Raw genomic sequence first — 56612 nt, 5'->3', positions numbered from 1 at the left:
ATAGCTTGTGAACTGACAGGGGTCACCGAGCAGGATCGACAGGGGATCGGTACCGACTGCGGTCACTTCCTCCGTTCTCGAGAACAGTACTGAACTCTGAGCTAAACTTCTGAGTGTTTATTAAATTGAAAGTCGCCAAGGAATCGGATTGTCTGTTCTATAGGAATTATATCACAATAGTAGTGAAGTTTTATGTATTTCGGAGCCGGGAACCAGGAACGATCGGCTCCGAGCCAACCGTGGTCGCACACCGAACGCTGTGGACCCGCCAGCGGGCTCGAGGCGGACCCAGCCACCCAGTACGCATATAGTCGCCGTCGTCGAACGCTGTCCATGGATACGGACCGGTTACTCGAACTCGTTCCCCACTACGTTGCGATGCTACTGCTGGTGTTTCTCGTACTCGGTATCGTGCGAACGCTCGTCGGCGACGTTGGCTTCTGGGTCGATCTCGCGATCATCTTCGTCCTCGTCTTTCTGTATCGGCCCGCCGTTCAAGCCCTCGGTATTGCTCCCAGCGCGTGGGAGGAGTGAACCAGCTCGAGGGGACGGAAATTCGTCTGCGCCCGTCCTCCGGTTTCCGGGCGACACGGTCAAAACGGTAAAGCCTCGGGGTCGTTCGAGAGAGCTTCGCCCTCCCGTGACTGAGCGGAGCGAAGCTAAGCGGGAACGAAGTTCCCGCGAGGTCAGCGGAACGTACGTCCCGCCAGACTCCGCGAGGTCCGCGAGACTTCCGGTCTCGCTTGATGACGAGAATCTACGATTCCCGAACCACTTGGCCCCCGGGGTACTCCACCTGCCGAGACGGTACCGGATACGAAACGGACGTCGGAAGCGACTGTCCCCTAACGTGCCGCTCGGATCGCGCCGGTCGCAGCATCGTTATCGACCGACATCCGTCGCGTGTACTCGTTCTCGGATTCGATAGACGGTAATCGTATCGAGCACCGGATGAAGTACCACGCTAAGAAACGAGCCGACGGCAGCGGCCAGTCAGGGAGCGTAGAAGCGGACGGACGAGAGTCCGGCACCGTGGAAGAACCGCCGACAGAGATCTCCGTCTCGAGACGGTTCGATACGGCCGCCGCGATCAGCGCACCCGAAACCGCCACTGCGAAGCCGCAATCACCTCGAGCCGGGGTACCTCGGGATCGATCCACGAGGGTCGGCGTTTCGCCGCCGTTTTTGTATCGCGATATGCCGTTTACCACTCGATTCCTCGGAAGCTTAGTCCATCGATCCAGTGTCGATGATCCGATCGAGGAGTTCGTCCTCCGAGAGCTCCTCCGCTTCGTAGGCTTCGAGCCACTCGGATTCGATGTAGAAGTCGGCGAGGCTCGTGCCACCGTGCTCGACGTCCCACTCGACGGTCGAGACGGTGCCGGTAAACTCGTCGACGTCGTCGATAGCCCCAACGAACGCCCGACCGGCGTCCTCGAGGGCCTCCTCGAGGGCCTCCTGGTCGAGGGAGTGTGCCTCCATCCGAACGGTAACCGTCTCGTCGTCACGGGTCACCTCCTCGAGCGAGATCTCGTCACTGTCGACGGTAAACGAGTCGTCCTCGAAACCGGGAATCTGGTCCTCGACTGGGTCGTCGTTTTCGGCTTCGTCCTCGTCGTCTTCATCGTCTTCGCCGTCCTCCCCGGGAAGCTCGTCGGTCGGTGTGTCGTCGGCCTCGTCGGTATCGTCCTCGAGTGCGTCGTCCATTTCGTCGGCGTCGTCCGGTTCGTCCGACTCCTCTCCGTCCGCGCTTCCGCACCCTGCTATCGTCGTTGCGAGTGCGGCGCCAGCTCCGAGAAGGATCTTCCGTCGGTTCATGGTGTCTCCTTCGTTCGGATACCTGGTTAGTAATAGTCACATAACCGAGAAACGGGACGTTGTGGACGCCGAAACTGTCTGTGACCCACCGGCTCAGGTCGCGTTCGTTGTGGCGAACTTCGAGGAGAGAGCGATAGCCGTCGGTTAGGTACCGATCCCACTGTCGACGATCAGAACCGAAAAACTGGATCGCGTGCGGTCCGGTCGGCCGGTGACGATCAACCACCCTCCTCGTTAAAACGGTCATAATTCGTCTGATAAGTAGCAACGAACTACTATTGGTCGAATATCCTGAAATAGCCGTAAACTAACTTTACGCCGTCTCACAAGCTTTAATACGGCGTCTGAGGGAGAGAATATGTTGAATGTTACTACGCTGGGGATATCGCGGCGCCGCAGCCACAGGGACGCTGCTGCTCGCACTTGCGGCGGGGTTCGTCGCGGGTATCCTTACCGGTGTGCCGACTACGCTCGGGGAGAGCCTTCTCGCCGCGGTACTCGTCGGTGGGGTCGTCAGCGTCGCGTTGACCCCGCTGTACGTCTCTCGGCCGCGCTCGGTAGCGACGGTGCTTTCGGAGAGCTGGCGACAGATCGGTATCGCCTGCCTCGTTCTTATTGCCCTCGCGGTCACTGGCGTCCCTCCCGCTCCCGCGGTTTCGACGTCGCTCGTCTCGGGAGCCCTCCTCGCACTCGCGCTTCCCGCCTGGTACGGACTCTGTCGCCGTCGTAACCGTACCGAACGCGTCTTGGTCGTCGGCGATGAACCCACGTTGATCAAATCCTCGGTCCTCTCGCTTCCCGTTTCGCCCCTCGGCTTCCTATCACCGGTACTGACCGAGCAGTCGATCGAGATGTCCTATCCCGGCGACTCGGTGCCGGATCGACGTCCCGACGACGAACAGATTCTTAGAACCGACGGCGGCCTCCGGACGGATGCCCAGCTCAACCGACTCGAGCTGATCGCCGGAACCAAGCGCCTCGGTGGGCTCTCGCGACTCGAGCGAGTCATCCAGGAGCGCGATATCGACACCGTCGTGCTCGCGTTCGCTCACGGCGACCGCGAGGAGTGTTTCGGCGTCCTGCGGACGTGTCGGGAACAGGGCGTCGACGCGCTTGTCCACGACTCGCTCGCCGACAGCGTTCTCGAGGACGAACCCGTCGGCGACGCGTTGGTGCGCGTCGACCTCCAGCCGTGGCCGTGGTACGGACGGCTAACGAAGCGAGCGTTCGATTTGACCTTCGCAACGGTGGGACTGTTCGTACTGGCGCCGATAATTCTGCTCGTCGCGGTGGCGGTCAAACTCGATTCTCCTGGTCCCGTCCTCTACAACCAGGTCCGAACGTCGACCCTGGGGCAGACGTTTACCCTCTCGAAGTTCCGGAGTATGGTCACCGACGCCGAAAGCGACGGGGCCGAGTTGAGCGACGAGGACGCCGGCAGCGTCGATCCCCGCGTCACCGGGGTCGGTCGAGTCCTCCGGAAGACTCACCTCGACGAGATCCCACAGCTGTTTTCGATTCTCAACGGCGAGATGAGCGTCGTCGGTCCGCGACCCGAGCGCCCCGAGATCGACCGGGAGATCGAAACCGACGGCATCGACTGGTCGAAGCGCTGGTTCGTCAAACCGGGGCTCACCGGTATCGCACAGATCAACGACGTGACGGGGTTCGAACCCGCGAAGAAACTCGAGTACGACCTCGAGTACGTGCGACGACGGTCGCTGTGGCTGGACGTCAGGCTCGTCGCCGCCCAGATCTGGTCAGTCACAGTGGACGTCGTCGACCTGTTGTCTGAACGCTTAACTAAGGACGGCGACGAAGAGTCGAGTAGCAGCTGATGTCAGGTCAACGACCGGAGCCGCCGACGGGAGAGACGATTCTGGTGACAGGAGGGGCGGGGTTTATCGGGAGCCATCTCGTCGACACGCTCGCCGACGAGAACGACGTTCGCGTGCTCGATAGCCTCTCGAGTGGCCGCCGTGACCGCGTTCCGGATGACGTGACTCTCGTCGAGGGCGACCTCCGAGACGACGAGGCCGTCGCGCGAGCGACGGACGGGGTCGATCTCGTCTTCCACGAGGCGGCCCTCGTCAGCGTCGAGCGGTCGGTCGACGACCCCGTGGAGAGCCACGCGGTCAACGTCGACGGGACGCTGACGCTGCTCGAGCGAGCCCGCGCCGAGGACGCCCGGGTCGTACTGGCCTCGAGTGCGGCGATCTACGGCCACCCCGAGTACACGCCGATCGACGAGGACCACCCGGCAGAACCGAGTTCGCCGTACGGGTTGGAGAAGGCGACCGTCGACGAGTACGCCCGGCTCTACCACGAGCTGTACGGTCTGCCGACGGTGTCGCTGCGGTACTTCAACGTTTACGGTCCGAGACAGGTCGGCGGCGACTACAGCGCCGTTATCAGCATCTTTCTCGAGCAGGCCCGGGCCAACGAGCCCATCACGATCGACGGCGACGGCACTCAGACGCGGGACTTCATCCACATCTCGGACGTCGTGCAGGCGAACCTGCTTGCGGCGACGACCGACGCCGTCGGCGAGTCGTTCAACGTCGGCACCGGATCGTCGGTGACGATTCGGGAACTCGCCGAGACGATCCGCGAGGTCGTCGGCTCGGACTCGGAAATCGTTCACGGGGAGCCCCGACCCGGCGACATCGAACACAGTCAGGCAGCGATTTCGAAGATCCGAACCGAACTCGGCTACGAACCGACGGTAGGCCTCGAGGAAGGGCTCTCGCGGCTCGTGGAGAACGACTGAGTGGATTCAGGAATGTCGCTCGAACTACCCGACGCGGATCGGCCGATGCGGATCCTTCGAGTGGCACAGAAGAGCTATCCCGACGTCAACGGCGGCGGCGCCTACCACGTCCACGCGATGAGCCGAGACCAGGCCGCGATGGGCCACGACGTTACGGTCCTGACGGTGCGACGCGACCCCGAACTCCCCCACCTCGAGGAGCGAGACGGCTACACCGTCGTTCGATACGATCCGACGGTCAGCCCGCTGGGCAACGACCTCTCGATCGGCGTCGCACGGTACCTGCGCGACGCCTGCGGGTTCGACGTCGTGCACGCCCACTCGCATCTGTACTTCTCGACGAACCTGGCGGCGCTGAAGCGTCGGCTCGGGGGGACGCCCCTGGCGATCACAAACCACGGGCTGTACTCCCAGACCGCACCCGAACGGGTGTTCGAGTGGTACCTTCGGACCGTCGGTCGGTGGACGTTCGAGCAAGCCGACGTCGCGTTCTGTTACACCGACGTCGGCGAGCGCCAACTCCGCGAGTTCGGCGTTCGAACGCCGATCGAGGTCGTCCCGAACGGGATCGACACCGAACGATTTCGGCCGGACGGCTCCGGGAGCGACCTGCTCGAGTCGTCGGGACCGATCGTGTTGTTCGTCGGCCGACTGGTCGAGGGGAAGCGACCCCAGGACGCCCTGGCGGCCGTCGAACGTGTGCGTGAGACGTATCCAGACGTGACGCTGTACTTCTGCGGCGAGGGACCGCTTCGCGACCGGCTCGAGGCGCGAGCCGGTGACCGGCTGGGCGACGGCGTCGAGTTCCTTGGCCACCTTCCCTACGAGGAGATGCCCCGCATCTACCGGTCGGCGGACGTGCTCGTCCTCCCGAGCCGGACGGAAGGCGTCCCCAGAACCGTCCTCGAGGCGATGGCCTCGGGCGTTCGCGTCGTCTGCTCGGACCTCGAGCAGGTCGCTACGGTTATCGGGAAGGGAGGGTCGGTCGCTCCCGTCGGTGACGTCGAGGCGTTCGCCAACGAGATCGAAACGCAGCTCTCGCGCTCGAGTGCGCGAAGCGACCGCGGGCTCGGACCGACGTACGACTGGCGGTCGACCGTCGAGCGGACCACGAGCGTACTTGGGGAGATCAGCCACCGATAGTTGGTCATGCGGTCTCTGTGTCCGGTTCTGGTTCTGAATCGGATCTGGGACGGTTCACTACCCAGATATGCGCACGTACCTTTTTCTCGTCGGGTTCGCTCGCGTTGTTCGTTCACCACTCTCTGCTCACGGGCGCTTCGCGCCCTCTGTTCACGGACGCGCAGCGTCCGTTCACACGGCATGCGAGACCGTTGGTCTCGCACTATTCGCATGGTCAGTGGGACCGCCAGTCCGACTCGACTCCAAAAATCTACGCTAAAAAGCCGCCTCTGCGGGCTTCGCCCGCTCCGGCGGGGAACCCGCTTCGTCTTCGCGCGGCGTAGCCGCGCGAACGGTCCGCGGAACGGAACGTTCCGCGCTCCTCGCGGATGCTGGCCGTGATATCTGTTTCACCTATACCTAACGGCTGCCTCTCTTGAGTACAGTTGCACTCGAGACGAACACGCGTTACGTAGAGGGACGTATCTAACGCTGAGACGTCCCAATCAACACCTCAGACTACCTCCTTTTCACAAAGAGTTTAAATTAAGAATCTGAAATAAAAAATATGGCCTCCTCTCGTACCGACCGTCATCGCCAAAGAACGTTGGCCGAAATTACACTCTTGTTGCTTGCTGGAATTGTTATCGTCTCTCTATGGCCTGAACTTATTCCTGCGCTTGCCGTTCCCGCCGGTTTGGTTGTCATTTATTTACTCTATCGACTGGTGACTACTGCCGAGGAAATCGCCGGGAAGTTGTAATCAGTTTGTTCTTTTCATTCTCCGTTATTCGAAACTACCGAACAGTACTTGTCCTGTACTGAACGCGAGTCTCATACAGCGTTCCGCACGGGAAACCCGTGCCGCTAACTACGGCGCTGTTCGCTCTCGAGGCGCTCGAGAACCACCCCGACGGCGTCCTCGAGATCAGTTCTCGACTCGTTGTCGACGTGAACCAGGTCGACCGACGGATTGCCGGCGATGGCGTCCGCGATCGATCGTTCGACCCGTTCCTTTCGTTCGAACGCCTCGCTTACGGCGTGCCCGTCGCCCGTCGGACTGACCCGCGTATCGCCGTCCGCGCGACCCGCGAGCCGTTCGCGGACCGTCTCGGGTGCAAGGTCGACGACCACGACCATCGATGGACCCGTCCGCGAGAGCGCGTCGACCGCCAGTTCGCACAGCGAGGTCGTTCGATCCCGTTCGGCGCCGAGGCCGACCGACCAGGCGGCCTGTGCCAGTCCCTGGTCGAGTACCTGCAGTTCCCCTGACGTCCGGGACTCGAGCACCCCGGCCACGTACAGCCAGTTGAACGTCGTCTTCACCAGCGTGCGAGAGGAGGGCTGGCCGCTTTCGGCGATCGCTCGAGCGGCCGCGAGCGCCCGTCGAGGGTGTCGAACCGTTCCGGTGGCGGCGTACCCGCTCTTGGCGAGGTACCGTCGCGCGCTCGAGACCTGGTGGGCGAGTTCGTACGTCGGCTCCGAGACCGGTCGTCCCGTCGCCGCCAGCCGCTCGGCCAGCCGGCGGGCGATCGTCGACTTTCCCGCCCCGGGAACGCCGAAGAACTCCACCGTCGCCGTGCCGTCTGCGAACCCCGTCACGGTCGGATCGTCCCGCGTTCGATCCAAAGCGGTTCCGGTTCGATCCCTACGACGACTCGAGCAGCTCCCGGTACAGCTCGGCGTAGGCGTCGGCGGTTCGCTTGAGGGGGAACTCGGTTCGCGCGCGGTCGGACGCCCGCTCGGCGAACTCCCGGCGCAGCTCGTCGTCCCCGAGCAGCCGTCGCAGGCGGTCGGCGAACGCGGCGGGCTCGGTCGGGGTCGCGTACGAACCCGCCTCGCCGACGACCTCGTGCAGGACGGGAACGTCGCTGACGACGACCGGAAGCCGACAGGCCATCGCTTCGACGAGGGCGACGCAGAAGCCCTCGGACAGCGAGGGCTGGACGTAGAGGTCGCTCGCGACGAGGATCCGATACACCTCCTCGCGGTCGACGAAGCCCGTGAACTCGACGCGCGCCCGGACGCCGAGCGAATCGGCGAGCGACTCGAGTTCCTCGCGCAGGGGGCCGTCGCCCACAATCGTCAGCCGACTCTCGGGGTGCTCGTCGGCGAGCGACGCGAACGCCCGGAGCACCGTCGACTGGTTCTTCGTCTCGCTCAGCCGGCCGACCGTCGTGATCTGCCTCCCGTCGGTCCCCCGAGAGTCGCAGGGCCTCTCGAGCACGCGGTCGATCCGATCGACGTCGATCCCGTTGTAGATCACCGAGCACTGCTCGTCGTCCAGTCCGAGCCGTTCGAACCAGTACAGGGACTTGAGGGTCCGCCTCGAGTTTGCAACGACCCGGTCGGCCCGCGGGAGCGTCGCGGCGTTGACCAGCACTTGCGGGAGCGAGTAGTGACGCTCGTGGTCGGCGTGTTCGGTGTCGACGATCTTCGTTCCGCGAGGGGCGAGCAGCCGGGCCAGCGAGCCGACGAAGTTGTGGTGGGTGTGGAGGACGTCGTAGGACCTCGTCCGCAGGACCCAGCGAAGGTGGGCTATTGCGGTCGGATCGAGACGCGAACTCGCGTTCAGCGGCACGAACTCGACGGCCGAATCCGGCGCCATCGCCGTCTCCTCGACGGCGGCGTCGTAGTAGGAAACGATCGTTACCTCGATCCCGTCGATCGCCGCCAGCGCCTCGCAGAGCTCGTAGGAGAAGGTCGTCGGTTTGACGTGCGTGAGGACGGCGAGGACGCGAACCATTGCCTGGGTGAGGAATTTCCGATCGGGCGGGTAAAGGCTTCGATGCAGATTGCGCTACGCGGGCCCAGACCCGACGGCTTCCCCGTACTCGAACCCGCTGGGGTCGCGCCTCGAGCGCAGGTATCGCGTCGCGGCGATCGCCGATCGAACGACCGCGGGATGGGTGTAGGAAAGCGCCAGCAGCGCCGCCCTGCGTTTCGTCGGCTCCGCGGAGAGCGCCGCCTTGAGGGCGCTACGGGCGCTTCGAAGCTCGTCGTGGTCCAGGTACGCCCGCCCCGCTCGCTCGGCGATCGCCGCCGTCGCGGGCTCCCAGTAGCCTCGCTCGCGGATCATCGACTCGTGTTTCTCGAGCACGGCCCGATAATCGCGGGTCACGGTCTCGGGCGAACTGGACATGCTCTCGTGGGAGGTCCGAAAGCAGAGGTGGTCGTCGACGGCATCGACGAGCCAGCGCTGGCAGAGCCGGATGTAGAGGTCCCAGTCCTGTTTCGTCGGCAGGTCCTCGTCGAACCCGCCGATCTCCTCGAGTGCGGCCCGTCGGGCGAGCACGCGGGAGGGCGAGCCGAGCAGGTTCTTCCGCAGCATAGCGTCCGAGAGGTCGCCGCTGGGTGCGTCGCGTTCGACGTGGATGACCTCTCCGTTGGGAGTTACCGACACGGAGAGGCAGGTGACGAGGCCGACCCGGTCGTCCGATTCGAGGCGTCGGACCTGCCGTTCGATCTTCGTCTCGTGCCACCGGTCGTCGTCGTCGAGGAAGGCGACGCACTCGCCCGAGGCGCGCTCGATCCCCGTGTTCCGCGCCGCGGAGAGGCCCCGGTTGTTCTCGTGTTCTATCACGATTACCCGCTCCGGGTACTCGTCGACGACCGCCCCGGCGTAGGCGGTCTCGGAGCCATCGTCGACGACGATCACCTCGAGATCGTCGTACGTCTGGGCCAGTGCAGTTTCGACGGCGCCCTCGAGGAAGGCGGGACGTTCGTAGGTCGGGATCACTACACTGACGGTCGCCATACCGGTGAGATTTCCCTCGGCGCCTTCAGCGTGTCGCTTCCGCGAGGCTTTCGATGCGGGCTCGAGCCGGCTGCGACCACCGAGAGCTATACGGCTGGGGTCGCTACTCGAGCCGTAACCGCCGCGTGCCGACGCGGTCCGACCCATGATCGACAGGAACCTGCTCCGGCTGAAGCTGCGAGACGCCCTCCCGCGATCGATCACGGGGCCGACCGTTCCGCCGTTCGTGATCTGTCGGGTCGATCCCCGCGAGATCCGGACGTACCTCGAGTACACCGTGTTGCGAAAGTACCGCTCGGCGGGCCGGATCGAGCCCGGGGAGTGGGACCTGCAGGCGAAGCCGCTGTCCGAGAGTCCGAAGTACCGGCTGCTTCGGGGGTACTACGGTGGGAGCGTCAGCGAGGGCAACCTCACTCCCGAGCGACTGCGCGAGGCCGGCTACCCCGAGCGCGAGGCCCGCTCCTACGCAGCGACCGGGTACGGGGCCTACCTCGACGAGCTGTTCGCGTCGATCCGTGAACGGGGGATCGAACTCGAGTACGACACCGCCCAGGCGGAGCGAACCGCCGACCGGTACGATCAGGTAGCTGTCAACGTCGGCCGCGACGGGGCGCTGATCTTCAACTCCTGTGGGTTCCATCGGCTGGTGGCGTCACAGCTGGTCGGACTCGAGGAGATTCCGGTCCGGATCAACGCGATCCACAGCCGCTGGTGGCGGACCCACCGGGACGCGGCGAACCCGCTCGACGAGCACCCGCAGCTAACCTACGTCGGTCGGATCCCGATCCGGTGGCGGGACGTGCTGGCGCGAGCGTGACGCCCGATCGGGAAGGTCAGAACGGCGCCGCCGAACGGAGCTGCTGGCGCTCGACCAGGCCGATCGAGACCGTTGCCCCGAGCCAGACGGCCGTCCCGAGAGCGACGACCGCCGCGAGCGAGACGACGCCGTCGACCATGGGCGAAAACGGCAGAATAACGAGGGACATGACCGCCGTGACGGCCCCGACCTTGGCACAGCGACGACCGATCGCCCGCCAGTCGAGGTCCAGCTCGAGGTGGATGAGGTAGACGTTCACGGCGACGTACGCCGCGTACGTGCCTGCAGTCGAGATCGCCGCGCCCGCGATCCCGATCGTCGGGATGAGCGCGAGGTTCAACAGGAGGTTCGCGACCGCTGCCGTGCCCTTCGCGTACGCGCGGTGTTTCGCCCGGCCGAGGTAGTCGAGCCCGCCGCTGGTGACGTAGGAGACCGCCTGCGCGACCAGGTAGACCGTCAGGAGCTGCAGGACGATCGCACCCCCGGCGTACTCGGCGCCGAAGACGAGCGCGAGCGTCGGCTCGGCGACGATCGCCAGCCCGGCCGCCGCGGGAACGTAGAACACGAGGGTGGCCGTCAGCGCCTCGCCGTAGAGCCGCGAGGCGGTCTCGAGGTTCCCCCGCTGGAGCTGTTCGCTGTAGCGAGGTGAGATGGCAAAGCCGAGCGAGTTCGCGGGCGACTTGATGAACGTCAGGAGCTGTTTGGCGACGACGTAGTAGCTGACCGCCAGCGGCGTCAGGAACGCCCCGATGAGGACGACGTCGACGCGCTTGATGATCGTGCTTCCGTTCTCGGTCAGCGTGATCGGGAGCGCGTACTCGGCGATCCGGCGGCGAAGCCCCGCCTCGAGTTCGCCCCGCTCGGCGCGCGCGTAGAGCCGGTAGATAACCGCCGCGAACAGCGCGGCACCGAGCAGCGAGCTGACGACGTAGCCGACGAGCGCGCCGACCACACCGAGGCCGGCGAGTACGAGCCCGATCGCGACGACGGGGCGGACGACCGCTTCGACGAGCGTGATGTATGCGGCCCACTCGATCTCCTTGAACCCCTGACAGAGGTTTCGCCCGGAGTTGACGAGCCCGTGGCCCGCGACGTACAGCGCGCCGACCAGCAACAGCTCCTCGAGTCCGGGCTCGCCCAAAAGCGCCGCGAGCGGTTCGCGTGCGACGATCAGAGCGACCGTGACGGTCCCGAGGGTGACCGCGAGCGCGAACGCGACGGTCTCGACGATATGGGGTATCTGGCCCGCGTCGCGCTCCTCGTACTCGGTGAGGTAGCGGGCGGCGGACTTCCCGAGTCCGAGCCGACCGATCACCGTCGCGATCGCGAAGACGGAGATCGCGAGGTACAACAGCCCGTACTCGTTGGGCTCCAGCAGGCGGGCGAGGACGACGACCAGGAGGCCGCTCGAGAGGTTCCGGACGACCTGCGAGGCGAAGTCGGCCTTGAGCCCGGACGCGATCTTCGCTGCGAGCGCCATCTCGGCGTTCGTTCCGAGCAGGGCGGAATAAGGCTACTGATCGACGCCGCCGGAGCCGGGCGTCTCGCCGAACGTCCGGGAGAGCGGTATCGTCGTCTTCCCAGACGGGTCGACCAGCGCGAACCCGACGAACGTTGCGAGCATCAGCGACGGCGTGGACAGCCCGCCGAGCGTGAACGACTCGGTCAGCATCTGCAACGCGAGCAGCGTCAACGCGGCGAGGACGAACCCGTTCCACGACGGATCGTTCCGCGCCCGCACCTTCTGCAGGGCCGAGGCGACCGCCCCGGCGAGTGCGAGGACGTACACGCCGCCCACGAGGTATCCCGCGTTCAACACGATCGCGACGAACGAGTTGTGGGTCGGGACTCCGGCGTCGAATCCGGCGCCGATGAGGGGGCTCTCGGCGGCCTGCGAGAGGGCGATCCCCCAGAACACGAGGCGCTCGCTCCCGCCGCGTTCGATCACGAGCGCGAGGTAGGATGCGCCGAGATCGGTCAGGAGAAACGCCGACGCCGAGATCGCGCCGACGGCGGCGAACAGGAGCCCCGACGCCGGTGAGCGAACGAACAGCAGGACGGCCGTTCCCGCCCCGAACGACAACAGCGCCATCGTCGCGTCGCTCAGGACGAGCCCCGTCAGCGTCACGAGCAACGCCGCGCCCCAGGGTCGGCGCCGCGACTCGAGGAGCGCCCACAGCGCGCCGAGGCTCGCGACCGCGGCCGCGAACCCGAAGGCGTTGGAGTTGCCGTACACCGACGCGACGCGAAGGCCCGGTCGGCCGAGGACGCTGTTGCCCGTCCACGGAAAGTTCGCCGCGGTGACCGTCTCGAGGCCGAGGAGGCCGATGCCGAGCAGGGTGAGCGCGGTAACGGCGCCGACGAGCCCACCCACGAACCGTCTCGGGTGCGCGAGGAGCAGCGAGGGGCAGACGTACCACAGTGTAACGCAGACCACGGGCGTAAGCAGGATGTAGGGCACGAACGACGTCGAGCCCGTGAGGCCGAACTGGACGACCAGCCCGACCCAGTAGAGGCCGAAGAGCGCGACGACCGGCCACTCGAGCGAGGCGCCGGTCAGCCGGCCGTCCTCGAGTCCGTACAGGGCACCGAGCGCGAAAATCGACAGCAGGATAGTCCCGGAGATGACGTAGCCGACGGCGGAATCGACGAGCCACGTGGTCGGGGCGAGCCCCGCGACGATGAGTGCAGCGCCCACGGACGCTGCGGCCGTCTTCGCCATAGCTCAGGAAGGGACGGTCCGTCCATTTACCTTTTCCTCGAGAACGTCTGTGCCCGCGTCTCTCGCGGGGCCACCTCGACTACGCGACGCGAACCGTTTTGTTGCCCGATCAGGAGTCCAACACGAGCGGCTCGTACCAGTCCCGGTTCCGACGGTACCAGTCGATGAACCGGGAGACCCCTTCCCGGATCGACGTCGACGGCTCGTACCCCAGCAGCTCGCGGGCCTTCGAGACATCGGCGTGAGTGTGCTCGGCATCGCCCGTCCGTCGCTCGGCGTACTCGAGGCCGAGCGAGGGATCGATCTCGTCGCGAACCAGCGCCGCCAGCGTCCGGACGTCGATAGTGTCGGTGCTCCCGACGTTTACGATCTCGCCGTCGGCCGAGTCGTCGTCCAGCAGCTGCCGGTTGACGTCGACGACGTCGTCGATATACGTGAAGTCCCGCGTCTGGGCGCCATCGCCGTATATTACCGGTGGCTCACCGTTCAGACAGCGCGAGACGAAGTTCGAAATCGCCATGTTGGGACGCATCCGCGGGCCGTAGACGGTGAAGTACCGCAGCGAAACTGTAGGGAGGCCGTACACCTCGCCGTAGACGCGGGCGTACTGTTCGGCGGCCAGCTTCGAGACGCCGTACGGGCTGACCGGCGCCGTCGGGTGGTCCTCGTCGTAGGGTAGGTACTCAGGTTTGCCGTACACCGAGGAGGAACTCGCGAGGACGACCCGCTCGAGGTCGGTCTCGCGGGCTGCGTCGAGGACGTTCAGCGTGCCGTCGACGTTGATCGAGTTGGGTTTCCGGGGGTCCTCGACGCTCGTTCGGACGCCCGCCTGTGCGGCCTGGTGGTAGACGACGTCCGCGTCGCCGACCAGTTCGTCGACGAGGGTCGCGTTCCGAACGTCCCCCTCGACGAGGGCGTAGGCGCCCTCGTTTTCCGCCGTAGCCGCTCGGCCGAGTTCGATCGTTCGTTCCTTGATCCCGGTGTCGTAGTAGGGATCCAGGTTGTCGAGCACCGTCACGTCGTGTCCCGCTTTCGCGAACGACTCTGCGAGGTGCCCTCCGATGAATCCGGCGCCGCCGGTAACGAGAACGCGCATCGTTCGCCAACAGACTGGCGACTCCCAAAAACACATCGGGATTTTTACGTGTGGGAACGAGTTGCCGAGCGGTCGAACACGCCGACTCGTCGGTTCGCTCGAGCGGAGGCGACGAGCGAACATTCGATTCCCGGTTCGGTCGGTTGCCGGCCCCGAGCGGGGAACGAACCGCCGGGATATAGTTACTGGCTCAGTTATTTACCCGTCCCCGATAATTACTCGAGACGTGAGTGCTGTCGAACGGGAGCCGGGGACGTTGCTCGCCTACGGGTTGGACCTCCAGCTCCTCGTGAACCTGTTCGTCTACGGTTTGTTCGGCCTGCATCTAACTCTGGTGATTCTCGCGTACTCGACGGACGCCATCGCGGCGTGGCAGCTGGCGGCCTTCGCCGTCCTGCTCGGAACGGTCTGTGGCTGTCGGCTCGTCACGAACGCCTACCAGGAGTTCGACCAGCTCCAGGCGGGGCTGCTCTCGGTACTCGGCATCTCCTTCGTCATCCTCGGCGTGATCTACCAGAGTTCCTCGCCGGGGTTCGGTCTCGGTCCGAGCCGTCCGCTCGCGATCGCGATCGTGTTCGTCCTCTCGGTTTCCTTCTTTCTCGTCGTCACTGACGCCAGGCGGTACACGGCGGGCCAGTGGGCCGCAGTCGGCTGTTTTGCGGTTCTGACCGCGATCTACCTCGCCCACACGCTCGCGTACGATCCCTCGAGTACGCAGTCGCGGTGGCCGCTGTGGGCGGCGGTCGTGATGGGAACGAGCCTCTTCGTCGTCCCGCGGCTCGTTCCAAAACGGATCTTCCTCTGGTTTCTCCCCCGGTTGGCGGCGGTCGCCGTGATACTCGGCCTGGGAACGTACGTCGTCGGCGAGTACAGCCTGTGGGCGTTCGAGGTTCGTCAGTGGTCGGGCACCCCGTCGGTGCCGCTGATCGAGACCGAGCGCTCGACGATCCAGTCGTTCTTCCCGAACCCCAACTCCTTCGGGCTGGTCTCGTTCGCCGGCCTCGTCGCCGCGGTCGTCGAACTCCACCGCTCGGTCGCCACCCGTCGACCGCTGGGAGCCGCGCTGGCGGTCGCGCTCGCCGGCCTCTGTGCGGCCGGCGTCTTCCTCTCGAACGCCCGGGCGGCGATGCTCGCCTCGGCGGTCGTTCTGGTGATCTACGCCGCCTACGTCGCTGGCGGCCGCATCGCCGTCCCCGTCGCCGCCGTTGCGAGCACCGTCGGCGTCTTCGGACTGCTCGCTGCGATGTACGCGGACGTGATCGACATCTCCACGTCGGGTCGGTTCGAACTCTGGACCGCGAGTCTGCGGGCGATCCGGGACGGTCCCCTCCTGTTCGGCCACGGCAGCGGTCCCGCGAACCTCGTCATCGAACCCTATCTCGAGGGCGAGACGGCACCGTTGCCACACAACTCCTACCTCGAGGTGATGATCCAGACCGGCCTCGTCGGCGCCCTCGCCTACGGCGGGCTGATCGCCGGCAGCGTCGCTCGCGGACTGGCCGCCTACCGCGACGTCGACGTCGCGATGCTCGCGTTCGTCGTCGGGTGGGCGATCCACCTGTTCTTCGAGTCCTACACCCTGTTCGAGTGGTCGATCGGCGGCGTGCTGGCGTCGATGGCGATCGGATACCTGCTCTTTGGCGACTGAAGAGACCGAAGCCGAGCGCGCGGACGGCTCCTCGAGCGCATCGGTGACCGAACGGTTCCGGCACCCCTCAAGTTGAATCGGGGATGAGACGGTCGTATACGCCGTACACCCGTCGTCGGATTACCGGGTGTTCGACGAGCCACCAGCCGACCAGTCCGACGGCGGTCCCGACGAGCGCGAGGAACGCCCGATCGTTGACCCCGGTGGCGACCGCCGCCGCGAGCGCGATTCCGAGCGCCGCGAGGAACGCCCGCAGCGGTCGGTCCAGCGCGAGCCGGCCGACCGTGGCGAGGTAGACGGCGCCGAACACCACAGATGCGACAACGTCGACGAGGTAGTGCACACCTAGTGCGAGCCGGGAGACGGCGACGAGAGCGACGATCGCTCCGGCGATACCGATTCGAACCGACCGCCGGCCGCGCGGGAGCCACAGCGCCAGCGCGCCCCAGAAGACCGTGGCGGCCATCGTGTGCCCGCTCGGAAAGCCGAACTCGCTGGGTTCGATCACGTGGTACTCCGCGGGCGGACGCGGAAGCGCAAACATCGACTCGAGCAGGACGACGAGCGAGAGGCCGCCGAAGATGGTCGCGATGAGAGAGACCGTTCGGTCGGAACACAGCGGCTCCTCCCGTCGGCCGCGCCGAATCGACGAGCCGACGTCGACGAGGTAAAACAGCACCAGCGCGGGGGCGACGAACAGGAGGTCCCCGAACAGCGTCGCCGCGACGAACGCCTCGAGGGACCACTCCGGAAGGACCGTTCGGAGTGCCTCCATCACGCCGAGGCTACGGCTCATGGCGACCCGCGGACGTCGCGATCGGTCGTCCGCTCATCCCTCGAGTTCGGGACGCGGAGACCGCCCCGCGTCGATACACAGCCCATCATCTGTTCTCGGCGCGTGCGTTACAGCATACCTGCTAGCTCTAATTCAAAAGGCTATCGAGTCGTCGGACGCAGGATCGGAGTCGCATCGAACGCCTCCCACCCCCGAGCGCCAGCTCTCGAACTCGATCGGTGTCGGTACGGTCGCGAGCGAGCGATCAATCGCTCCCGTCGCTTCGCAGTGCCCGATCGACCGTCGCGACGGCGTCCTCGAGGCGCCCTTCGTTCGGGGCCCTGACGACGGTGATCGAGTCGTCGGCCTCGGCTACCTCGGCGACCCTCGAGCAGGCCTGTTCGTGTCGCTCCTGTGCGTCGTCCATCCTTGCGACGCCGTGTCGCTCCGAGAGAGACTTCTCCCGGCTGCGCTGGCGCCGGAGGCAGACCGCCGTCGGCGCGGTGACGTAGACGAGCGTTTCCGGCGTCGGCACGCGGTCGAAGTACGCCTCGAGAGAGAACCGGTCTCCACCCCGCCAGAGAGTCGAGACGGCCCCCATCGCAAACCCCTCGTCCATACAGAACCGTTCGTCCGACCGGACCGTCTCGACCCCGAGCTGGTAGCGCTCCGCGGTGTTCTTGAGCAGCGACGCAGCCTGGTCGGGTTCTCGAGAGACCGCTCGTCGGGCGCCGACCATCGCGTCCGGAAACGACGGCTGCTCGAGCAGGAACGACGAGAACAGCCGTTTCCGAATCGGGTGCTGCAGAACGAGCGTCTCGACGTACGAGCGCGGACGCGACGGCAACAGTCGGTACGCCAGCCGGGCGGGGCCGTCGTAGCGATCCAGGATCAGTCGCTCGAGACCGTCCTCGTAGATCCCGCCGTAGTACCGCGGGTCCGACGTGAGCCGTCCGTGTACCGCCGACTTGCCCGCTCCCGGTGGGCCGAGAAACTCGACGTGTGAGCGGTCGGTCGGCGTCATTGGAGTCACTTGCGCGACTGGATCGCGTACAGGTCGGCGTACTGTCCACCCCGGTCGATCAGATCGCCGTGTCGGCCGGCCTCGACGACCTCGCCGTCCGAAACCGTATAGATTCGATCCGCGTTCTCGACGGTCGAGAGTCGGTGGGCGATCGCGAGCATCGCGTAGTCCCGATCCATGCCCTCGATCGCCGCCTGAACCTCCTGTTCGAGACTCGAGTCCAGGTCGCTCGTCGCCTCGTCCAGGATGAGCAGTTCGGTGTCTTCGAGCAGCGCTCGCGCGAGCGAGACGCGCTGTTTCTGGCCACCCGACAGCCGTGTACCGTCGTCGCCGAGGACGGTGTCGTACCCGTTCGGGAGGTCGTCGAGGAACTCGTCGATCTTCGCGATCGAACACGCTCGCTCGATCTCCGCCTGGGTCACGTCCCGGTTCCCGATCGTGAGGTTGTACCGCAGCGTGTCGTTGAAGATGAACGGATCCTGGCGGACGATCGAGATCCGATCGCGCCACTCGTCGACGTCCATCTCGGCGATCGGAACGCCGTTGGCGCGGATCTCGCCGCGGTCGACCTCGTACAGCCGAGCCAGCAGCGAGACGATCGTCGACTTGCCGGCACCCGACTGGCCGACGAACGCGACAAACTCACCTTTCTCGACCTCGAAGTCGATCCCCTTGAGCACCTGCTCGTCGCCGTCGTAGGAGAACTCGACATCGTCGAACTCGACGTGGTCGACCGTGTCGGGCACCTCACGGGTCGGCTCGTTGACCTCCTCGCGGTGCTCGAGGTCCTCGATGAACTGCTGGGTTCGGACGAGATGCGGGAGGTCGTTCTCGACCTTGTAGTAGTACTCGTTGAGCGCGCTCACCTTGGGACCGAGCTGCATCATCGCAAAGAGGAAGACGCCGAGCGCGCCGATCGACAGGTCGGCAAACGTGAGCGCGAGATAGATGAGCAAGAATACCGAGACCGCGACCCCGAGGTTGTAGAAGTTGTTGATCGCCGCCTCGTTGCGTCGGAGTTTGATTCGCGCGGTCGTGTACTGGTCGACGGCATCCAGGAAGTTCCCGCGGAGCTCCCTGCCAAGGCCGAAGATCCGCACATCGCGGATCCCCTGGGTACCGGCCTGGGCGGCCTCCTGGCGGCGCTCGTTGGCGTCTGCCACCTCGTCACCGAGGTCGTACCCGCCCTCGAGCACCCCCCGAAGCAAAACCGTCAGCCCACCGAGAATGGCGATCGCGATCAGTGTCAGCATCGGCGCCATCACCAGCGCAATAACGAGGTATGCAAGCGAGAGGAAGAGCTGTTCGAGCACCTTGATTACGCGTCGGATCACCCGCCCCGCGTAGTAGGTCTGGGTGACGATGGCGTTGAGGATGTCGTCGGAGCCCTCCTCGTCGAAGTATTTGACCTCGGCGTCGAGGGCGTTGTCGAACGCCCGAACCTGCAGATCACGAATGTAGTAGGTCCGTAGCGCCTCGCGGAACCAGCCGACGAGGAAACTCGCCGTGTACCGCACCGTCATTACGACGGCGACGCCGGCCACCACGAACCCGAGGGTAAACGGGACGCCGAGGGCGTCGTAGGCGACGACGAACGCTTCCATCAGCCCATCAGCCTCGGCGACGGGATCGTCGGCCTGGACGATCTCGATGATCGGGAGGATGAAGCTCAGTCCGATCCCCTCGAGAACCGCAGCGAGCAGCCCGAGGCCGACGATCAGCGTCGTGAACTTCGGGCTGAATCGGGCGACGTCCAACAGTGCGTCGATCTTGTCGCGCCGAGAGATATGCTCGGCATCGTCAGTAGACATCTCGGAGGTAGTAACGCATCGCCGTCGGAATCGTATAGTCTCGTCGGAACCTGTCGCGGTCAGTCCCGGCCGGTCAGTCGGAGGTGGCTTCGGCGGGCACTTTCTCCTGCAGTCGTTTCTCGGCCTCCTCTCGGTCTTCGGGGTAGCCGACGTCGATCCGCCAGCCGTCGAGGCCGATCGCGTCGATCGTCCGTCCCGACTGGATGAGCAGGTCGACGGCGTCGCTGAGCTCGTACTCGCCGCGGTCGGACGGCTGAACGAGGTGGCAGGCGTGGAAGATCGCGGGCGTAAAGGTGTAGAAACCGGTCATCACGAGATTCGACGGCGGATCGTCGGGCTTCTCGATGACGTCCGTGATCTCGCCGTAGGCGTTGGTGTCACAGACGCCGTAGCGGGAGGCTTCCTCCCAGGGGACTTCCTCGACGAGGAACGCGGCGTCGGCGCGTTCCTCCTGCTGGCGCCGGACGACGTCCTCGAGGTTCGCCTCGAAGACGTTGTCGCCCAGGATCAGCATGAAGTCGTCGTCGATGTGTTCCTCGACACACAGCAGCGCGTGGGCGAGGCCGTTCTGTTCGCGCTGGTGGGCGTACGTAATCGGCACGCCGCGGTACTCGTCGCCGTAGTGGTCGATGATCTTCTCCTTGAGGTAACCGACGACGATGACGAACTCGCTCGCGCCCAGCTCGACGAGGCGGTCGAGACAGTGGGTGATGATCGGCTTCTCGTCGACCTCGACGAGTCCCTTCGGCTTGTCCTCGGTCAGCGGCCGGAGTCGCGTTCCCTCTCCGGCGGCGAGTACGACGGCTTGCATTGACACTAACTGGTGAGTCTCTCCTTACAATAACGTTCTGGTACGGACCGATATTCATTTTGTAGAGTTCGGCCGAAATACAAGCACTGTGTGGGCTCAGAGCGGTTTCGCTCCACTGTCGGGTCAGATCTGATCTGGCCTCGAAGTCGCGAGGTCGTCCGCGCGAATAGGAGCAAATATTTGTTTCCGACTTCGAATCTGTAGGACAGTGAGTACCGCTGAGCGAGACCCGGCTACGTCTCCCGTCCGGGGTCCGGAGACCGACCGACTCCTCGAGGGCGCGACCTACGGACTGTTCGCGCTCTACTTGTTTCTGGTTCTCGTCGCACAAGTGACCGACGCGATTCTGGCGTGGCAGCTCTCGGTGGCTGCGATCGTCCTCGGCGCGGTTCTGGGAATTCGGCTCGCCGTCGTTACCTACGATCGTCGGACACACCGGTGGGCAGCGATCCTCTCCGTGTTCGGAATCGCGGCTGTTCTCGCCGGTCTGCTCTACCAGACCAGTTCGCCGGGGTTCGGAGTGGGCTCGAGTCGGGTGCTCGCGATTGGCGTCGCGTTCGTCCTTCTCCTCTCGTTCGTTCTCGTCGTCACCGACGCCAGACAGTACACGGCGGGTCAGTGGGCTGTCGTCGGCTGCTTCGCGGTGATCGTCGGCGTGTATCTCGCACACACGCTCGCGTTCGTTCCCTCGAGCACGCAGTCGCGGTGGCCGGTGTGGGCTGCGACGATGATGGGAACGAGCCTCTTCGTGGTTCCCCGACTCGTTCCCGGGCGGGTGTTCCTTCGCGTCCTCTCGGGATTCGCTGCGATCGTCGTCGCGCTCGGAGTGGCGACGTACGCCGTCGGCGACTACACGCTGTGGATCTTCGAGGTCAGCCGGTACACCGCATCCTCGCCGAGCGTTCCCGGGTTCGATCCGGATATCCTGACGCTGCAGTCGGTCTTCCCGAACCCGAACGGGCTGGGTCTGCTGTCGTTCGCCGGCTTCGTTGCCGCGGTCGTCGAACTCCACCGTTCGCTCGACGAACGACGACCGATCGGCACGCCCGTCGCCGCGGTGCTCGCGGTGACCTGTGGGATCGGCCTCTTCCTCTCGAACGCTCGAGCGGCGATGCTCGCCGCGGCGGTTGCGACGGCGATATACGCCACCTACGCCGTCGGCGACCGAAAGCTCGTCCCGGTCGTGGTCGCGACGACTGTCCTCGGCGTGTTCGGCGTCATCGCCGCGATGGCGCTCGAAGTCGTCGGCATCTCCGCGACGGGTCGGTTCGAACTCTGGGCCGCAAGCCTGAGCGCGATCGGCGACGGTCCTCTCCTGTTCGGCCACGGTAGCGGACCGGCCAGCACCGTCATCGAGCCCTACCTCCCGGGCGAGGGGGCGCCGACGCCACACAACTCGTATCTCTCGGTACTCATCCAGACCGGGCTCGTCGGCGGGCTCGCCTACGTCGGGCTCGTCGCCGGCAGCATCGTCGCGCGCACGGTCGCCTACCGCGAGGTCGACGTCGCGATGCTCGCACTCGCCGTCGGCTGGGCGATCCACCAGTTCTTCGAGTCCTACACCATGTTCGGCTGGTCCATCGGCGCGGTGCTCGCGACCGCTGCCATCGGCTACCTGGTCTTCGGACACCGAGCGGAGCCGCGCCCGTAGCGGCGGCTCGACTCGCTGAGATCGATCGGGAGAGCGTCTCACCCTTGGATTCGCCGCCGCGTTTTCAGGGAAGCGAGACGGATCGAATGGAGGCGAGTCCGCGGCTCCCGACAGTGTAGGCCATCACGCCGACGATCGCGAACAGGAACCGGTTGTCGTTCAGGTCGCCGGTTACCATCGCGTTCACCAGCATGTAGGCGAAGAGGACTCCGAGAACGACGTGGGTCGTCTCCTCGTGCTCGAGCCAGTCCCGAGCGGCGTTTAACAGTGCGTAGCCGAACAGCGCGCCGAGGAGCACGAGCCCGACGATGCCGAGTTCGAACAGCACCTCGAGTACGATGTTGTGCGGGTAGTAGCGGGTGTCGTAGCCCGGATCGATCAGCACCGGCCAGGCACCAAATCCTTCGCCGAAGAGGAGCATGGTCGGATTCAGGGCATCGAACGTGTTTGTCCAGTAACCAAAGCGAAGACCGAGCGAGCGCCCCGGGCCGTCGGCCAGCGTGAGCAGTCGCTGGATGCCCCGCAGTTGCCGGGCGACGGTGGCGAACCCGATCAGTGAGACGAGTCCCACGGCGCTGTACCCCGCCAGCGCGATCCGGCCGTTCGGCAGCGTTCCGAGAACGATTCCCGCGAGAACGAGCAGTCCGATCGAACCGGCGACGGCGACCGTCGGCCCGCGAGCCCCACTCACGAGCAGGGCGTAACTCATCGTGACGGCGCCGAAAAGCGCCGCGATCGTGAGCGTTCGATCCTCTCTCGAGAGGACGAGGTAGCCGACCGCGAGCAACAGTCCGAACCCGATCGCCCGACCGGTTATGAGGTAGTTCGTCCCGAACGGAGAGAGCTCGCCGCCGCCGGCCTGCTGGTATCGGTACAACATCTCGAGGGCGGTGACGAACCCGACGCCCGCCGTGGCGAACCCGGCGTACCGGAGCCGGCGAGACGACGTCGCGACGACGACCGCGCCGGCACCGAGCGCCAGCCCGGTGACGCCGACCAGCCGCAACGACTTGAAGAAGTAGTACTCGGTGCTCGGAGTCCAGAGTCCGGAGAGAACGGCGTAGCCGGCGAAGAGACCGAACAGCGTGGGGATAACGACCGACGGGTGCGTGAGTTCGAGTCGCCCGGTGACGACCAACAGCGCGGAGAGCCCGACGGTTATCCCGCCGAGCAACACCGTCAGATCGATCGGCGACCACTCGAGGTACCAGGCGCTTTTGTACACGCCGGAGAAGACGAACGCGACGTAGCAGACGGCGACGGCGGCATCGAGATCCTCGTCGTGGAGACGCATCTATGGGTAGTATTTGAGTGTCGGTGATGTGTCTTGCCAATTCGAAACCGGTGGGTAGCCCGTCATCGGCCGATGAGACGCTTCACCAGCCGTTTCGCGTCCATCCCAGCGGCGAACGTTCGCGGCGTCACGCAGGTCGCCAGATGGACGTACGGGAGCGGGTTCGTCGGGTGGAGCCTGATCGCTCTGGCGAGCTCCCGTCGCGCTGTCGCCATCTCGCCGCGTCTCGCATGGGTCAACCCCAGCAGATAGTGGTGGTGGGCGTGTCGGCGGTCGGTCAACACGTCGCCGTGGCGCTCGACGAGCTGGGCCTTCCCCTCGCGCCTCGCCCCGACGTCGAGCGAGATCGAGTCCGCCCGACGGTAGTGTCTCGCCAGGATCGTGCCCAGTCCGTAGAGGTCGTACTCCCGAGCCAGCCGCAGGTAGAACTCGTAGTCCTGCGAGGAGGCCATCGCCTCGTCGAGGTCGCCGACGGCGTCGAAGACGGACGCGCGAACCGTCGTCGTGATGAAGCTGCCGGGGACGTTCGCCTCGCCGAGAGCTGACCGCGTCACGCGGCCCTCGTGGGTGGCCTCCGGACCGAGGTACTCCTCACCCCGATAGATGTCGTAGCCGTGGAAGACGCCGCCGTAGGTCTCGGGCAACGACTCGAGGGCGGCGACGCAGGTCTCGAGCTTGCGCGGGTAGTACTCGTCGTCGGAGTCGAGGAAGGCGACGTACTTCCCGGAAGCCGCACGGATCCCCTCGTTTCGGGCGACGTTCGCCCCGTTGTTGCCCTTGAGCCGGAGATACTCGATTCGGTCGTCGTCGTACCCCTCGACGACGGCCGCGGTGTCGTCGGTCGAGCCGTCGTCGACGATCACGTGTTCGAACTGCCCGTAGCTCTGTGCGAGGACGCTCTCGATCGCTCGCGGAAGCGTCTCCGCCCGGTTGTACGTCGGCGTGATAACTGAAACGGTGGTCATTCGTAATCGTCGTCGGTTCGTGCAGTTTCGTCGGTCGGTCCTGCGATGCCATCGGTGTCCGTAGTTCCTGTCAGCTGAGCGTACGCGGCGAGCAGTCGGTCCCGCTCGACCTCCCAGCTGTACTCGGAAACGACCGCCTCGCGTCCGGCGTCGCTCATCGCCTGCTGGGTGTCCGAATCCTCGAGCAGGCGTTCGATCGCCGCCGTCGCCCGCTCGAGGTCGCGTTCGGGAACGGAGACACAGTAGTCCGAATCCGCGTAGGGCTCGAGCGACGGCACCTCGGTCAGCACGACGGGAAGGCCACAGTAGAGGTACTCGAAGAACTTCGTCGGGACGTTGCGCTCGAAGCGCGCCTCGTCGACCAGCAGCAGGCCGATGTCGGCCGCCGAGAGAGAGGAGAAGATCTCGTCGTAGTCGACGTAGCCGAACAGCCGGACGTGGTCGGCGATCCCCGCCTCGCCCATGTACCGTCGGGCCTCGCGCTCGATCTCCTCGTCCTGAAACGGCCCGAGCAGCCAGAGCCCGACGTCGAGCCCTCGCTCCCGAAGGCGGGCGGTAACCTGCAGCATGTTCAACAGCCCCCGCTCCCGGTCGAGTCCGCCGACGTAGGCCAGCACGTGCTCGTGGGTGCGCTCGAGGTCGACCCGGTCGATCTCGATCCCCGCGACTTTCGGCAGGTTCCGGATCGTCTCGACGGGCGTACTCGTTCGCGAGGCGAGGCTCTCCCGGGTGGCGTCGTCGGCCGTGACGACGAGATCCAGCGGTCGGGTCAGCGATCCCTGGATCGCCGGAAACACCCGCTGCAGAACGGGTTTGACGGGATCGGGAATCCACTCGCGGACGCGGATCGCGTCCGCGTAGTCCTCGTGAACGTCGTAGACGACCCTCGCGTCCGTAGTCAGCGACAGCAGGACGCCGATCGGCAACAGCTCCGGGTCGTGGACGTGGTAGACGTCGGCGTCCTCGGCTCGAGCCTCGCGGAACAGCGTCGGCAGGTTTCGCCAGCGCTCGAGCCGGGTGTCGACGTTGCCGACCGAGCGCACGTCGACGTCGTCTCGGACGATCGACTCGTCGTGGTGGACGAGTAGCGTCGTCCGGTAGCCCGCGGCCGACAGCGTCTGTAGTTGCTTGTGGAAGATGCGCGGATCGAACGGGTAGTGGACGGACGAGAGGTGAACGACGTGGGTCATGGTTCGGGGTCCTCGTTCTGGCTCGAGTCTCGAGCGGTCGTGTTCCAGGTGACGATGTTCTCTCGCCGGAGGAAGTTCCACAGGCCGACGAGCATGCCGTAGTTCGCGACGAGGAAGAAGTGGGGAACGTGGACGAGCGTCGGCGGCGAGAGCGAGGTTCGGTCGAGGACGGCGCCGGCGAGGGCGAGGGCGTAGAACGTCAGCTGCGCCCCGAGCAGCGCCAGATAGATGGGACTCGTCGAAACGAGGACGAGCGCGAGGTTCGAGAGGAGGGCGACGGCGAGCAGGATCGGCGAGAGCCATCGGAGTACCTTGTGAGAGAGGAGCTGGAAGGAAAACACCGGGTAGCGAACTGGGTTAAGCAGCCCGGCGTTGTTCGCGACGGTGTGCCACGACCGGGTGACGATCCGACTCCGGCGGTCGAGTTCGTCGTCGACCGTCTCCTCCGTGCTCTCCCAGGCGACCGCGTCGGCGGTGTACGCGACCCGCTCGCCGTTCGCGACGATCGCCAGCGGCTCGGCGAAGTCGCTGATCGCACCTCGCCGAAGGGGGACGTACGACGAGTTGCGGACTGCGTAGATGGCGCCGTTTCCGGTCACCGACGAGCCGACCGCCGACTCGAGGCGTTTGAGCAGCGACTCGTAGCGCCAGTAGATCGACTCCCCGTCGACGTCGCTCGAGTCGCGGTACTTGAGCTCGCCGACGACACAGCCCACGTCGGGGCCGAACGACGCCACCAGCTCGCGGATCGCGGCGGGTTCGTACATGCTATTCGCGTCCGAGAAGACGATAATTTCCTCGTCGACGGCGTCGGCGACCCGGTTCTGACACTCGGTCTTGCCGACCCGCCCCTCGATGCGGACGAGGTCGACCCCCTCGTCGGCGTAGGAGCGAACGATCTCGTCGGTCCGGTCCGAAGAGGCGTCCGAGAAGACGACGATCGAGAGCCGGTCGTCGGGGTACTCGAGCTCGAGGCTGTTCTCGATCTTTTCGGCGATAATACCTTCCTCGTTGTACGCTGCGATAACGAGTGCGACCGAGGGAAGCGAGTCGGGGACCGACGAGTCGGAAGTCGGGGTCAGTCTCGCCAGCAGCGCCAGCAGCGGAATGTAGAGGAAGTACGAGTGAACCAACAGGAGAACGGAGACGACGAGAAGGGCCAAGAGCGTGAGTTCGAGCATGGTGGCGAAACGGACCGTTCAGTGGCGGATCGAAACGAGTATCCTGTCTCCGATTTGCGCCAGCGCCGAGTTCAACCTTCCGACATGGATCGAGCGTCACAGCGCTTCACGGGCCCTTACATTGCAAGCTCGGTGTGGCGAACTCGTTCACACGATACCGGATCGCGAACACGGACGCCGTTACGCTGGCGGGATCAGCATCACGTTCCCGGTTGCTCGAGCGACGAGATCCTCGGAGACGCTGCCCAGCAGCAGGCGGCGGAGGCGGCTGTGCCCTCGGGAGCCGACCAGTACTGTCGTCGGGTTCACCGCAGCTTCCGTGGCGAGAATCTCGTCGGCGGGGTCGCCCCGCCTGACGACGGTTTCGGTGTCGATCCCCCAGTCCTCGAGCCGTGTGGCCAGCTCTCCCAGTCGCTGCTCGGGTTCGTCCACCTCCGGAAGGTCGGGATCTTTCGGGGTCGCGACGTGAACGAGCGTCGCCTCCTGCGTGGCGTGTCGCAGGTACGAGAACGCCTCGAACGCCCGGTCGGCGTTCTCGGAGAAGTCGGTCGCGTACAGCATCCGCTGGAAGAGGTGCTGTTTGAGGACGACGGGATCGTCGACGCCGCGCTCGATCCGGTTGACCAGCAGCGGTGTCTCGGTCGTGCGCGCGAGGTTGCGCGCCGTCGACCCGATGACGCGGTTCTCGAGCGGGCTCTTCCCGCGGGAGCCGACGACCGTGAGACTCGCACCGATCGTACTGGCGATGCCGATGATCCGCCGGTGGGGGGTCCCGCGGACGACGTGGACCTCCACGTCGAACCCAGCGGCTTCGATGACCCGTCGGTACCGTCGAATCGCACGCTCTCGGCGCTTTTCGAAGTCGATTCCAGGCATTCCCGAGTGAACGTTCGACGGGACGACCGTGACCAGGTGGATCTCGTTGATCCCGATCCGACCCAGACAGTCGAGACAGGTCTCGTTCTGTATCGTCGCCTCGCTGGCCGCCGAGAGATCCGTCGCGAATACCGCTTTCATACCTCTAGTACGGGCCCGTCGCTATAATATTGTTTGGGTATTCCAATATCGTGTGGCCGATCGAACGGCGAGCGACGGGCGAACCGGTCCAGCGGAAACGAAGCCGGCGAATCGATCCCCCCGACCGTCGGCGTCCTCGAGAGCGCGTTCGAACGCAGCGCTCGAGTAGCTTCGACCCGCCGGATATGGCCGGTATATCTCCGTAACGTACACAAATATTCTCGTTGGATACGGGTGTGATTCTCTGCAGTAATATTGTTCTTGGATCCCAAAAGCGTTATACACTTACCCCGGGTAGTGAGTACCGAGTAGAAACCCATGACGCACACACAACTGCCGTCGAACGGAGGTCGAGACGAATGATCGAGTCCGCCGGTCTCCCGCCCGTCGTGCAGGCGACGGCCCTCGTCGGCGTCGTCTTCGTGCAGGCCGTCGCCCTCTACGTCGGCTACGGCGTCCTCGAGCGGATCGTCTCGCCGTTGATCGATCGAGTTGCAAACGCGAGCGCGTAATCGATGGAACTCCTCGGTCTTTCCCCGGCACTGCTGGCCCTGTTCGTGAGCTTCGGTTTCATGGTCGGCGTGCTGTTCGGGTTTTTCGGGATGGGCGGATCGTTCCTGATCACGCCGACGCTGCTGATACTGGGCTATCCCGCGCCCGTCGCGATCGGCAGCGGGCTTGCGTTTTATTTCGGCACCTCCGTCATCGCCGTACTGAAACACTACGACGTCGGACAGGTCGACTACAGACTCGGGGCCGTCCTCTTCGTCGTCCTCTCGATCGGGATCGAACTCGGGAGCCGGCTCGTCTTCGGCCTCGAGGCCCTGGGAGTCGCCGAACTCGTCACGGGCGTCGCGTACGTCGTCCTGCTGGCGGGGATCGGACTCCTGTTTCTGCGGCGGGCCTACAGGCTCGAGGACGCCGAGGACGGTGACGACGGAGTCAGCGACGAGGAGATCCCCCCGATCGCCCGGAAGATCCAGTCCTACGAGGTGGCGCCGATGCTCTCGCTGAGCTCCGGCGGACGAGCCTCGCTGTGGACGATCCTCGGTTCCGGCGGCGGCGTCGGCCTCGTCTCGGGACTGATTGGCGTCGGTGGCGGGTTCATTCGGATGCCCGCGATCTACTACCTGATCGGGACGCCGCTGACCGCCGCCGTCGGAACGAGCCTGTTCGCCGGACTGTTCTCGGGTGCGTTCGGCACCTTCACCTACGGGATGTCCGGCGGCGTCGACCTCACGGTCGTCTCCCTGCTGCTGGTCGGCAGCGCGCTCGGCGCGCGGATCGGATCGGCCGCGACCGCGATCGTCGAGGAGGACGACGTGATCGTCTACTTCGGGATCATGATGCTGCTCGCCAGTGCCGGGATCGGGCTCAGCGAACTCGCGAACTGGCTGGGCGTGGGATCGCTCGACGCCCTCAGCGTCGTCCTGCTCGTCGGCTCGTCGTTCGCGGTCGCCTCGATCATCCTCTATCAGGTGCTCGCATCGTCCAAGAAAGCCGAAACCGATACACAGTCGGCGACCGACAGTAGGGGATAACGATGGCCACCGAGCGAGCGAGCAATCGTCGCGTCGTTGCGATCAACCCACATCCGGGTTCCCGCTCGTGACGCTGATCGGCGTCGTCGCCGTCGTGCTGGCGCTCGGGGTCGTCTCTCGAGTCCTCGCGGACCGACTCCGAATTCCGAGCGTCCTGTTTCTGATCCTCGCGGGCGTCGCGATCGGCCCGGAGGGCATCGGCCTCGTCTCGCGGGCGACGTTTGGCGAGGGGCTCCCCGTGATGGTCGGCGTCAGCGTCGCGATCATCCTCTTCGAGGGCGGCTACCACCTCCGCCTCGAGAAGCTCCGGGAGAGCCCGACGGCCCTGCTTCGGCTCACGACGGTCGGCGCGGCGATCACCTGGCTGGGAACCGCGGGCGCCGTCGTCGTCTTCCTCGATACGAGCCTCGAGGTCGGGCTACTGGTCGGCGCCCTGCTGATCGCGACGGGGCCGACGGTGATCGGCCCGATCCTGCAGGTCGTCACCGTCCGGGATCACGTCGCGGCCGTCCTCGAGGGCGAGGGCGTGCTCAACGACGTCACCGCCGCGATCCTGGTGGTCGTCGTCTTCGAGGTGTTGATCGCCGGCGAGGGCGGTCCGCTGCGGCTCCTCGGCGAGTTCGGTGGTCGGCTGGCGATCGGGCTGGCCGTCGGGGCCGTCGTCGCTGGCGCCGTCTGGCTGTTTCTCAGCCGGGGCAACCTCTCGCCCGGCACCGCGCCGCTGCACGCTCGACTGGTCGTCCTCGCCGGGATCGTCGTCGCCTACGGCGGCGCGGAGCTGCTCGCGAGCGAGACCGGGATCGCCGCCGCGGCGATGGCCGGCTTCGCGCTCGGCAACGTCGATCTCCCGCACCACGAGGACGTCGTCGACTTCCTGGACGATCTCTCGGTCGTCGTCCTCTCGTTTATCTTCGTCGCGCTGGCGGCGCTGATCGACTTCGGCGACATCGCGACCCTCGGGCTCGCCGGAGTCGCCGTCGTCGTCGCGATCACGCTCGTGCTCCGCCCGGCGGTGATCTACCTGGCGACGACCGGTGAGCGGTTCACCCGGGACGAGCGGCTCTTTCTCAGCGCCGTCGGTCCCCGCGGGATCATCCCCGCGAGCGTCGCGACGCTGTTTGCGGTCGAACTTCAGACGCTCGGCCAGCCACAGGAGGCCCAGCTGCTGGCCGGCACCGTCTTCCTGATCATCTTCGCGACGGTCGTCCTCCAGGCCGGCCTCGCGCCACAGATCGCGAATCACCTCGGAGTCTCACCAATGCGTACGATAATTATCGGCGGGGGACGGGTCGGCCTCTCCCTCGCAGAACGGCTCGAACAGGACGGAGAGAACGTCCTCGTCGTCGACGAGGACCCGGACGCAGTCGAACGGGTCCGCGAGCGAGGCCTGCGCGCCCTCGAGGGCGACGGCACCGACGCCCACGTCCTCGAGCGGGCGGGGATCGACGAGGCGAAAAACGTCGTCGCGGCGACGCCCGACGACGACGCGAACCTGCTGGCCTGCCAGCTCGCGCGGACCAGCTTCGGTGTCGAGACGGTCGCCTCGCGGGTCAACCAGCCCGGCAACGTCGAGGCGTTCGAATCGCTGGGCGTCCGCGCGATCGACCTCTCGATGGCGACCGCCTGGTCGCTCGAGAACGTCCTCGAGCGGCCGTCGCTGTCGGCGTGGATGAACGAACTCGGCCGAACGGGCGACGTCCAGGAGATCGAGGTGACGGCGACTGATCTCGTCGGAAAGACGATCGCCGAACTCAACGCCGAGATCCCCGACGGCTGTCTCGTCGGGCTGGTGACCCACGGCGACGGGCAGACCGAGGTTCCGACCGGCGACCACGTGCTGCGCGACGGCGACCGGGTCACCTTCCTCGGGCGGACAGAGGCAGTTGACCGCGCAGTCAAGCGGTTCCATCCACACGATTGAGCGGGAGTGACGGAGAGAGGCGCTAGATCGCGTCGTCCGGATCGTGGGCTTCGGCCATCCGGCTCGCCTCCGTCGCGTACTGCTCCCGGAGCTCCGGATCGTCCACGGAGCCGAGGTTCGACGGGGCGACGGTTACCGCGGCCGTCGTCGGTCGGTCGTCTGTGGAACTCGTGAGCGCCCGTTCTTTCCGGAAGTATCGCTCACCGCCGGGGGTTGCGTACACCAGGATGATGAGGTTCTGTTCGTCGTCGGAGTAGGTTCGTTCGACCAGCCAGACGCGAACCGCCTCGGATCGGTCGTTCACGGGTCGTGATACGAGTTCGCCACCCATAATATTTTGCATAAGGCGGACAATATTGACGGAGCTACCGATCGGGAGCTCGAGTATACGACAACGCAATGTTGCCAATTACCGCCTTTTCTCGGAATGATGCTCTCGAGAGAGGTCGATACGATCGGAGATGCATTGTACTGTATTGCACATCACTTACAAAACCTTTAAGCGCCTCCGGTCCGTACGAAGAGGTGATGACAACCGATGCAACCAACCCCTCGGCGGACCGACCGACGAACGAACCGCTCTACGTCGACGGCGAGGACGACCTCGAGACGATTGTGAGCGAACGTGACGTCGTGCTCGTGGACTTCTACGCCGAATGGTGTGGTCCCTGCCAGATGCTCGAGCCCGTCCTCGACGGGCTGGCCGCCGAAACGGCCGCGACGATCGCGAAAGTCGACGTCGACAGCAACCAGCAACTCGCCGCGACGTACGGCGTCCGCGGCGTTCCCACGCTGCTCGTGTTCGCCGACGGCGAGCAGGTCGAACAGCACACCGGCGCCCTGCCGGCCGACCGCCTCCGCAGTCTGATCGAGCGATACACCGAATGAGCGAGGACGCGAGCGCGACCGTTCGAGACGTCGTAATCGTCGGCTCCGGCGTCGCCGGTCTCTCGGCCGCCGTCTACGCCGCGCGGGCTGACCTCGAGCCGCTCGTCCTCGAGGGGCCCGAGCCGGGCGGCCAGCTCACCCTGACGACCGACGTCGAGAACTACCTCGGGTTCCCCGAGGGCGTCGGCGGGATGGAGCTTATCCAGCGCGGGAAGGAACAGGCCGAGCGCTTCGGCGCCGACTTTCGCCACGGAACCGTCGAGGACGCGGCGCTCGAGGATCGCCCGTTCGAACTCGAGCTTGCGGACGGCGACGTCGTTCGGACGCGGGCGCTGATCGTCGCGACTGGCGCCAGCGCCCGCTGGGTCGGCGCCGACGGCGAGGACGAGCTGATGGGCTACGGCGTCTCGACGTGTGCGACCTGCGACGGCGCCTTCCACCGCGGCGACGACGTCCTCGTGATCGGCGGGGGCGACTCGGCGATGGAGGAGGCGCTGTTCCTCGCGAAGTTCGCCGACTCGGTGACGGTCGTCCATCGGCGCGACGAGCTTCGCGCCTCGGACATTATGGCCGAGCGAGCCCGTGACCACGAGCGAATCTCGTTTCGCTGGAACGCGGAGCTGCTCGAGATCCATGGCTCCCGGGAGAAGGGGGTCACCGGCGCGACGCTCGTCTCACATCCCGACGGCCACCCGACCGAGAAGCTCGAGGCGAGGGCGGCGCCACGGGCCGCAAACGGAATCGTCGAGGAGACCGTCGACGTCGGCGGGATCTTCTACGGTGTCGGCCACGTTCCGAACACCGAGTTCCTCGAGGGCACCGGCGTCGAGCTCGCCGATTCGGGCCACCTGGAGACTGTCGAGGGGATGACGACCAAGACCGCGGTCGAGGGCGTCTTCGGCGCGGGTGACGTAATGGATCCCGACTACCGCCAGGCGGTGACCTCGGCGGGTACCGGAAGCATGGCCGCTCTCGACGCTGAGACGTGGCTCGAGTCACAGTCCGTTCGTTCGGGGTCTCGAGCCCTCGTGGGACCGACCGCACAGTCGTGAAAACGGTGGGGGAGTTGCAGTCGGCAGAGATGCATGGGGTGCGGTGTCGGTGACTCCGCCGGCTGCAATTCAAGGTAAAAACTATTGTAATAAATACTTTCTCTTTTCTTACTAATTTGACGAACGAAAGCCTACGACTTTAACCGGAGAGTGCGATATCGGTTCGCATGAAGGGAGTCGTCCCCGCGGCCGGGAAAGGAACGAGACTGCGTCCGCTGACCGACGAGAGACCGAAGGGGCTCGTCGAGGTCGACGGGCGACCGATCCTGACCCACGTCTTCGAGACGCTGCTCGAGGCCGGGGTCGACGAACTCCTCGTCGTCGTCGGCTACCGCAAGGAGGCAATCGTCGACCGCTACGGCGACGCCTACGCGGGCGTCCCGATCAGCTACCTCCACCAGCGCGAACAGCGGGGGCTCGGTCACGCGGTCTCGCTGGCGGAACCGCACGTCGACGGCCCGTTCGTCGTCCTCAACGGCGATAACGTCTTCCGGGGCGGGATCGGGCCCGCCCTCGAGCGCGTCGAGTCCACGGACGCGGAGGGTGCACTGCTCCTCGAGGGGGTCGACCCGGAAGCGGCCCGGGAAACCGGCGTGGTCGACGTCGAGGACGGCCAGGTCAGGGAGATCGTCGAGAAGCCCGACGATCCGCCGTCCCGTCTGGTGACGACCGGCTGTTACGTCCTGCCACCGGAAATCTTCCACGCGCTCGCGCTCGCACAGCCGTCAGACCGCGGCGAGTACGAACTCAGCGAGGCGGTCGGCCTGCTGGCCCGGGCGGGTCGACGTGTCGACGCCGTCCGGCTACCGGGCGAACGGATCAATATCAATGCGCCCGAGGACGTCGAGCGGGCCGAACAGCTGGTCGATTAGCGCCCGGCCAGCATCGAGCGATCGAGGTAGAGTCGCTCGAGGCCGACGTCGCGAGCGTGGTCGACCACCGCGGCGTACTCCTCGGCGGTGATCGGACGGTCGATCTCCGCGTAAAACTCCTCCTCGGCCGCCTTGTAGTGGGGTTGGTACTGCGCCATCACGTCGACGAACGTCCCCGTCGAGATCTCGGCGGCGAGAAACTCGAGCACCCGCTTCGCGCTCTCGATGTGATTGGGCATGACGAGGTGGCGCACGAGGAGCCCGCCCGTCGCGAGCCCGGTGTCGTCAAGCCGGAGGTCCCCGACCTGTCGATGCATCTCCCGCAGCGAGTCGGTGACGTTCGACCAGTAGTTCGGCGCCTTCGAGTACGTCGCCGCGGCGGCGTCCTCGCCCCACTTTACGTCGGGCATGTAGATGTCGACGATCCCCTCGAGTCGCTCGAGGATCTCGGGTCGTTCGTACCCGCCACAGTTCCAGACGATCGGCAGGTCCAGCCCGGCCTCGGTGGCGATCCGGACGGCCTCGACCAGATGCGGGGAGTGGTGGGTCGGCGAGACGAAGTTGACATTGTGACAACCTCTGGCCTCGAGCTCGAGGGCCATCTCGGCGATCTCCGCGGGCGTCGCCGGCTCACCGTGGGCCTCGTGGCTGGTCTCGAAGTTCTGGCAGAAGACGCACTTCATATTGCAGTTCGCGAGGAAGATCGTCCCGCTCCCGTTGTGGCCGCGCAGACAGTCCTCTTCGCCGAAGTGCGGAAAGTACGTCGAGACGTACGCGGTGTCGTCGACCTGGCAGGTGCCGACGTGACCGGCGGTTCGGTCGACCCCGCAGTCGTACGCACAGAGGTCGCAGTCGGCGTAACGCTCCCAGAGATCGTCGACCCGCGCCTCGAGGGTCTCGGGCGAAAGCGAGCGCACGTTGGGCGTCGTCGCCGGTGAACCGGATCCCATGTGAGAACGTATCGCTATCTGGTGGCAAGTCCTTGTTGCAAGGTGTCACGGGCCGCGATATTCGGTGCTATCTATCGATCGATAGGTCGGAGTCTCCCGAAACGACCTCGAGAGTCCAGATCGGACTCGCCGCGAGGTTCGCTATCGCGGAATCCTTCATGATCGTTTCCGCATACGCAGGCAGAACCCCCAACTCCGAAAGCGGACTATCCGTACACGTACACGAAATAACATTTAGGGGCGACGAACGACCGTCCCGACGGGTCGTCGCGATCGTCGATTCCGTCGGAGGGGCGTTCGATTCGGTAGCTATCGGACGAGAATCGACCCGAGAGAGTCCCCGACCGGGTCGGTGCGACGGCGTCAGGGGACGGACAGACCAGACAATGGCACTCACAGATCTCGGTAGGCGGGAGTTTCTCGCGGCCGGCGTCACGGGACTCTCCGTAACGGCAGCGTACGGCGCCGAAGCGTTCGGCGTCACCGAACGGTTCGACGAGGCGAGAGTTACGGCGGTCGTTCCCTGGGCCCAGGGCGGGGGAACCGACCGGGCGATGCGGATCACGACGCCGGCATGGTCCGATCGGCTCGGTATCGAGTTCGTCGTCGAGAACTACCCCGGCGGTTCGACCCAGGTCGGCGGCGAGGAGCTGTACAACGCCGACCCGGACGGCACCACGGTCGCGATGTGGAACATGCCACAGATGCAGGCGACGTGGCTGTTCCAGAACGCCCCCTACGGGATGGAGTCGTTCGACTATCTCGGCACGCACCACTGGGACCCGACGATGTGGTTCGCCCCACCGGACCGACCGTACGACGACCTCGAGGAGTTCGTCGAGTACGCCCGCGAGGACGGCGCGACCGTCGGAATCACCTCGGCTATCGGAAACACGGCGCTGTCTGCGCTGCTGGTCGAGGACACCTACGACCTCGAGCTGACGGTCGTCAACATGGAGGGCGGAGCGGAGGTCCGCCAGGCCGTCCTCGCCGGCGACGTCGATGCGGGCGTCAACCAGCCGTGGGCGTTCAACCCCGACCACGTCGACGACGTGCTCGCGCTGGGATCACACACCGCCGAGCCACAGGTGCTGTGGCCCGACACGCCGTCGTTCGCCGACCTCGGTCTCGAGGAGGTTCCCCTCGTCGAGGAAGGACTCGGCCAGTGGAAGCTCATGGTGGTTCCCGGCGGGCTCCGGGAGAACCACCCCGAACAGTTCGAGCGCCTCGCCGAGACCTACGCCGCGGCTCTCGAGGACGAGGCGTTTCTCGCCGAGGCCGAAAACCAGGGCGGTCTCGACGAGATCCTCGAATACCACGGCCCCGACGAGACCGAGGCCGAAGTCGAAGAGACCTCACAGTTCATGGAAACGTACGCCGACGTGGTCGAGAACTTCATCTACGATCGATAACGACGATGACGAGAATCACGCCGCCGACGATGACGATGAGTACCGGTTCGCGAACGCTCGAGGTCGACACGGGCGAGCTACTGTTTCCGGGGCTCGTCCTGGCGTTCTGCCTGTTCTACTACTGGGATACGCGCGCGCTGCCCGAGCTCTCGATGCTGTACGCGGGGCCACTGCTGTACATAACTATCGCGCTTGCGGTCATGACCGTGGCGGTCCAGGCCGTCTCCGTCGGCAACGGTAACGACGACGATGGCAGCGACGACGGCGACACCGGCGTCGAGAGCGCGGCGGCCGCGTTCGACCCCGACACCGATCTCGAGGACGACGGGGAGGCCGTCTTCACCGTGCGAAGCGCGGCGGTACTGATCGCGTTGACCGCCGGCTACATCATCGCACTCGAACCGATCGGCTTTCTCGCCACGACGGTCGCCTTTCTCGCGGCCACGCTGTACCTGTTCGGCGAGCGCAACCCGCTCGCACTCGCGGGGTACTCGCTGGGCTTCGCGATCGGCGTCTGGCTCGTGTTCGTCCAGTGGCTGATGATTCCCCTGTGACCATGCTCGGAGTGCTCTTTCCCGCGGCGATCGACGGCGCGTTCGGCATCCTCTCGAGCCCGTACGTATTGTTCGCAATCCTGTTGGGAACGGCAGTCGGGATCGTCTTCGGCGCGATTCCCGGGTTCTCCGCGACGATGACGATCATCCTCTTTACCCCGGTGACGATCCCGTTCGAGCCGACCGTCGCGTTGATCTTTCTGGTCTCGGCCTACGGCGGGGCCATCTACGGCGGCTCGATTCCGGCGATCCTCATCAACACCCCCGGTGCGCCGGGTTCGATCGTCACCTGCTGGGACGGGTACGAACTCACGAAACAGGGCCGGGCGATCTACGCGCTCGCCGTCTCGGCGATCGTCTCGGGACTCGCGGGACTGATCGCGGCGACGTTCCTGCTCGTGTTTGCCCCGCCGATCTCCGACTTCGCGCTCAACTTCGGCAACCCGGAGATGTTCCTGCTCGCGGTGTTCGCCCTGACGATCATCCCCGCGGCGAAGGGCTCGTCGCTCTCGAAGGCCCTGCTGGCCGGGGCGTTCGGGCTGCTGATCGGAACGATCGGGAACGATCCCCAGCTCGCCCAGCCCCGCGCCACGTTCGGCCAGACGGCGCTGCTCGAGGGCGTCGACTTCGTCGTCGTCCTCATCGGGCTGTTCGTGCTAGCGGAGGTGTTCTGGTTAGCCTACCGCGGAACCGTCGTCACCAGTGGGAGCACCGTCCAGCGCGGGGCCTCCGAGGTGTACGACGCGGCTCGAGCAGTCGTCTCGCGGCCGGTCGGGTTCGTCCGCGGCGCGCTCATCGGGACGTTCATCGGCTCGCTGCCCGGCGCCGGCGCCGACGTGGCGAACTTCGTCTCGTACAACGAGGCTAAGCGCTGGGCGAACGACGAACTCGCCGACCGGTTCGGCACCGGAATCATCGAGGGCGTCATCGCGGCGGACTCGAGCAACAACGCCACCCAGGGCAGCGCCCTGATCCCGACGCTCACCCTCGGCATCCCCGGCAGCGGCGCGACGGCGGCGCTGCTGGGTGCGATCGCGTTGCACGGACTCAACCCCGGTCCCGGCTTGTTCGACGCCTCGGGCGACATCGTGTACGCGATGATTCTCTCGCTGTTCGTCGGCAACGTCCTGATCCTCGTCTACGGACTCGCCGGCTCACAGTACTTCGGGAAGCTGGCATACATTCCTATTCGCTATATCATTCCGTCGGTCGCGGTGCTCGCGGTCGTCGGCGGCTTCGCCGTCCGGAACGCGCCCGTCGACCTCTACATCGTACTCCTGTTCGGGCTGCTGGGCGTGTTGTTCGTCGTCTACGACTACCCACTGGTCAGCCTCGTGCTGGGGGTGATCCTCGGAGACATCGCCGAGTCCGGGTTCGTCACCGGCTGGCTGCTGACCGGGGAGAGCGCCACCGCGTTCCTCTTTAACAGCTCCATCGCGGTCGGCCTGCTCGCGCTCATCGCACTCTCGCTGGTCGTGACCGCGATCAAGAACTGACGGGCAAACGCCCGTCGCTACTCGGTTCGAAGCGGATCGAAAGAACGTCGGCGATCAATCACGACGCGGTACGACCGACTACGTCGCGTCGGCGACCGCGACGACCTCGTCGGAGCGCTCGAGGTCGCCGAACTCGTTCTCGGCGTGCTGGTCGTGGAACTCGAGGCGGGAGCGCGTCCAGGAGTCGGGCTCAAGCTCCTCGGCGGCGATAACGCCCTCTCGAGCCGGCAGATCCAGTTCGTCGACTGCCTCGTCGTCCGCCAGCACCGAGTAGCGGATGCTGCCGCCCTCGACGCCTCCCTGGACGGAGCTGGGGAGGTGCAACGGGCGCCTGATCGAGACGGGCAGTTCAGTCTCCTCGTCCAGATAGAGGACGACCTCGTCGTCGTCGGTTCGCCTGAGCAGGTGATCTACGATCTCGTCCGGGGACTGTCTGTCGACTGTCATCGTCAGTCGCTGGCCTCCTCCGGTTCCGTCCCGTCGCCGACCCGGCGGATGCTGTCGTAGGCAAAGAGCGAGTCACCGTCGAGGGTACACTGCTTACAGCCGAGGCACTCGAACCCCTCGTCGTAGAGGTCGTTGTAGGGGATCTCTCGGCGCTCGTGGTACTCCCAGACGTCCTCGGTCGTCCAGTGGACGATCGGGTTTATCCGCGTTACCGCCTCTTTCTCCTCGAAGAAGTCGAGGTGCTTTCGCCACTCGTAGCTCCCCTCGCCCTCGCCGTCGTCGAGCCCCTCGTCCATCCGGTAGCCGGTGATCCAACCGTCGTAGCCGTCGACCATCCGCTCCATCGGCGCCGACTTGAGCGTCTGACAGCAGAGTTCGGGCTTGCGCTGGTTCACGCGCGGACCGTGTTCGGCGACGAGTTCCTCGTAGCTCGAGTCGGGTTCGTACGTCTCGAACTCGACCCCGTAGCGGTCCTCGAGGGTGGCTTTCATCTCCCAGGTCGACTCGAAGTGGTTGCCGTGGTCGAGAAAGGAAAGGGTGACGTCGTTCTCGAGGTCGGCGTCCGATCTCGCGAGGAGATCGAGAACGGCGTTCGAGTCCTTTCCGAAGCTGCAGGTGAAGGTCGGATCGTCGAACCTGTCCCACGCCTCGTCGAGCACCTCGAGGGACTTCTCGAGCTTTTCGTCGAAGCTAGCGGATTCGATATCGATCTCAATCGACATTGGCTGGGAGGGTGAAACGACTGTACTGAACGCGTCGGTGCGACGGATTGTGGATCATAGTACGTGTTGGTTCCGAAGCGTCTTAGGACATCATCGGGCTACGCAAGTGCATTGTGCCTGCAGATCCGGGCGACTCGAGTAGCGGGTCAGCGGCGCCGAAAGCGGCAGTCTCGACTGATTCGGGACAGGGAGAGATCGTCGCGGGTGTAACTAAAATGCTATCCGTGGGAGAGTGGTCGGGGAACTGGCGAGGCTCCGACTCGAGGGGGCGTCTCGCGTGAACACGACCGGTGAGATCGGTAGCTGAACCACGAATGGTGGATTTTCCGCCGACTGGCCCGATCGGTGTCGACAGGGGGATCGGGTTCGCCCGTTCGCGCGATCCCTCGCAGGTCAGGCCCAGCGGGGATCGATCGTGGACCGACGCCGAAAGAGTCGGTCGACGCCGTTACTCGACGACGAGGTCGCCGATCTGGTTCGCCTCGTGGTACTCGCAGACGTAGGTTACCATCTCGGGCTCGGCCGTAAACTCGAGCGAGTCGCCCTCGCCCTCCTCTTCGACGCTGTCGGTCGCCAGATCGTCGACGAGTTCGTCGTCCTCGTCCCAGATCTGGAGGTCGTGGGTGATGCCGTCGGCGTTGATCCACTCGATCGTGTACTCCTCGCCCTCCTCGAGGACGAGCGTCGGGTTCTCCTCCTCTTCGATTTCGCTCGGCTCGAGGCCCTCCCAGTGCGAGGAGTAGCCGTCGAGGACGATCTCGGTGCCGGCCTCGATCTCGAACTCGCCGTCGGCGCCGTTGCCGTTCTCCTCGTCATCGTCGTCCCCGTTATCGTCGTCGCCGGCACAACCGGCAAGCGCGATGGCGAGCGTCGATGCTCCCACGGCCTTCAGTACTGTTCGGCGTGTATGATCGGTCATGGTCTTCGTTCCGGTGTAACTGCCCACGCATGTTCAAAAGTAGAGCCAGTTCCCGAAGGTTGGGAAATTCGAACGAGTGGGACCGAGCGCCGCTCTCGGCGAGGGTGTTATCGGTCGTGAGCGTCGTCGATCGCCTCCGCGTCGTCCGATCGAATCGACTCGAGGTCGTAGTGGCCCTCGGGGCCCGCGTTGTCCTCGCCTCGAGCCGGCTCGGCCGACAGCTCGAGGACGTGTGCGCCGCTGACGCTGTCGCTGACGAGGACGAACTTGCGTTCGTCGTTGTAGACGGCGCTCCAGGCGAACGGCGGCGTCGACGGGGCGACCGTCTCCTCGAGCGCCTCGGCCTCGTCGACGCCACCGAGAGTCGCGAATCGCTCGGTCGGCACCGGGCTCGTCGGATCCGTCACGTTCGCAACCCACGCACCCTGGCGGTAGCCGCCGTCGACGAGCAGCGCCTCGTCATCGGTGTGGACGAGGTCGTGAAAGTGGGTCGTCCACCAGAACGACTCCGAGGAATCCATCTCGCGTGCGTCGGGCGCGTGCATGAACCCGATCGGCTCCGGATCGTCGAGCGAGCCCTCGTCCCACCCGATGTCGAAGACGTGCTTTCCGCCGGGGACGCCGGTTTCGACCTCGTCGCCGACGATCACGAGATCGCGCTCGGGATCGGGGTGGGCCTGGTGGCAGAGTTCGAACCCCGGCTCGCCGATCGTCTCGTAGTCGGGCCGATCGGCGTACTCGAAGTGGCTCCGCACCGTCGGCCGCAGCGGGTCGTCGACGTCGTAGACGACGTACCCCTCGCCGGGACCCATGATGTACGCCGCGTGCAGGACCTCCCGGACCGGATCGTACTCGAGGTCGTGACAACCGCCCGCGGGGCCGACAGCGTCGACGAGCTCGGGCGCCGCGGGGTCGCCGACGTCGACCGTGATGACGCCGACGTCGACGTTCGGATCGAGGTCGACGAGGTAGAGTACGGGCTCTTCAGGGTGGGTAGTCAGCTTGTGGACGCCAGTGTTCGGCGTCTCGAGTCGGGCGATCCGCTCGGGTTCCGTCGGGGTCCCCTCGGCCCAGCCGAAGTCGATCACCTCGAGTCCCTCCAGTCCGTTCGCGCCGCCGGCCTCCTGTGACCGGTAGTAGAGCCCCTCCCGAAGCGCGTCGAACTTGACGTCGTTCGACCGCGTCTCCGGGTTCGCGCTCTCGAATTCGTGGGCCACCGTTGGCTCGTCGAGTTCCGAGAGGTCGACGAGCGTGCTCGCAACGTCGCTTTCTGCCGTCGGGAAGCTCCCGAGGACGCCCCACCGACCGTCGTCGGTGGCGTGACCGAAAGTATACATCGGTGATTCGTTCGCGCGCGCGTAGCTTCGGGGGTCGATACGGCCGGGCTCGCCGTCCTCGCCGTCGGCCGAACAGCCCGCGGTCGGGAGCGACAGCGAGAGCGCGGTGCCGGCGGTTGCCAGGAGTCGGCGGCGGTTCATACCCCTACTCCGGACACCGCGGGAAAAAGCGTTGTTCCCGCCAGTGACTCGTCCACGAGGTCCCGTGACGCGATTTTCGGGCGGCCGACGAGTGCGACTCGAGCGTCCCACGAGTGGGGTTTCCGGGCGTCACTGATACGGATTGCTGTACCGATGTCCCGGCGCAACCGACGCACGGGTCGCGGTTACGCCGGTACTGACGTACAGTAAACCGTATGAGGCCCCACAGTTCACCGATCGTGCGGGTGTATGAATCGTGATGGCGACGCCATCTCCTCGAGCGCCGCCAGTGTACTTATGTTGTCAATCGCACAGTAGCAGCATATGACAGTCACCCTCGAGACCGTCGACCTCCCGAACGGCGAGACGATCGGCTACCGCGAACGCGACGGCGGGTCGGTTCCGGTGGTCCTGCTCCACGGGAACATGACCTCCTCGAAACACTGGGACGTCGTCCTCGAGGCGATCGACGACCGCTACGCGCTGTACGCGATGGATATGCGCGGGTTCGGAGAATCGAGCTACGAGGAACCGATCGACTCGCTCGCGGATTTCGCGGCGGACCTTGCGCTGTTCGTCGACGAACTCGGCCTCGAGCGGTTCCATCTCTGGGGGTGGTCGACTGGCGGCGGGGTCGCGATGGAGTACGCCGCTGCCCACCCCGACCGGGTTCGCAAACTGGTTCTGCTCGCGCCCGCCAGCACGCGTGGGTATCCGATCTACCGAAAGGACGAGAACGGGAATCCGACCGACGAGGTGCTCACCACGCGCGAGGAGATCGCGCGGGATCCCGTCCAGGTCGCGCCCGTCCTCGAGGCCTACGAGCGGGAGGATGCGGCGACGATGAAAGCGATCTGGAACCAGCTCATCTACGTCAATGACGAACCCGACCCCGAGCGCTACGACGAGTACGTCGCGGACATGTTCAGCCAGCGGAACCTCGTCGACGTCGACTACGCCCTCACGCGGTTCAACATGAGCGACGAGCACAACGGCATCGTGGAGGGCTCCGGACGGGCCTCCGACGTCGAGGCCGACACACTCGTCTTGCGCGGCGAGGACGACCTGGTCATCACCGAGGCGATGATCGAGGAGACGCTTGCGGACCTGGACGAGACGGCGACGTTTGTCGAACTAGAGGACTGTGGCCACTCGCCGCTGATCGACGACCGTGACCTGCTGCTTCGGGAGGTCGAGTCGTTCCTCGAGGGCAGAGACGGTCTGCCGTAACGATCTGCCGGCGTAACCGCATGACGGCTCACGGTTGTGAGGGAAAGATTTCCAGCAGCCCGTACGGGTCAGAACGGCAGTCACTGATCGGATTCGATCCCGTCGATCCGGGAACCTGTCTGGAGGGGTGAAAGCGCCTTTCGACTGCAAGGGGAGGGAAAACCCGAAACCCGTGCAATGTGAGACGTATGAAGGTCGTCTACAAACCGGGCAACGCCTACGAGGAGATCAACTGCTTCGACTTTCGGGAGTACGAACACGGCGTCGTCCTCCACGACGAGGAGGGGTACAACATCGGCTACGTCCCCCATGAGATCCTGAGTCACATCGAGCCCCACTCCGCGGAGGAGGTCGACTTCGCCGATGGCGGGTTCGACGAGGAGTCGGACAGCGAGGACGAAGAGGAGTAATCGCTCGAACCGACAGGACGATACCCTGCCCCGCTCGAGTTCGAGGCAATGACGCGGACGCTTCTCGTCGCCGGCACCGCGAGCCATGTCGGCAAGTCGACCGTGGTCGCGGGCCTCTGTCGACACCTCGCTGACCGAGGCGTCTCGGTCGCGCCGTACAAGGCACAGAACATGAGTAACAACGCCCGCGTTGTGGTCCGGCCGGAAACGAGCGACGACCCGGACGCGGGCGGCACGAGCGACGGGAACGATCGGTGGGGCGAGATCGGCGTTTCCCAGTTCGTTCAGGCTCGTGCGGCCAGAATTGCGCCGACGACAGACTGTAACCCCGTCCTGTTGAAACCCCGCGGCGACGGCGAGAGTCAGCTCGTGGTCGGGGGTCGAGCCCGCGAGCACGTTCCCGCGAGCAGCTACTACGAGGAGTACTGGCACGAGGCCCGCGAGGCGGCCAAGGATTCCCACCGTCGGCTCGAGACGGATCACGACGTGATCGTCGCAGAGGGCGCGGGCAGCATCGCCGAGATCAACCTCCACGACCGGGATCTGGCGAACCTCGAGACGGCCCGCTTCGCCGACGCCGACGTCCTTCTGTTGGTCGACATCGAGCGCGGCGGGGCCTTCGCGAGCCTCTACGGCACGATCGAGCTGCTGCCCGACGATATCCGCGAACGGGTCGTCGGTGCCGTTATCACGAAGTTCCGGGGCGATCCTGCGCTGCTCGAGCCCGGCATCGCCGAGATCGAGTCCCGAACCGGGGTTCCGATCCTCGGCGTGCTCCCCTACGACGATCCGGGGCTGCCCGAGGAAGACAGCGTCGGCCTGCCCGGCCCGGGCGAGCGGGGCGTTCTCGGCGACGACGACGGCGTCCCCGCAGAGCGGCGACTGACGATCGCGGTGCCTCGACTTCCGCGGCTCTCGAACGCGACCGACCTCGAGGCGCTTTCGGCCGAGCCCGGCGTTTCAGTCGAGTTCGTTCCCCTCGAGGAGACGATCGCGTGGGACGAGGATCCGGATCCTCTGGCCGACGCGGACGCGGTCGTCCTCCCCGGAACGAAAAACACCGTCGACGACCTGCGGGCGCTCCGGGCGTCGGCCGTCGGGCCGGCCCTCGAGCGGTTCTCGGGGCCGGTCGTCGGCCTCTGTGGCGGCTATCAGCTACTGGGCGAGCGGATCACGAACGCCGCGCTCGAGGGCGTCGGCGACGAGGAGGTCCTCGAGGCGCTGGGCCTGCTCCCGGTCGAAACGCGTTTCGAACCCGAGAAGCGCCTCGAGCGGACCGCCGTGACCGTCGACGGCTCAGCCTCGCCGCTGCTCGCGGCCGCCGACGGCGCCACGGCGCGGGGGTACGAGATCCACGCCGGCCGCACGCGAGCGCTCGAGGAGATCGATCGACCGCTCGGCGAGACCGGCGTGGCTCGCGGCACCGTCCTGGGAACCTACCTCCACGGACTGTTCGATTCGGCGCCCGTTCGGGAGGCGTTTCTCGAGGCCGTCGCGGACTCGACGGGGATCAACCGCCCCGACGGTGGATCGGCCGAGGACGGAACGGGCGGACGACGCCCCGCGGATCGGGCCGCGTCGCTGGTCGCCGGGAACGTGGCACTTGAGAAACTGGGTGCGCCGTTCGATACGCAACGAGACTACGTGCGGTAGGTGCCGAGTAGCTCCTCGAGCACGAGACACTCCTGTTCGGTCGGTTCGTAGTGGTCGTCGATGAACTGCTCGGCCGCCTCGTACTCGCCACGGAGTCCGTGTTTGCGGACGGTGATGACCGCTTCGAGGAAGCGGGTGCCGCCGTCGGCGGCGGACTCGGTTTCCTCCGGGATGTCGAGTTCGGCCTTGATCTCGTCGAAGTTGAAGGTCTCGACGTCGTGGTCCGGATCGACGAGTGTGAGCACGTACTCCGCGGAGAAGCGGTAGAACTCGGACTTGCTCTCGAACATACCGTCGTCGACGAGGGCGTCGATCTGATCGACGACCGCGTCCGGATATCTGACGGTATCTTTCGCCATACCGAAACCCTTCATACCGGCGACTCATTACTGTTTCGGGCGTCGAGAAACGAACGCGCAGTCAGCTGCTTGGAGTTCACAACAGGTTTATTATTTATCATCCGCAATAGGGGGACGCGATGGCAGACGAATCCGAACTCCGTGACCAGATGATCGACGCGTTCGAAGGCGCAGACTACCCCATCTCGAGCCCGATGGACCTCGTTCCGGCCCTCCCGAACGGCCCCGGAACGAAGTTCGAATCGGGCGACTTCTCGATGACCGCGATGGAGCTCAACACCAAAACCTCGGGCGGGGATTTCCCCTACGAGAACCCCGAGTCGTTCGTCGACGACATCATCGAGGATCTCAAGGAACAGGGCGAACTCTAAACCGACGCGATTCCCGCAGCTCGACTTCTCCTGACCGAGCCGTCGATCGTGGTCGGTCGAGACGACTTCTCCCGGCTATGAGTGGTACGAATGGCAAGCACTTACATCGCTGCCCGATGACCTCTCTCGAGTACGCAATCAGTTGCAGAAAACCGAGATGCCATGCAAGACGTAACCAACGACGCCACGGTCGCCCTGATCACCGAATCGCCCGACAGCGAGCTGTCGGCGGCGATCGAGACAGTCGCTTCGTTCGATGTCCGGACGGTCCCCCCCGATCGAGCGCTCGATTCGCTCCAGGAGACGGCCAGTGAGGGCGAGGTCCCCTCCGGGATCGTCCTCGAGGCCGACGATCCGGCGACGATTCGGTCCGTTCTCGCTCGAGTGCAGTCGGCAACCCAGGCGACGCCGGTCGTCGTCGCGCCCACCGAGGGGAACGAACACACCGCAGCGGCAGCGCTGCGAGCGGGTGCGACCGAGTACGTCACGGCCGACAAGCCCGAGGCGAAGATCGACCGAATCATCGACGCGATCACCGAGCTCCCGGCCGACGAGACCGCAGAGTACCACCGTATCCTGGCGAACGAACTCCCCGACGAGGCGTTCGTCATCGGGGAGGACGGCACTTACCTCGAGTCGAAGGTTCGCCCGGATACGGCGACGCTGTACACGACTACGGCCGGCGAACTCGTCGGCAAGTCCCTCGAGTCGGTGTTTCCCGCAGACGTCGCCGAACGACTGCAGTCGTGTCTCGAGCGCGCGATCGAAACGGGCACGATACAGTCCATCGAGTACGGTGCCGATACGACCGAGGGCTGGCGCCGGTACGAGGCGCGGGTCGTCCCCATCGAGCGACGGATCGGCGGCCAGCGCGCGGTCGTCTGGCTGGCCAGAGATATCACCGAGCGGGCCCAACGCGAACGACGGCTGCAGTCCCGTCAGGACCAGCTCGAGACAGTCAATCGGATCAATCAGGTCGTCCGGCAGGTGATCGAGACCCTCGTCGAGGCACCGACCCAGGCGGCCATCGAGCGGAAGGTCTGCGAACAGCTCGTCGAGTCGGAGCTGTACTGTGGCGCCTGGATCGCCGAACGGTCGGGCGAGGGTGAGCTCTCGTATCGGACCGGCGCCGGGACGGCCGAGACCTACCTCGAGGCCGTCGAGAGCTGCGATCCCGAGGATCAGCGGCCGGCCCAGAGCGCCGTCAGAAGCGGCGAGATTCAGGTGATAGACGACGTGCTCGGCGACGACTCGGTTCCCGAGGAGCTTCGCGAGGCGGCCCGCGCGGACGGGATCGACGCGGCGGTCGTCGTCCCGATCAGCCACGGCGGGACGACCTACGGCGTCCTCGCCGTCGTCGCGAACCGAAACGACACCTTCAGCGAGAGCGAGCGAAGCGGGTTCCAGCTACTCGGCGAGACGACCGGCTTCACCATCAGTGCCGTCAAGAACCGCCAGCTGCTGTTTTCCGACACCGTCCTCGAACTCGAGTTCCGGATCGACGACGGCGAGACGCTCGCGTTCGACCTGACGACGGAGTACGACTGTACGATCACGCTCGAGTGGGCGGGCTCGACCGCCGACGGTCGGATCTTCCAGTACGTGACCGTCGACGGGCTCGACGGCGAGACCGTCCTCGAGGAGGCCGAGGATCACGACTCCATCGAGGAGTGTCGGCTCATCTACGACGGCACCGACAGCTGCACGCTCGAGATCCGAATGGAGGAGTCGGGCGTCCGCACGCTCGCCCACCACGGTGCGACGATCCGGGACATCGTCGTCGAGAACGGCTCCGCGTCCCTTCTGATCGAAGTCCCCCGCGACGCCGACGTCCGCGAGGTCGCCGAGGCGCTGAAGTTCGTCTACGAGGACACCAAACTCGAGGCGCGTCGGGAAGTCGACCACCCGGTCAGAACCGCCGCCGAGCGCCGCGACGACGTGTTCGGTAAGCTGACGGACCGACAGCTCACGACGCTTCGGCTGGCCTACTACAGCGGCTTCTTCGACTGGCCACGGGCGAGTACGGGCGAGGAGATCGCGGAGGCGATGGACGTCTCGCCGCCGACGATGCACCAGCACCTCCGGAAGGGGCTGAAGACGGTACTGGGCGAACTCTTCGAGGAGAGCGGCGGCACTGTATAGAAACCGGCAGCGAGGGAAACAGTAGGTGGTGGTGGTGTTTCGAACGGTCCCCGTCGTGCCGGTGCCTTCGATCGACGAAGGCGAATTCGGGTAGGTGCTCGAGCGGGATAACAGTGCGCAAATCGACCGACGGGACGAGGGTTGCGCCGTCGGTCTATGGCGATTAGTCGTCGTCGATCGGTGGCGAGTCGTCGGTGGCGCGCTCGATCGTCTCGTCGACCAACCCCTCCGCGAGCAGTTCCGCCACCTGATCGACGTCGGTGTGAACCGGCCGATCCGCCTCGAGCGACGGGACGACCTCCCGGATCAGGTCGTAGACGGCGCTCGTCCCAACGCCGAGCGACAGCGGCTCGTCGGTCTCGAAGGCGTCGTCGACGTAGTCGGCAGCCTGTGCGCCACAGACGAGTTCGGCTGCGACGACCTGCGTAGCGTTCTCGACGGCCCGCCGAGCGTTGAGTGCGGACTGGCCGCTCATGCTGACGTGATCTTCTTGCCCGCCGCTGACCGGCGTGTTGTCGGCGGAGGCGGCCCCGATCGAGCGCAGCTCGTTGAGCAGCGCCGCCGCGGTGTACTGGGCGATCATGTACCCCGACTCGACGCCGCTGTCGGCGGCGAGAAACGGCGGGAGGTGTGGTTCCTGCAGGTTGGGGTTCAGCAGGCGGTCGATCCGTCGCTCGCTGATCGCCGCCAGGTCGGTCAGCGCGAGACGGGCGTACTCGAGTCGAAGCGCCAGCGGCGCGCCGTGGAAGTTCCCGCCCGAGAGCACCGCCGCACGTTCGGTTCCCGACGCGCGATCGTCGACCCTGTCGCCCGCAAACACCAGCGGGTTGTCGGTCGCGCTGTTGAGTTCGGTCTCGACGGCCGTGCGGAGGTGCTCGAGTGCATCCCGGACCGCCCCGTGAACCTGCGGGAGACACCGCAGCGAGTAGGCGTCCTGCACCCGGTCGCAGTTGCGGTGTGCCTCCACGACCTCGCTGCCGGCGGTGAGTCGTCGAACTTCGCGCGCGCTTTCGAGCTGGCCTGCGTGCGGCCGGGCCTCGTGAATCGCCCGGGCGGCCGTCGCCGTCGTTCCGAGGGAGGTTTCGATCGTCAGCGCGCCGGCCGCATCCGCACCGCGAACGAGCCGTTCGCCGTCGACAACCGCGAGGGCCGCCAGCCCGGCGGTTAGCTGGGTGCCGTTGATGAGCGCGAGTCCCTCCTTGGGCTGCAGGGAGAGGGGCTCGAGGCCGATCTCGGCGAGGGCGTCGGCGCCGGAGCACCGTTTACCGTCCTCCTCGTTCGATCCCTCGACGACCGCTTCGCCCTCGCCGATCAGCACCAGCGACATATGCGCGAGCGGTGCGAGGTCGCCGCTGGCGCCGAGACTTCCGCGGGATCTGACAACCGGGTGGACGCCCGCGTTACAGATCGCGACGAGGTGATCGACGACGGTCTCGCGGATCCCCGAGTAGCCGGTCACGAGCGCGTTGATCCGGGCGACCAGCATCGCGCGGACCTCCTCGCGCTCGAGTTCGCGGCCCGCGCCCGCAGCGTGGCTGCGCAGCAGGTTCGTCTGGAGCTGTTCGATCTCCCCGGGCGGGATGCGTTCGTCGACCAGCTCGCCGAATCCGGTGTTGAGCCCGTAGACGGCCTCGCCGCTCTCGATCACGTCCTCGACGCGGGCGCGGGACTCCCTGAGTCGCTCTCGGGCCGCTTTGTCGATCTCGAGCCGGGCGTCGTCGCGCGCGACCGCGGCGACGTCCTCCGGGGACAGCGACTCGCCGTCGAGCACGACGGTCATCGGCGACCACCTCCCGCGGCCGTCGCCGGTGGGCGGCCCGCACACGAGCGCCCAACGGGCATACGTGCGGGCTTCCGAGCGACGATCGTATGCCAGACGCAGCAATCGTCGTGCTCGCAGGAACCGAATCGGCGTCCGACCTCGGCCGCGTCGTCAACGGCCTCCAGACCGCCCAGGAGTTCCACGAGGCCGGCGACAACGTCGAGATCGTCTTCGACGGGGCCGGTACGCAGTGGATCCCCGAACTCGAGGACGAGGCTCACGACTACCACGAGCTCTACGCGGAACTGACCGACCTCATGTCGGCGTGTCACTACTGTGCGAACGCCTACGAGGTTGCCGACGAGGTCGAAGCGAGTCCGGCCGAACTGCTCGACGAGTACGAGGGCCACCCCAGCATCCGCTCGCTGGTCGAGGACGGCTACGAGATCATCACCTACTGAAGCCGTCTCTTTCGGCGCCGTGTTCGGTCTCAGTTCGAGCGTACTCGAACGAGACATCGCATCGGCGATCGCAGCCGTCATTTTGCCACCACCTCCCCTCGCTTGAGCACCGCGTCGACCGCCGACGTGTCGAACCGGTAAGCGACGTGGGCGAACGACGGCGCCTCGAGCACGACGGCGTCGGCCGGCGCACCTTCCCGCAGCGTCCCCGTTCCGTCCTCGAGTCCGAGCGCGAGCGCCGCGTTTCGCGTCGACGCGAGCAGCGCCTCCGCGGGCGTCATCTCCATCTCGACGGCGCCGAGCGTCTGAACGAACTCCATGCTCCGGGAGTGGCAGTTGGGGTTGAAATCGGTCGCCAGCGCGACGGGCGCGCCGGCCTCGAGGAACGCCCGCGCGTCGGCGTAGTCCTCGCCGAGGCCGAACGCGGTTCCGGGTAACAGGACGGGCACGACTCCGTTCTCGACCAGCGCGTCGACGTCGTCTCCGTTCGCATGCAGCAAGTGGTCCGCGCTGGCAGCACCGAGTTCGGCCGCAAGCTCCGCCCCGCCGAGGCGAACGAACTCCTCGGCGTGAACCTTCGGCGTCAGGCCGTATTCGAGTCCCGCCTCGAGCACCCGTCGCGACTGGTTGACGTCGAAGACGCCCTCCTCGCAGAAGACGTCGCAAAAAGTCGCGATTCCCTGGTCGGCCACGGCCGGAAGCTGTTTCTCGACGACGTCGTCGACGTACTCGTCGGTACCCCGATCGTCGGGGACCGCGTGGGCGCCCATGAACGTCGCCACGAGATCGACCGGCTGGGCGGCGTCGGCGCAGTCGATCGCCTCGAGCTGTCGAAGTTCGGTCTCGGTGTCGAGTCCGTACCCAGACTTGACCTCGACGGTCGTCGTCCCGTGGGCGAGCATCGTCTCGAGGTGGCCCGTAAGGTTCGCGACTAACTGATCGTCGCTCGCCTCGCGAACCGCTCGGACAGTTCGAAGTATGCCGCCACCCTCGGCGAGGATCTCCTGGTACTCCTTTCCTCGTAACTTCGCCTCGAACTCGTCGGACCGATCGCCCGCGAAGACGGCGTGCGTGTGGGGATCGACGAAACCGGGGACGACCGCCCGCCCCTCGGCGTCGATCGTCGTCTCGGCATCCTCGGGCGGGTACTCGCGGGTGACGTCATCGCTCGAGCCAACGGCGACGACCTCGCCGTCGACCGCGACGAGGGCGGCGTCCTCGCGGATCTCGAGGGGTGTGTCGTCGGACTCGTTCCTCGAGGGCCCGACGACGAGCTCGCCGATATCGTAGACGACGCAGATGTCGCCGTTCGCGCTGTCCGCCCCGGAGTCGGCGTCCTCGGCTAGCCCGCTCATCGTCGTCCCTCCGTGTACCCCGCGAGGAAGTGTGCGATCGCACGAGCCGCCGCGTCGGCCGTCAGCGCCTCTCGATCCAGCGGCGGCGCGCACTCGACGATCTCGAAGCCGGCGATCCGGTCGTCGCTGGCGAGCAACCGCAGCAGGCGGAACAGCTCCCGAGTACGCAGCCCGCCGGATGTCGGCGCGCTCACGCCGGGTGCAGCGCTCGCGTCGAGGACGTCGCAGTCGACGCTGACGTAGAGAGCGTCGACGTCGCCGACGATCTCGAGGGCTCGATCCGCGGCCTCGACGACGTCGTCACCGACCTCCTCGCTGGTGACGATCTCGCCACCGTGCTCGCGGAGGAAATCGTGGTACGCGGTCGAGGTCTCGAAGTGACGAGCGCCGACGCAGGCGTAGCCCGCGAGTCTGTCCTCGAGGAGCTGTCGGTACGGCGTCCCGCTCGTGGGCTCGCCGTCGACCGCCCGAACGTCGAGGTGGGCGTCAAGGTTGATGACGCCGACGGTACCCGACTCGAGCAGTGGGGCGACGTTCGGGTAGGTCAGGGAGTTGTCCCCGCCGAGGAAGACCGGGAGCGCGTCGCGCTCGTGGACGAGCCGAGTCGTCTCGCGGAGTTCCCTCTGGACCGCCGAAACTCGCTCGTCCGTGTCGTCCTCGAGCGTCTCGACCAGCGAGCGCACGTCGCCGAGGTCCGCGACTCCCTCCAGAGGACCGCCGTCGAAGTGGTGGGACTTGGTTCGGGCGAGCGAGCGTCGGATCGCCGGCGGCCCCTCGCGGGCACCCTGTCGGCCGATGACCGCGCCGTCGTAGGGTTCTCCGACGAGGACGGCCTCGAACGCGCTCTCCGAGAGATCCTCGAGGGCGACGCGCTCGACGACGTCGCCGAACAGTTCGTCGTTCGCGTCGCCGCCCGCGAGGACGTCCCAGCCGCCGGTCGACGCCCAGTCGGGGTTGGTCGCGAACCGATCGGTTCCGCTCACGAGCGATCGGCCTCCGCCATCGGGACGTGGACGTTCGACTCGCGGGCCTCCGCTATGGCCTCCTCGTAGCCAGCGTCGGCGTGACGGATCACACCCATTCCGGGATCGGTGGTAAACACCCGTCTCGCCTTCTCGGCCGCGAGTTCCGAACCGTCGAGCACGACGTGATTGTTCGTGTGCAGCGAGTTGCCGATGCCGACGCCGCCGCCGTCGTGGACGCTGACGATGTCGGCGCCGGCCGCGCAGTTGAGCAGGGCGTTGAGGATCGGCCAGTCGGCGACGGCGTCGGTGCCGTCGGCCATTGCCTCGGTCTCGCGGTTCGGGCTCGCGACGGAGCCGGCATCGAGGTGGTCCCGCGTAACGACGATCGGGGCCGAGATCTCGCCGCCGGCGACGAGCTCGTTGATCCGCAGAGCGAAGCGAGCGCGCTCGGTGAGTCCCTCGTCGCCCTCGCCGTCGGTACTGTACCCGAGCCAGCAGACCCTCGAGGGCAGGCCCTGAAACTCGACCTGCTCCTGGGCGAGATCGATCCAGCGATGCAGGTGGTCCTTCTCGGGGAACAGTTCGCGAACGGCGTCGTCGGTCCGGTGGATGTCGGCGGAATCACCTGAAAGGGCGACCCAGCGGAACGGTCCCTTGCCGCGACAGAACAGCGGCCGGATGTAGGCGGGGACGAACCCCGGGAAGTCGAACGCCGACTCGTGGCCGCGGTGTTCCTGTACCTGCCCGCGGATGTTGTTACCGTACTCGACGGCGATCGCGCCCTCGTCTTGCATCTCGAGGATGGCGTCGACGTGGCGTTCCATGGTGTCGAGACTCTCCACGACGTAGGTTTCGGGATCCTTCTCGCGCAGTTGATCGGCCTCGGCGACGGTGTACCCCGAGGGGTAGTAGCCCTCGAGTTCGTCGTGGGCGCTGGTCTGATCCGTGACGACGTCGGGGACGAAGCCGCGCTCGAGCATCGCCTCGAGCATGTCGGCAGCGTTCGTGTGGACGGCGACGCTGTAGGGGTCGCCGGCCTCGGCAGCAGCTTTCGCGTCCTCGATCGCTTCGTCCAGGTCGTCGGTCTTCTCCTGGCAGTACCCCGTCTCGAGGCGCCGATCGATCCGCGTCTCGTTGACCTCGGCGGCGATGCAGACGCCGCCGTTCATCGTGACCGCCAGCGGCTGGGCGCCGCCCATCCCGCCGAGGCCGCCCGTGACGACGATCGTACCCTCGAGTCCCTCCGTGTCGGGGTAGTGCTGGCTCGACAGCTCCGCGAGGGTCTCGTAGGTGCCCTGAATGATCCCCTGCGTGCCGATGTAGGCCCACGAGCCCGCAGTCATCTGGCCGTACATGATCTTGCCCTCGGCCTCAAGCTCGTGGAAGTGCTCCCAGTCGTCCCAGTTACCGACGAGGTTCGAGTTCGCGATCAGTACTCGGGGGGCGCGCTCGTGGGTCTCGAAGCGGCCGACGGGCTTGCCCGACTGGACGAGCAGGGTTTCCTCGTCGCCCAGCTCGCGCAGTTCGGCACAGATCGCGTCGTAGGCGTCCCACGACCGGGCTGCTCGCCCCGTGCCGCCGTAGACGACCAGGTCCTCAGGTCGCTCGGCGACGTCGGGATCGAGGTTGTTGTTCAGCATTCGGAAGGCCGCCTCCTGGCGCCAGCCCGTACACTCGAGGTCCGTTCCCGTCGGCGAGCCGCGGTACTCCTGCCACTGGTCGCTCGGTGGGGCGTCCCCGAGCGTCGATCGTCGGTCGCTGTCCATACCGATAGCACGGTTCGGGGAACCAACACCGTCGGTGTTCCGTACGGAAGTGGGTTTATAATAGTCGAGCAGCGTATCGGTATGCGTGTACGAGGCAACCGTCGCTATCGCCGACTCGAGCGCCTACACCGCGCCGACCGATGGGACCGACTGCCGGATCGAACTCTGGTGTAACGATCACGCGGATCTCCTCTACGTCGTCGGCTCGTCGGCCGAGCCGGTGCTCTCCCGGGTCCGGGCAGATATCGGAATCGAGGACTGCGTCCGGGGAGACGGCGAGACGGTCGTCATCACGGGTTCCTGTCTGAAGCGACACGAGACCTCGCACATCGAGCGCTACCTCGAGTCCCACGACTGCCTGTTGCTCCCGCCGTTGCGGTACGAGAACGGACGGAAACACTGTCGGATCCTCGCGCTCGACCCCGAGAACCTCACCGGCCTCTACGCCGCCCTCCTCGAGGACGGGTTCGACGTCGAAGTTCTCCGCAAGCGCGAGGTCGGCGTTCCCGCCCGGTCATCCCCGGTGGTCTCGCTCGAGGAAGTGCTACCGGAGCTGACGGCCCGACAGCGCGAGGTCCTCTCGCTGGCGATCGAGGGCGGCTACTACGAGATTCCGCGGGAGACGACGAGCGAGCAACTCGGGTCCGAACTGGGGATCAGCCGACGGGCGGTAGACGACCACCTCCGTCGGATCGAGCGAAAGCTACTCTCGGCGCTGCACACCGCTCTCTACTAAGTACGGACTCGGGCTTCGGACGACGGCTGAAACCGACTCGAGCGACTCGGTAACTGGGTGAGTATGGACCGTCCGGCCTCGAGTCTCCAGTACTGGCCAACCGCTGCGGGGTGAGACTGAAAAGGGCCAGGGGCTCCCTGGTGATACTGACGAGCAACAGGCCCTACTCACACGAACACAGGGGATTGCCACGCCCTCCCCAGCCGACTCGCTCACTCCGTTCGCTCATCCACTGGCAGAGCAAGCTCTGCCAAGCCATTCGCTCGTGTTACTCGCGAAGACCTCGCACAGCATCGTCGACCGTCCTCACTGACGTTCGGCCCGTTGACAGCGCGCGCCACTGCAGGTGGGATGGTCGGACTGAGCTGATACGTTGTTCATCTGTACGGAACGCGAACTTCACACCAAACCCTGGGTGAAGAATCGCGTTGTCAACTATCGCTACCGACAATTGCTCGGTCCGGAATCACTATCTGGCTCTACGGCCAGTTCCGATCCCGTGTCACCCCAGACAGGAGGTAGAGACGTCGAGAGCCATGTTTGCCGCTCGAGAGGTTCGACGAAACGACCGTCAGCCGATCGGATCAGTTCCGGAGCAGGGACACTCAGCCACGTATAACTGTCGCAACTGTTAACCCGACCGACGATAGGACCGGCCCGACTCGACTCGAGTGATGAGCGAGCGAGGACGAACACGGCAAGGGGCCGCTCGAGCGCTACCGGGGGAGAACGCGTGAGCGAGGAGCTACGGACCGAAACGGTTCTCGAGGGGTCCGATGGGAGCTACTACACCGGCTGGGAGGTAGCTCGCAGAATCCGAGCGGGCGACTGGAAACGCTGCCTTCGGCAGGCTGATCCCGACCGACAACTGGTCGAAACGGAGTCGGGCGAGCTCCTGTTGCTCGTCCCGATCGACCCCGGGGCGCTGCCGGCTCGAGCCGAGGTTCGGCTCGAGGGCGAAGCCGCCCGCGTCGTCCGGACGCGACGGCGGTGTCGTCGGCTCCGAGACCGACAGTACGGGTTCCCTGACGGTCAATAGACCGAATGTAACCGTTTTAGGGCGAGCCATCGTAGTTCGTAGGGGTCGCCAAACACACGCCGAGATCGATTTCAGCGAACATGAACGACGAGGGAGCGAGCGACGAGAGACCGGCCCTGACGCGGCGCCAGCTGCTGGTCGGGCTGGCCGGGTCGACTGCTTCGGTCGCCACCGTCGGAACGCTCGGCTACGCGAGGCGGGAGCCGACCGATCGCCTCGAGGTTCGACTCTGGTTTTCCGAGCGAGCCGCGGGGTACGACGGGATCGCCGACCGCGTCCGCGATTACCTCGAGGCGCTGCTTTCCGACGAGCACTGGGAGCTCGAGCTGTCAATCGGCGGAACGGTTGCGGTCTCGACGGAGGACGGCGCCCGCGTGACCAGCGGCGGCGAGTGGCCCACGACGCTGGCGTCGGGAGCGGTCGGGGTCGGCGACGTCGACCCGGTTTCGGACGTCAACCTGCTCGTCACGGACGGCCAGATGACGACCGCACCGACCGGGTTCGCGCTGCCCCACGTCGCGTCCGTCGGCGGCGCTCGCTACCTCGCGACGCTACCGCCGATCGCGGAGCTTGGAACGGTTCGGGACGGCGAGGTGGTCCACCGGACCGTTCCAAACGAGCGCCCGACCCGGACGATCCAGA

The 56612-nt window shown here is 65.9% G+C and carries 52 protein-coding genes (1 of these 52 running past the window's edge); 25 read left to right on the top strand and 27 right to left on the bottom strand.

All coding sequences use genetic code 11. From position 1 onward, the window contains the following. Positions 1-333: 333 nt before the first annotated feature. On the top strand, positions 334-534 hold the full coding sequence (locus tag QA600_RS11020) for a hypothetical protein (protein ID WP_005558802.1): 201 nt from the start codon (positions 334-336) through the stop codon (positions 532-534). 693 nt (positions 535-1227) lie between these two features. Here the strand turns inward: QA600_RS11020 and QA600_RS11015 are convergent. Then, complete coding sequence (locus QA600_RS11015; protein ID WP_278291987.1) at positions 1228-1818, bottom strand: hypothetical protein; 591 nt, start codon at positions 1816-1818, stop codon at positions 1228-1230. A gap of 365 nt (positions 1819-2183) precedes the next feature. On the opposite strand from QA600_RS11015, the gene QA600_RS11010 reads away from it, so the two are divergent. From QA600_RS11010 to QA600_RS11000, 3 genes are read left to right on the top strand one after another with little or no spacing between them, the layout of a single operon-like run. Then, entirely contained in the window at positions 2184-3656 is a 1473-nt protein-coding gene (locus QA600_RS11010; protein WP_278291986.1) for a sugar transferase, read from the top strand. Next, a complete protein-coding gene (locus QA600_RS11005) occupies positions 3656-4588 on the top strand; it encodes an SDR family oxidoreductase (protein WP_278291985.1) in 933 nt (310 codons plus the stop codon). The genes QA600_RS11010 and QA600_RS11005 overlap by 1 nt, the downstream gene beginning before the upstream one ends. A gap of 45 nt (positions 4589-4633) precedes the next feature. Then, positions 4634-5731: a glycosyltransferase family 4 protein gene (locus QA600_RS11000; protein ID WP_278292065.1), complete on the top strand. Its 1098-nt coding sequence runs from the start codon at positions 4634-4636 to the stop codon at positions 5729-5731. 846 nt (positions 5732-6577) lie between these two features. Here QA600_RS11000 and QA600_RS10995 read toward each other — a convergent pair. The 3 genes from QA600_RS10995 to QA600_RS10985 are packed head-to-tail and all read right to left on the bottom strand — an operon-like array spanning position 6578 to position 9467. Continuing rightward, a complete protein-coding gene (locus tag QA600_RS10995; RefSeq protein WP_278291984.1) occupies positions 6578-7312 on the bottom strand; it encodes an AAA family ATPase in 735 nt (244 codons plus the stop codon). A gap of 46 nt (positions 7313-7358) precedes the next feature. Next, positions 7359-8456, bottom strand: coding sequence for a glycosyltransferase family 4 protein (locus QA600_RS10990; RefSeq protein WP_278291983.1), 1098 nt, complete (start codon positions 8454-8456; stop codon positions 7359-7361). Positions 8457-8510: 54 nt separating this feature from the next. Next, positions 8511-9467 carry a glycosyltransferase family 2 protein gene (locus QA600_RS10985; RefSeq protein WP_278291981.1) on the bottom strand — a complete coding sequence of 319 codons (957 nt, stop codon included), beginning with the start codon at positions 9465-9467 and terminating at the stop codon, positions 8511-8513. A 145-nt stretch (positions 9468-9612) separates the two neighbouring features. Here QA600_RS10985 and QA600_RS10980 point away from each other — a divergent pair, with 145 nt between their 5' ends. Then, on the top strand, positions 9613-10284 hold the full coding sequence (locus tag QA600_RS10980) for a hypothetical protein (RefSeq protein WP_278291980.1): 672 nt from the start codon (positions 9613-9615) through the stop codon (positions 10282-10284). 16 nt (positions 10285-10300) lie between these two features. On the opposite strand, the gene QA600_RS10975 is transcribed toward QA600_RS10980, so the two are convergent. From QA600_RS10975 to QA600_RS10965, 3 genes are all read right to left on the bottom strand, one after another. After that, complete coding sequence (locus QA600_RS10975) at positions 10301-11764, bottom strand: flippase (RefSeq protein ID WP_278291979.1); 1464 nt, start codon at positions 11762-11764, stop codon at positions 10301-10303. A gap of 33 nt (positions 11765-11797) precedes the next feature. Then, on the bottom strand, positions 11798-13006 hold the full coding sequence (locus tag QA600_RS10970) for a hypothetical protein (protein WP_278291978.1): 1209 nt from the start codon (positions 13004-13006) through the stop codon (positions 11798-11800). A gap of 109 nt (positions 13007-13115) precedes the next feature. Then, positions 13116-14102 (bottom strand): SDR family oxidoreductase, encoded by a 987-nt coding sequence (locus QA600_RS10965; RefSeq protein WP_278291977.1) that lies wholly within the window; start codon positions 14100-14102, stop codon positions 13116-13118. A 226-nt stretch (positions 14103-14328) separates the two neighbouring features. On the opposite strand from QA600_RS10965, the gene QA600_RS10960 reads away from it, so the two are divergent. Further along, complete coding sequence (locus QA600_RS10960; RefSeq protein WP_278291976.1) at positions 14329-15750, top strand: O-antigen ligase family protein; 1422 nt, start codon at positions 14329-14331, stop codon at positions 15748-15750. Positions 15751-15817: 67 nt separating this feature from the next. Here the strand turns inward: QA600_RS10960 and QA600_RS10955 are convergent, their stop codons facing one another. The 4 genes from QA600_RS10955 to aglF all read right to left on the bottom strand — a co-directional run bounded on the left by QA600_RS10955 (position 15818) and on the right by aglF (position 20171). Further along, on the bottom strand, positions 15818-16546 hold the full coding sequence (locus QA600_RS10955) for a phosphatase PAP2 family protein (RefSeq protein WP_278291975.1): 729 nt from the start codon (positions 16544-16546) through the stop codon (positions 15818-15820). 244 nt (positions 16547-16790) lie between these two features. Continuing rightward, positions 16791-17549, bottom strand: coding sequence for a hypothetical protein (locus tag QA600_RS10950; RefSeq protein ID WP_278291974.1), 759 nt, complete (start codon positions 17547-17549; stop codon positions 16791-16793). A gap of 5 nt (positions 17550-17554) precedes the next feature. Continuing rightward, positions 17555-19360, bottom strand: a complete 1806-nt coding sequence (locus tag QA600_RS10945; protein ID WP_278291973.1) for an ABC transporter ATP-binding protein — start codon at positions 19358-19360, stop codon at positions 17555-17557. A gap of 73 nt (positions 19361-19433) precedes the next feature. Next, positions 19434-20171: a UTP--glucose-1-phosphate uridylyltransferase AglF gene (aglF, locus tag QA600_RS10940; protein WP_278291972.1), complete on the bottom strand. Its 738-nt coding sequence runs from the start codon at positions 20169-20171 to the stop codon at positions 19434-19436. 208 nt (positions 20172-20379) lie between these two features. Here aglF and QA600_RS10935 point away from each other — a divergent pair, with 208 nt between their 5' ends. Continuing rightward, entirely contained in the window at positions 20380-21822 is a 1443-nt protein-coding gene (locus QA600_RS10935) for an O-antigen ligase family protein (RefSeq protein ID WP_278291971.1), read from the top strand. A gap of 64 nt (positions 21823-21886) precedes the next feature. Here QA600_RS10935 and QA600_RS10930 read toward each other — a convergent pair whose 3' ends face one another. The 5 genes from QA600_RS10930 to QA600_RS10910 form a co-directional block, all read right to left on the bottom strand. After that, positions 21887-23116, bottom strand: a complete 1230-nt coding sequence (locus QA600_RS10930) for an O-antigen ligase family protein (RefSeq protein ID WP_278291970.1) — start codon at positions 23114-23116, stop codon at positions 21887-21889. Between the two features lie 62 nt (positions 23117-23178). After that, complete coding sequence (locus QA600_RS10925) at positions 23179-24081, bottom strand: glycosyltransferase family 2 protein (RefSeq protein WP_278291969.1); 903 nt, start codon at positions 24079-24081, stop codon at positions 23179-23181. Beyond that, positions 24078-25271, bottom strand: coding sequence for a glycosyltransferase (locus tag QA600_RS10920; RefSeq protein WP_278291968.1), 1194 nt, complete (start codon positions 25269-25271; stop codon positions 24078-24080). The genes QA600_RS10925 and QA600_RS10920 overlap by 4 nt, the downstream gene beginning before the upstream one ends. Then, on the bottom strand, positions 25268-26452 hold the full coding sequence (locus QA600_RS10915) for a glycosyltransferase family 2 protein (RefSeq protein WP_278291967.1): 1185 nt from the start codon (positions 26450-26452) through the stop codon (positions 25268-25270). The genes QA600_RS10920 and QA600_RS10915 overlap by 4 nt, the downstream gene beginning before the upstream one ends. 180 nt (positions 26453-26632) lie before the next feature. Beyond that, a complete protein-coding gene (locus QA600_RS10910; protein WP_278291966.1) occupies positions 26633-27469 on the bottom strand; it encodes a universal stress protein in 837 nt (278 codons plus the stop codon). Between the two features lie 359 nt (positions 27470-27828). On the opposite strand from QA600_RS10910, the gene QA600_RS10905 reads away from it, so the two are divergent. From QA600_RS10905 to QA600_RS10895, 3 genes are all read left to right on the top strand, one after another. After that, entirely contained in the window at positions 27829-27981 is a 153-nt protein-coding gene (locus QA600_RS10905; RefSeq protein WP_278291965.1) for a hypothetical protein, read from the top strand. A gap of 3 nt (positions 27982-27984) precedes the next feature. Continuing rightward, positions 27985-29010: a sulfite exporter TauE/SafE family protein gene (locus tag QA600_RS10900; RefSeq protein ID WP_278291964.1), complete on the top strand. Its 1026-nt coding sequence runs from the start codon at positions 27985-27987 to the stop codon at positions 29008-29010. A gap of 67 nt (positions 29011-29077) precedes the next feature. Beyond that, entirely contained in the window at positions 29078-30931 is a 1854-nt protein-coding gene (locus QA600_RS10895; protein ID WP_278291963.1) for a cation:proton antiporter, read from the top strand. A 22-nt stretch (positions 30932-30953) separates the two neighbouring features. On the opposite strand, the gene QA600_RS10890 is transcribed toward QA600_RS10895, so the two are convergent. After that, positions 30954-31235, bottom strand: a complete 282-nt coding sequence (locus QA600_RS10890) for a hypothetical protein (protein WP_345782020.1) — start codon at positions 31233-31235, stop codon at positions 30954-30956. Positions 31236-31459: 224 nt separating this feature from the next. Here QA600_RS10890 and trxA point away from each other — a divergent pair, with 224 nt between their 5' ends. The 3 genes from trxA (at position 31460) to QA600_RS10875 (ending at position 33743) form a co-directional block, all read left to right on the top strand. After that, complete coding sequence (gene trxA, locus QA600_RS10885; protein WP_278291961.1) at positions 31460-31819, top strand: thioredoxin; 360 nt, start codon at positions 31460-31462, stop codon at positions 31817-31819. Further along, a complete protein-coding gene (locus tag QA600_RS10880) occupies positions 31816-32871 on the top strand; it encodes an FAD-dependent oxidoreductase (RefSeq protein ID WP_278291960.1) in 1056 nt (351 codons plus the stop codon). The genes trxA and QA600_RS10880 overlap by 4 nt, the downstream gene beginning before the upstream one ends. A 167-nt stretch (positions 32872-33038) precedes the next feature. After that, entirely contained in the window at positions 33039-33743 is a 705-nt protein-coding gene (locus QA600_RS10875) for a sugar phosphate nucleotidyltransferase (protein WP_278291959.1), read from the top strand. On the opposite strand, the gene QA600_RS10870 is transcribed toward QA600_RS10875, so the two are convergent. Beyond that, the gene (locus QA600_RS10870; RefSeq protein WP_278291958.1) at positions 33740-34693 is read right to left on the bottom strand and encodes a radical SAM protein; all 954 of its coding nucleotides are present in this window, start codon (positions 34691-34693) and stop codon (positions 33740-33742) included. The two genes, QA600_RS10875 and QA600_RS10870, sit on opposite strands and share 4 nt — an antisense overlap. Positions 34694-35079: 386 nt before the next feature. Between QA600_RS10870 and QA600_RS10865 the strand changes: the two genes are divergently transcribed. The 3 genes from QA600_RS10865 to QA600_RS10855 are packed head-to-tail and all read left to right on the top strand — an operon-like array spanning position 35080 to position 38155. Further along, positions 35080-36105, top strand: coding sequence for a tripartite tricarboxylate transporter substrate-binding protein (locus QA600_RS10865; protein WP_278291957.1), 1026 nt, complete (start codon positions 35080-35082; stop codon positions 36103-36105). Positions 36106-36140: 35 nt separating this feature from the next. Continuing rightward, positions 36141-36659, top strand: coding sequence for a tripartite tricarboxylate transporter TctB family protein (locus QA600_RS10860; RefSeq protein ID WP_278291956.1), 519 nt, complete (start codon positions 36141-36143; stop codon positions 36657-36659). 2 nt (positions 36660-36661) lie between these two features. Continuing rightward, the gene (locus QA600_RS10855) at positions 36662-38155 is read left to right on the top strand and encodes a tripartite tricarboxylate transporter permease (RefSeq protein ID WP_278292064.1); all 1494 of its coding nucleotides are present in this window, start codon (positions 36662-36664) and stop codon (positions 38153-38155) included. Between the two features lie 78 nt (positions 38156-38233). On the opposite strand, the gene QA600_RS10850 is transcribed toward QA600_RS10855, so the two are convergent. The 4 genes from QA600_RS10850 to QA600_RS10835 form a co-directional block, all read right to left on the bottom strand. Continuing rightward, complete coding sequence (locus QA600_RS10850; RefSeq protein ID WP_278291955.1) at positions 38234-38602, bottom strand: hypothetical protein; 369 nt, start codon at positions 38600-38602, stop codon at positions 38234-38236. A gap of 2 nt (positions 38603-38604) precedes the next feature. Next, positions 38605-39324 (bottom strand): phosphoadenosine phosphosulfate reductase family protein, encoded by a 720-nt coding sequence (locus tag QA600_RS10845; protein ID WP_278291954.1) that lies wholly within the window; start codon positions 39322-39324, stop codon positions 38605-38607. Positions 39325-39772: 448 nt separating this feature from the next. Further along, complete coding sequence (locus QA600_RS10840) at positions 39773-40243, bottom strand: twin-arginine translocation signal domain-containing protein (protein ID WP_278291953.1); 471 nt, start codon at positions 40241-40243, stop codon at positions 39773-39775. Positions 40244-40350: 107 nt separating this feature from the next. Then, a complete protein-coding gene (locus tag QA600_RS10835) occupies positions 40351-41721 on the bottom strand; it encodes a regulatory P domain-containing protein (RefSeq protein WP_278291952.1) in 1371 nt (456 codons plus the stop codon). A gap of 324 nt (positions 41722-42045) precedes the next feature. Here QA600_RS10835 and QA600_RS10830 point away from each other — a divergent pair, with 324 nt between their 5' ends. The 3 genes from QA600_RS10830 to QA600_RS10820 all read left to right on the top strand — a co-directional run bounded on the left by QA600_RS10830 (position 42046) and on the right by QA600_RS10820 (position 45014). Further along, the gene (locus tag QA600_RS10830; protein WP_278291951.1) at positions 42046-42951 is read left to right on the top strand and encodes an alpha/beta hydrolase; all 906 of its coding nucleotides are present in this window, start codon (positions 42046-42048) and stop codon (positions 42949-42951) included. A gap of 188 nt (positions 42952-43139) precedes the next feature. Beyond that, positions 43140-43361, top strand: coding sequence for a hypothetical protein (locus QA600_RS10825; protein ID WP_278291950.1), 222 nt, complete (start codon positions 43140-43142; stop codon positions 43359-43361). A 48-nt stretch (positions 43362-43409) separates the two neighbouring features. Further along, on the top strand, positions 43410-45014 hold the full coding sequence (locus tag QA600_RS10820) for a cobyric acid synthase (RefSeq protein ID WP_278291949.1): 1605 nt from the start codon (positions 43410-43412) through the stop codon (positions 45012-45014). On the opposite strand, the gene QA600_RS10815 is transcribed toward QA600_RS10820, so the two are convergent. Then, complete coding sequence (locus QA600_RS10815) at positions 45002-45373, bottom strand: CopG family transcriptional regulator (RefSeq protein ID WP_278291948.1); 372 nt, start codon at positions 45371-45373, stop codon at positions 45002-45004. The two genes, QA600_RS10820 and QA600_RS10815, sit on opposite strands and share 13 nt — an antisense overlap. Before the next feature lie 119 nt (positions 45374-45492). Between QA600_RS10815 and QA600_RS10810 the strand changes: the two genes are divergently transcribed. After that, entirely contained in the window at positions 45493-45744 is a 252-nt protein-coding gene (locus QA600_RS10810) for an MTH865 family protein (protein WP_278291947.1), read from the top strand. Between the two features lie 162 nt (positions 45745-45906). Then, entirely contained in the window at positions 45907-47886 is a 1980-nt protein-coding gene (locus QA600_RS10805; RefSeq protein WP_278291946.1) for a bacterio-opsin activator domain-containing protein, read from the top strand. A gap of 163 nt (positions 47887-48049) precedes the next feature. On the opposite strand, the gene hutH is transcribed toward QA600_RS10805, so the two are convergent. Then, on the bottom strand, positions 48050-49666 hold the full coding sequence (gene hutH, locus QA600_RS10800) for a histidine ammonia-lyase (RefSeq protein ID WP_278291945.1): 1617 nt from the start codon (positions 49664-49666) through the stop codon (positions 48050-48052). 89 nt (positions 49667-49755) lie between these two features. Here hutH and QA600_RS10795 point away from each other — a divergent pair, with 89 nt between their 5' ends. Continuing rightward, a complete protein-coding gene (locus QA600_RS10795; protein ID WP_278291944.1) occupies positions 49756-50109 on the top strand; it encodes a hypothetical protein in 354 nt (117 codons plus the stop codon). 77 nt (positions 50110-50186) lie between these two features. Here the strand turns inward: QA600_RS10795 and hutI are convergent, their stop codons facing one another. From hutI to hutU, 3 genes are read right to left on the bottom strand one after another with little or no spacing between them, the layout of a single operon-like run. Next, a complete protein-coding gene (gene hutI, locus QA600_RS10790) occupies positions 50187-51464 on the bottom strand; it encodes an imidazolonepropionase (protein WP_278291943.1) in 1278 nt (425 codons plus the stop codon). Further along, positions 51461-52447, bottom strand: coding sequence for a formimidoylglutamase (hutG, locus tag QA600_RS10785; RefSeq protein WP_278291942.1), 987 nt, complete (start codon positions 52445-52447; stop codon positions 51461-51463). Before hutG ends, hutI begins: the two co-directional genes overlap by 4 nt. Further along, positions 52444-54195, bottom strand: a complete 1752-nt coding sequence (gene hutU / locus QA600_RS10780) for a urocanate hydratase (RefSeq protein ID WP_278291940.1) — start codon at positions 54193-54195, stop codon at positions 52444-52446. The genes hutG and hutU overlap by 4 nt, the downstream gene beginning before the upstream one ends. 85 nt (positions 54196-54280) lie before the next feature. Between hutU and QA600_RS10775 the strand changes: the two genes are divergently transcribed. The 3 genes from QA600_RS10775 to QA600_RS10765 form a co-directional block, all read left to right on the top strand. Further along, a complete protein-coding gene (locus QA600_RS10775) occupies positions 54281-54931 on the top strand; it encodes a helix-turn-helix domain-containing protein (RefSeq protein WP_278291939.1) in 651 nt (216 codons plus the stop codon). 733 nt (positions 54932-55664) lie between these two features. Then, complete coding sequence (locus QA600_RS10770; RefSeq protein WP_278291938.1) at positions 55665-55970, top strand: hypothetical protein; 306 nt, start codon at positions 55665-55667, stop codon at positions 55968-55970. Between the two features lie 80 nt (positions 55971-56050). Beyond that, a protein-coding gene (locus tag QA600_RS10765) for a hypothetical protein (RefSeq protein ID WP_278291937.1) crosses the window boundary here: on the top strand, positions 56051-56612 show its 5' portion. It continues 251 nt past the right edge of the window; 562 of the gene's 813 nt are visible here — the first part of the coding sequence; its start codon is at positions 56051-56053; its stop codon lies off the right edge, out of view.

This window comes from Natronococcus sp. A-GB1 (assembly GCF_029688845.1).
In the GTDB taxonomy this organism is placed as follows: domain Archaea; phylum Halobacteriota; class Halobacteria; order Halobacteriales; family Natrialbaceae; genus Natronococcus.
The sequence above is the reverse complement of the archived record's forward strand: the minus strand, read 5'-3'. Positions and strand labels throughout refer to the sequence as shown.

What these genes read in the sequence shown, in the direction of transcription:
- QA600_RS11020 (WP_005558802.1), top strand. Translation starts at nt 334, where the DNA reads ATGGATACGGACCGGTTACTCGAACTCGTTCCCCACTACGTTGCGATG.
- QA600_RS11015 (WP_278291987.1), bottom strand. Translation starts at nt 1,818, where the DNA reads ATGAACCGACGGAAGATCCTTCTCGGAGCTGGCGCCGCACTCGCAACG.
- QA600_RS11010 (WP_278291986.1), top strand. Translation starts at nt 2,184, where the DNA reads ATGTTACTACGCTGGGGATATCGCGGCGCCGCAGCCACAGGGACGCTG.
- QA600_RS11005 (WP_278291985.1), top strand. Translation starts at nt 3,656, where the DNA reads ATGTCAGGTCAACGACCGGAGCCGCCGACGGGAGAGACGATTCTGGTG.
- QA600_RS11000 (WP_278292065.1), top strand. Translation starts at nt 4,634, where the DNA reads ATGCGGATCCTTCGAGTGGCACAGAAGAGCTATCCCGACGTCAACGGC.
- QA600_RS10990 (WP_278291983.1), bottom strand. Translation starts at nt 8,456, where the DNA reads ATGGTTCGCGTCCTCGCCGTCCTCACGCACGTCAAACCGACGACCTTC.
- QA600_RS10985 (WP_278291981.1), bottom strand. Translation starts at nt 9,467, where the DNA reads ATGGCGACCGTCAGTGTAGTGATCCCGACCTACGAACGTCCCGCCTTC.
- QA600_RS10980 (WP_278291980.1), top strand. Translation starts at nt 9,613, where the DNA reads ATGATCGACAGGAACCTGCTCCGGCTGAAGCTGCGAGACGCCCTCCCG.
- QA600_RS10975 (WP_278291979.1), bottom strand. Translation starts at nt 11,764, where the DNA reads ATGGCGCTCGCAGCGAAGATCGCGTCCGGGCTCAAGGCCGACTTCGCC.
- QA600_RS10970 (WP_278291978.1), bottom strand. Translation starts at nt 13,006, where the DNA reads ATGGCGAAGACGGCCGCAGCGTCCGTGGGCGCTGCACTCATCGTCGCG.
- QA600_RS10965 (WP_278291977.1), bottom strand. Translation starts at nt 14,102, where the DNA reads ATGCGCGTTCTCGTTACCGGCGGCGCCGGATTCATCGGAGGGCACCTC.
- QA600_RS10955 (WP_278291975.1), bottom strand. Translation starts at nt 16,546, where the DNA reads ATGAGCCGTAGCCTCGGCGTGATGGAGGCACTCCGAACGGTCCTTCCG.
- QA600_RS10950 (WP_278291974.1), bottom strand. Translation starts at nt 17,549, where the DNA reads ATGACGCCGACCGACCGCTCACACGTCGAGTTTCTCGGCCCACCGGGA.
- QA600_RS10945 (WP_278291973.1), bottom strand. Translation starts at nt 19,360, where the DNA reads ATGTCTACTGACGATGCCGAGCATATCTCTCGGCGCGACAAGATCGAC.
- aglF (WP_278291972.1), bottom strand. Translation starts at nt 20,171, where the DNA reads ATGCAAGCCGTCGTACTCGCCGCCGGAGAGGGAACGCGACTCCGGCCG.
- QA600_RS10930 (WP_278291970.1), bottom strand. Translation starts at nt 23,116, where the DNA reads ATGCGTCTCCACGACGAGGATCTCGATGCCGCCGTCGCCGTCTGCTAC.
- QA600_RS10925 (WP_278291969.1), bottom strand. Translation starts at nt 24,081, where the DNA reads ATGACCACCGTTTCAGTTATCACGCCGACGTACAACCGGGCGGAGACG.
- QA600_RS10920 (WP_278291968.1), bottom strand. Translation starts at nt 25,271, where the DNA reads ATGACCCACGTCGTTCACCTCTCGTCCGTCCACTACCCGTTCGATCCG.
- QA600_RS10915 (WP_278291967.1), bottom strand. Translation starts at nt 26,452, where the DNA reads ATGCTCGAACTCACGCTCTTGGCCCTTCTCGTCGTCTCCGTTCTCCTG.
- QA600_RS10910 (WP_278291966.1), bottom strand. Translation starts at nt 27,469, where the DNA reads ATGAAAGCGGTATTCGCGACGGATCTCTCGGCGGCCAGCGAGGCGACG.
- QA600_RS10905 (WP_278291965.1), top strand. Translation starts at nt 27,829, where the DNA reads ATGATCGAGTCCGCCGGTCTCCCGCCCGTCGTGCAGGCGACGGCCCTC.
- QA600_RS10900 (WP_278291964.1), top strand. Translation starts at nt 27,985, where the DNA reads ATGGAACTCCTCGGTCTTTCCCCGGCACTGCTGGCCCTGTTCGTGAGC.
- trxA (WP_278291961.1), top strand. Translation starts at nt 31,460, where the DNA reads ATGACAACCGATGCAACCAACCCCTCGGCGGACCGACCGACGAACGAA.
- QA600_RS10880 (WP_278291960.1), top strand. Translation starts at nt 31,816, where the DNA reads ATGAGCGAGGACGCGAGCGCGACCGTTCGAGACGTCGTAATCGTCGGC.
- QA600_RS10875 (WP_278291959.1), top strand. Translation starts at nt 33,039, where the DNA reads ATGAAGGGAGTCGTCCCCGCGGCCGGGAAAGGAACGAGACTGCGTCCG.
- QA600_RS10870 (WP_278291958.1), bottom strand. Translation starts at nt 34,693, where the DNA reads ATGGGATCCGGTTCACCGGCGACGACGCCCAACGTGCGCTCGCTTTCG.
- QA600_RS10865 (WP_278291957.1), top strand. Translation starts at nt 35,080, where the DNA reads ATGGCACTCACAGATCTCGGTAGGCGGGAGTTTCTCGCGGCCGGCGTC.
- QA600_RS10860 (WP_278291956.1), top strand. Translation starts at nt 36,141, where the DNA reads ATGAGTACCGGTTCGCGAACGCTCGAGGTCGACACGGGCGAGCTACTG.
- QA600_RS10855 (WP_278292064.1), top strand. Translation starts at nt 36,662, where the DNA reads ATGCTCGGAGTGCTCTTTCCCGCGGCGATCGACGGCGCGTTCGGCATC.
- QA600_RS10850 (WP_278291955.1), bottom strand. Translation starts at nt 38,602, where the DNA reads ATGACAGTCGACAGACAGTCCCCGGACGAGATCGTAGATCACCTGCTC.
- QA600_RS10845 (WP_278291954.1), bottom strand. Translation starts at nt 39,324, where the DNA reads ATGTCGATTGAGATCGATATCGAATCCGCTAGCTTCGACGAAAAGCTC.
- QA600_RS10840 (WP_278291953.1), bottom strand. Translation starts at nt 40,243, where the DNA reads ATGACCGATCATACACGCCGAACAGTACTGAAGGCCGTGGGAGCATCG.
- QA600_RS10835 (WP_278291952.1), bottom strand. Translation starts at nt 41,721, where the DNA reads ATGAACCGCCGCCGACTCCTGGCAACCGCCGGCACCGCGCTCTCGCTG.
- QA600_RS10830 (WP_278291951.1), top strand. Translation starts at nt 42,046, where the DNA reads ATGACAGTCACCCTCGAGACCGTCGACCTCCCGAACGGCGAGACGATC.
- QA600_RS10825 (WP_278291950.1), top strand. Translation starts at nt 43,140, where the DNA reads ATGAAGGTCGTCTACAAACCGGGCAACGCCTACGAGGAGATCAACTGC.
- QA600_RS10820 (WP_278291949.1), top strand. Translation starts at nt 43,410, where the DNA reads ATGACGCGGACGCTTCTCGTCGCCGGCACCGCGAGCCATGTCGGCAAG.
- QA600_RS10815 (WP_278291948.1), bottom strand. Translation starts at nt 45,373, where the DNA reads ATGGCGAAAGATACCGTCAGATATCCGGACGCGGTCGTCGATCAGATC.
- QA600_RS10810 (WP_278291947.1), top strand. Translation starts at nt 45,493, where the DNA reads ATGGCAGACGAATCCGAACTCCGTGACCAGATGATCGACGCGTTCGAA.
- QA600_RS10805 (WP_278291946.1), top strand. Translation starts at nt 45,907, where the DNA reads ATGCAAGACGTAACCAACGACGCCACGGTCGCCCTGATCACCGAATCG.
- hutH (WP_278291945.1), bottom strand. Translation starts at nt 49,666, where the DNA reads ATGACCGTCGTGCTCGACGGCGAGTCGCTGTCCCCGGAGGACGTCGCC.
- QA600_RS10795 (WP_278291944.1), top strand. Translation starts at nt 49,756, where the DNA reads ATGCCAGACGCAGCAATCGTCGTGCTCGCAGGAACCGAATCGGCGTCC.
- hutI (WP_278291943.1), bottom strand. Translation starts at nt 51,464, where the DNA reads ATGAGCGGGCTAGCCGAGGACGCCGACTCCGGGGCGGACAGCGCGAAC.
- hutU (WP_278291940.1), bottom strand. Translation starts at nt 54,195, where the DNA reads ATGGACAGCGACCGACGATCGACGCTCGGGGACGCCCCACCGAGCGAC.